The 56106-nt window shown below is 72.3% G+C and carries 53 protein-coding genes and 2 tRNA genes (1 of these 55 only partly in view); 29 read left to right on the top strand and 26 right to left on the bottom strand.

The features are described from left to right. Window positions 1-621 precede the first annotated feature (621 nt). On the bottom strand, window positions 622-807 hold the full coding sequence (locus tag ACWCYO_RS23085) for a DUF397 domain-containing protein (protein ID WP_449785258.1): 186 nt from the start codon (window positions 805-807) through the stop codon (window positions 622-624). Window positions 808-810: 3 nt separating this feature from the next. After that, window positions 811-1623 (bottom strand): DUF5753 domain-containing protein, encoded by an 813-nt coding sequence (locus tag ACWCYO_RS23090; protein ID WP_449785259.1) that lies wholly within the window; start codon window positions 1621-1623, stop codon window positions 811-813. A 196-nt stretch (window positions 1624-1819) separates the two neighbouring features. Here ACWCYO_RS23090 and ACWCYO_RS23095 point away from each other — a divergent pair, with 196 nt between their 5' ends. Both ACWCYO_RS23095 and ACWCYO_RS23100 read left to right on the top strand, forming a co-directional pair. After that, entirely contained in the window at window positions 1820-2182 is a 363-nt protein-coding gene (locus ACWCYO_RS23095; RefSeq protein WP_270146746.1) for an ATP-binding protein, read from the top strand. Next, window positions 2179-2451 carry a hypothetical protein gene (locus tag ACWCYO_RS23100; RefSeq protein WP_449785260.1) on the top strand — a complete coding sequence of 91 codons (273 nt, stop codon included), beginning with the start codon at window positions 2179-2181 and terminating at the stop codon, window positions 2449-2451. Before ACWCYO_RS23095 ends, ACWCYO_RS23100 begins: the two co-directional genes overlap by 4 nt. A gap of 187 nt (window positions 2452-2638) precedes the next feature. Here the strand turns inward: ACWCYO_RS23100 and ACWCYO_RS23105 are convergent, their stop codons facing one another. Beyond that, window positions 2639-3142: an AAA family ATPase gene (locus ACWCYO_RS23105; RefSeq protein ID WP_270146748.1), complete on the bottom strand. Its 504-nt coding sequence runs from the start codon at window positions 3140-3142 to the stop codon at window positions 2639-2641. A gap of 78 nt (window positions 3143-3220) precedes the next feature. Between ACWCYO_RS23105 and ACWCYO_RS23110 the strand changes: the two genes are divergently transcribed. The 4 genes from ACWCYO_RS23110 (at window position 3221) to ACWCYO_RS23125 (ending at window position 5982) form a co-directional block, all read left to right on the top strand. Then, window positions 3221-3796: a TetR/AcrR family transcriptional regulator gene (locus ACWCYO_RS23110; RefSeq protein ID WP_449785261.1), complete on the top strand. Its 576-nt coding sequence runs from the start codon at window positions 3221-3223 to the stop codon at window positions 3794-3796. A gap of 81 nt (window positions 3797-3877) precedes the next feature. After that, window positions 3878-4666, top strand: a complete 789-nt coding sequence (locus tag ACWCYO_RS23115) for an oxidoreductase (protein WP_270146750.1) — start codon at window positions 3878-3880, stop codon at window positions 4664-4666. 90 nt (window positions 4667-4756) lie between these two features. Further along, a complete protein-coding gene (locus ACWCYO_RS23120; protein WP_270146751.1) occupies window positions 4757-5311 on the top strand; it encodes a GNAT family N-acetyltransferase in 555 nt (184 codons plus the stop codon). Window positions 5312-5388: 77 nt separating this feature from the next. After that, window positions 5389-5982: an alpha/beta hydrolase gene (locus ACWCYO_RS23125; RefSeq protein ID WP_449785262.1), complete on the top strand. Its 594-nt coding sequence runs from the start codon at window positions 5389-5391 to the stop codon at window positions 5980-5982. Here ACWCYO_RS23125 and ACWCYO_RS23130 read toward each other — a convergent pair. Beyond that, window positions 5979-6656 (bottom strand): TetR/AcrR family transcriptional regulator, encoded by a 678-nt coding sequence (locus ACWCYO_RS23130; RefSeq protein WP_270146753.1) that lies wholly within the window; start codon window positions 6654-6656, stop codon window positions 5979-5981. The two genes, ACWCYO_RS23125 and ACWCYO_RS23130, sit on opposite strands and share 4 nt — an antisense overlap. A 79-nt stretch (window positions 6657-6735) precedes the next feature. Here ACWCYO_RS23130 and ACWCYO_RS23135 point away from each other — a divergent pair, with 79 nt between their 5' ends. Further along, a complete protein-coding gene (locus tag ACWCYO_RS23135) occupies window positions 6736-7668 on the top strand; it encodes a zinc-binding dehydrogenase (protein WP_449785263.1) in 933 nt (310 codons plus the stop codon). 57 nt (window positions 7669-7725) lie between these two features. Here the strand turns inward: ACWCYO_RS23135 and ACWCYO_RS23140 are convergent, their stop codons facing one another. Further along, on the bottom strand, window positions 7726-8562 hold the full coding sequence (locus tag ACWCYO_RS23140) for an NmrA family NAD(P)-binding protein (RefSeq protein ID WP_449785264.1): 837 nt from the start codon (window positions 8560-8562) through the stop codon (window positions 7726-7728). A gap of 66 nt (window positions 8563-8628) precedes the next feature. On the opposite strand from ACWCYO_RS23140, the gene ACWCYO_RS23145 reads away from it, so the two are divergent. Further along, window positions 8629-9390: an MBL fold metallo-hydrolase gene (locus tag ACWCYO_RS23145; RefSeq protein WP_449785265.1), complete on the top strand. Its 762-nt coding sequence runs from the start codon at window positions 8629-8631 to the stop codon at window positions 9388-9390. 17 nt (window positions 9391-9407) lie between these two features. On the opposite strand, the gene ACWCYO_RS23150 is transcribed toward ACWCYO_RS23145, so the two are convergent. Continuing rightward, on the bottom strand, window positions 9408-10397 hold the full coding sequence (locus ACWCYO_RS23150; protein ID WP_449785266.1) for a quinone oxidoreductase family protein: 990 nt from the start codon (window positions 10395-10397) through the stop codon (window positions 9408-9410). A 110-nt stretch (window positions 10398-10507) separates the two neighbouring features. On the opposite strand from ACWCYO_RS23150, the gene ACWCYO_RS23155 reads away from it, so the two are divergent. Beyond that, window positions 10508-10921, top strand: a complete 414-nt coding sequence (locus tag ACWCYO_RS23155) for an ArsR/SmtB family transcription factor (RefSeq protein WP_270146758.1) — start codon at window positions 10508-10510, stop codon at window positions 10919-10921. Between the two features lie 37 nt (window positions 10922-10958). Here the strand turns inward: ACWCYO_RS23155 and ACWCYO_RS23160 are convergent, their stop codons facing one another. After that, window positions 10959-11726 carry a CDP-alcohol phosphatidyltransferase family protein gene (locus tag ACWCYO_RS23160; RefSeq protein WP_449785267.1) on the bottom strand — a complete coding sequence of 256 codons (768 nt, stop codon included), beginning with the start codon at window positions 11724-11726 and terminating at the stop codon, window positions 10959-10961. A 267-nt stretch (window positions 11727-11993) separates the two neighbouring features. On the opposite strand from ACWCYO_RS23160, the gene ACWCYO_RS23165 reads away from it, so the two are divergent. Both ACWCYO_RS23165 and ACWCYO_RS23170 read left to right on the top strand, forming a co-directional pair. After that, on the top strand, window positions 11994-12560 hold the full coding sequence (locus ACWCYO_RS23165; RefSeq protein ID WP_270146760.1) for an NUDIX hydrolase: 567 nt from the start codon (window positions 11994-11996) through the stop codon (window positions 12558-12560). A 25-nt stretch (window positions 12561-12585) separates the two neighbouring features. Further along, complete coding sequence (locus tag ACWCYO_RS23170) at window positions 12586-13275, top strand: HAD family hydrolase (RefSeq protein WP_270146761.1); 690 nt, start codon at window positions 12586-12588, stop codon at window positions 13273-13275. Between the two features lie 63 nt (window positions 13276-13338). Here ACWCYO_RS23170 and ACWCYO_RS23175 read toward each other — a convergent pair whose 3' ends face one another. Both ACWCYO_RS23175 and ACWCYO_RS23180 read right to left on the bottom strand, forming a co-directional pair. After that, a complete protein-coding gene (locus ACWCYO_RS23175) occupies window positions 13339-14031 on the bottom strand; it encodes a YidC/Oxa1 family membrane protein insertase (protein ID WP_449785268.1) in 693 nt (230 codons plus the stop codon). A gap of 80 nt (window positions 14032-14111) precedes the next feature. Further along, window positions 14112-14405: a DUF6412 domain-containing protein gene (locus tag ACWCYO_RS23180; protein WP_270146764.1), complete on the bottom strand. Its 294-nt coding sequence runs from the start codon at window positions 14403-14405 to the stop codon at window positions 14112-14114. Window positions 14406-14575: 170 nt separating this feature from the next. On the opposite strand from ACWCYO_RS23180, the gene ACWCYO_RS23185 reads away from it, so the two are divergent. Both ACWCYO_RS23185 and ACWCYO_RS23190 read left to right on the top strand, forming a co-directional pair. Continuing rightward, window positions 14576-14860: a type II toxin-antitoxin system Phd/YefM family antitoxin gene (locus tag ACWCYO_RS23185; protein WP_270146765.1), complete on the top strand. Its 285-nt coding sequence runs from the start codon at window positions 14576-14578 to the stop codon at window positions 14858-14860. After that, window positions 14853-15275, top strand: coding sequence for a type II toxin-antitoxin system VapC family toxin (locus ACWCYO_RS23190; RefSeq protein ID WP_033355086.1), 423 nt, complete (start codon window positions 14853-14855; stop codon window positions 15273-15275). The genes ACWCYO_RS23185 and ACWCYO_RS23190 overlap by 8 nt, the downstream gene beginning before the upstream one ends. Before the next feature lie 19 nt (window positions 15276-15294). Here ACWCYO_RS23190 and ACWCYO_RS23195 read toward each other — a convergent pair whose 3' ends face one another. Further along, window positions 15295-16383 (bottom strand): Gfo/Idh/MocA family oxidoreductase, encoded by a 1089-nt coding sequence (locus ACWCYO_RS23195; protein ID WP_449785269.1) that lies wholly within the window; start codon window positions 16381-16383, stop codon window positions 15295-15297. A 296-nt stretch (window positions 16384-16679) separates the two neighbouring features. Between ACWCYO_RS23195 and ACWCYO_RS23200 the strand changes: the two genes are divergently transcribed. The 4 genes from ACWCYO_RS23200 (at window position 16680) to ACWCYO_RS23215 (ending at window position 20870) form a co-directional block, all read left to right on the top strand. After that, window positions 16680-17459, top strand: coding sequence for an HAD-IIA family hydrolase (locus ACWCYO_RS23200; protein WP_270146767.1), 780 nt, complete (start codon window positions 16680-16682; stop codon window positions 17457-17459). A 93-nt stretch (window positions 17460-17552) separates the two neighbouring features. Then, on the top strand, window positions 17553-18758 hold the full coding sequence (locus ACWCYO_RS23205; RefSeq protein WP_270146768.1) for a low temperature requirement protein A: 1206 nt from the start codon (window positions 17553-17555) through the stop codon (window positions 18756-18758). A gap of 78 nt (window positions 18759-18836) precedes the next feature. Continuing rightward, window positions 18837-19565: a uracil-DNA glycosylase gene (locus tag ACWCYO_RS23210; protein ID WP_270146769.1), complete on the top strand. Its 729-nt coding sequence runs from the start codon at window positions 18837-18839 to the stop codon at window positions 19563-19565. A 411-nt stretch (window positions 19566-19976) separates the two neighbouring features. Continuing rightward, on the top strand, window positions 19977-20870 hold the full coding sequence (locus tag ACWCYO_RS23215) for a glycoside hydrolase family 6 protein (protein WP_449785270.1): 894 nt from the start codon (window positions 19977-19979) through the stop codon (window positions 20868-20870). A gap of 39 nt (window positions 20871-20909) precedes the next feature. Here the strand turns inward: ACWCYO_RS23215 and ACWCYO_RS23220 are convergent, their stop codons facing one another. The 4 genes from ACWCYO_RS23220 to ACWCYO_RS23235 form a co-directional block, all read right to left on the bottom strand. Continuing rightward, on the bottom strand, window positions 20910-22841 hold the full coding sequence (locus tag ACWCYO_RS23220; RefSeq protein ID WP_449785271.1) for a galactose oxidase-like domain-containing protein: 1932 nt from the start codon (window positions 22839-22841) through the stop codon (window positions 20910-20912). Between the two features lie 55 nt (window positions 22842-22896). Then, the gene (locus ACWCYO_RS23225) at window positions 22897-25116 is read right to left on the bottom strand and encodes a glycosyltransferase family 2 protein (protein ID WP_449785272.1); all 2220 of its coding nucleotides are present in this window, start codon (window positions 25114-25116) and stop codon (window positions 22897-22899) included. Window positions 25117-25709: 593 nt separating this feature from the next. Continuing rightward, a complete protein-coding gene (locus ACWCYO_RS23230) occupies window positions 25710-26342 on the bottom strand; it encodes a 3-oxoacid CoA-transferase subunit B (protein WP_270151239.1) in 633 nt (210 codons plus the stop codon). Between the two features lie 63 nt (window positions 26343-26405). Then, a complete protein-coding gene (locus tag ACWCYO_RS23235) occupies window positions 26406-27167 on the bottom strand; it encodes a CoA transferase subunit A (protein WP_270146772.1) in 762 nt (253 codons plus the stop codon). Between the two features lie 486 nt (window positions 27168-27653). Here ACWCYO_RS23235 and ACWCYO_RS23240 point away from each other — a divergent pair, with 486 nt between their 5' ends. The 6 genes from ACWCYO_RS23240 to ACWCYO_RS23265 all read left to right on the top strand — a co-directional run bounded on the left by ACWCYO_RS23240 (window position 27654) and on the right by ACWCYO_RS23265 (window position 33753). Next, window positions 27654-28925, top strand: a complete 1272-nt coding sequence (locus ACWCYO_RS23240) for a substrate-binding domain-containing protein (protein ID WP_449785273.1) — start codon at window positions 27654-27656, stop codon at window positions 28923-28925. Window positions 28926-28930: 5 nt separating this feature from the next. Continuing rightward, window positions 28931-29728, top strand: a complete 798-nt coding sequence (locus ACWCYO_RS23245) for an ABC transporter ATP-binding protein (protein ID WP_270146775.1) — start codon at window positions 28931-28933, stop codon at window positions 29726-29728. Window positions 29729-29883: 155 nt separating this feature from the next. Continuing rightward, a complete protein-coding gene (locus ACWCYO_RS23250) occupies window positions 29884-30648 on the top strand; it encodes an ABC transporter ATP-binding protein (RefSeq protein WP_270151241.1) in 765 nt (254 codons plus the stop codon). Beyond that, window positions 30648-31514, top strand: a complete 867-nt coding sequence (locus ACWCYO_RS23255) for a branched-chain amino acid ABC transporter permease (RefSeq protein ID WP_449785274.1) — start codon at window positions 30648-30650, stop codon at window positions 31512-31514. The genes ACWCYO_RS23250 and ACWCYO_RS23255 overlap by 1 nt, the downstream gene beginning before the upstream one ends. A gap of 251 nt (window positions 31515-31765) precedes the next feature. Next, a complete protein-coding gene (locus tag ACWCYO_RS23260; protein ID WP_270146777.1) occupies window positions 31766-32851 on the top strand; it encodes a branched-chain amino acid ABC transporter permease in 1086 nt (361 codons plus the stop codon). Further along, entirely contained in the window at window positions 32848-33753 is a 906-nt protein-coding gene (locus ACWCYO_RS23265; RefSeq protein ID WP_449785275.1) for an alpha/beta fold hydrolase, read from the top strand. The genes ACWCYO_RS23260 and ACWCYO_RS23265 overlap by 4 nt, the downstream gene beginning before the upstream one ends. A 161-nt stretch (window positions 33754-33914) precedes the next feature. Here ACWCYO_RS23265 and ACWCYO_RS23270 read toward each other — a convergent pair whose 3' ends face one another. Both ACWCYO_RS23270 and ACWCYO_RS23275 read right to left on the bottom strand, forming a co-directional pair. Further along, a complete protein-coding gene (locus ACWCYO_RS23270) occupies window positions 33915-35195 on the bottom strand; it encodes a hypothetical protein (protein WP_449785287.1) in 1281 nt (426 codons plus the stop codon). Between the two features lie 353 nt (window positions 35196-35548). Further along, a complete protein-coding gene (locus ACWCYO_RS23275) occupies window positions 35549-36136 on the bottom strand; it encodes a DedA family protein (protein ID WP_270151244.1) in 588 nt (195 codons plus the stop codon). An 829-nt stretch (window positions 36137-36965) separates the two neighbouring features. Here ACWCYO_RS23275 and ACWCYO_RS23280 point away from each other — a divergent pair. Continuing rightward, a complete protein-coding gene (locus tag ACWCYO_RS23280; RefSeq protein ID WP_270146779.1) occupies window positions 36966-38057 on the top strand; it encodes an LLM class flavin-dependent oxidoreductase in 1092 nt (363 codons plus the stop codon). Between the two features lie 108 nt (window positions 38058-38165). Here ACWCYO_RS23280 and ACWCYO_RS23285 read toward each other — a convergent pair whose 3' ends face one another. Beyond that, on the bottom strand, window positions 38166-40286 hold the full coding sequence (locus tag ACWCYO_RS23285; protein ID WP_449785276.1) for a putative bifunctional diguanylate cyclase/phosphodiesterase: 2121 nt from the start codon (window positions 40284-40286) through the stop codon (window positions 38166-38168). Window positions 40287-40736: 450 nt separating this feature from the next. Then, complete coding sequence (locus tag ACWCYO_RS23290; RefSeq protein WP_449785277.1) at window positions 40737-41162, bottom strand: OsmC family protein; 426 nt, start codon at window positions 41160-41162, stop codon at window positions 40737-40739. 236 nt (window positions 41163-41398) lie between these two features. Here ACWCYO_RS23290 and ACWCYO_RS23295 point away from each other — a divergent pair, with 236 nt between their 5' ends. Then, window positions 41399-41734: a chorismate mutase gene (locus ACWCYO_RS23295; RefSeq protein ID WP_270146782.1), complete on the top strand. Its 336-nt coding sequence runs from the start codon at window positions 41399-41401 to the stop codon at window positions 41732-41734. Window positions 41735-41899: 165 nt separating this feature from the next. Then, entirely contained in the window at window positions 41900-42811 is a 912-nt protein-coding gene (gene lepB, locus ACWCYO_RS23300; protein ID WP_449785278.1) for a signal peptidase I, read from the top strand. Here lepB and ACWCYO_RS23305 read toward each other — a convergent pair. From ACWCYO_RS23305 to ACWCYO_RS23315, 3 genes are all read right to left on the bottom strand, one after another. Continuing rightward, window positions 42774-43850, bottom strand: coding sequence for an EamA family transporter (locus ACWCYO_RS23305; protein ID WP_270146785.1), 1077 nt, complete (start codon window positions 43848-43850; stop codon window positions 42774-42776). The two genes, lepB and ACWCYO_RS23305, sit on opposite strands and share 38 nt — an antisense overlap. A 257-nt stretch (window positions 43851-44107) precedes the next feature. Continuing rightward, complete coding sequence (locus ACWCYO_RS23310; protein ID WP_449785279.1) at window positions 44108-46534, bottom strand: transglycosylase domain-containing protein; 2427 nt, start codon at window positions 46532-46534, stop codon at window positions 44108-44110. Between the two features lie 223 nt (window positions 46535-46757). Further along, window positions 46758-46831: transfer RNA gene (locus ACWCYO_RS23315), tRNA-Lys, on the bottom strand. A gap of 134 nt (window positions 46832-46965) precedes the next feature. Between ACWCYO_RS23315 and ACWCYO_RS23320 the strand changes: the two genes are divergently transcribed. Then, window positions 46966-47850: an alpha/beta fold hydrolase gene (locus tag ACWCYO_RS23320; protein ID WP_270146787.1), complete on the top strand. Its 885-nt coding sequence runs from the start codon at window positions 46966-46968 to the stop codon at window positions 47848-47850. 70 nt (window positions 47851-47920) lie between these two features. Here ACWCYO_RS23320 and ACWCYO_RS23325 read toward each other — a convergent pair whose 3' ends face one another. The 5 genes from ACWCYO_RS23325 to ACWCYO_RS23345 all read right to left on the bottom strand — a co-directional run bounded on the left by ACWCYO_RS23325 (window position 47921) and on the right by ACWCYO_RS23345 (window position 52852). Next, window positions 47921-48580: a GOLPH3/VPS74 family protein gene (locus ACWCYO_RS23325; protein WP_270146789.1), complete on the bottom strand. Its 660-nt coding sequence runs from the start codon at window positions 48578-48580 to the stop codon at window positions 47921-47923. Window positions 48581-48653: 73 nt separating this feature from the next. Next, window positions 48654-48727 (bottom strand) — tRNA-Lys (locus ACWCYO_RS23330). A gap of 73 nt (window positions 48728-48800) precedes the next feature. Beyond that, complete coding sequence (locus tag ACWCYO_RS23335; RefSeq protein WP_449785280.1) at window positions 48801-50909, bottom strand: ABC transporter ATP-binding protein; 2109 nt, start codon at window positions 50907-50909, stop codon at window positions 48801-48803. Next, window positions 50906-51856, bottom strand: a complete 951-nt coding sequence (locus ACWCYO_RS23340) for an ABC transporter permease (RefSeq protein ID WP_270146792.1) — start codon at window positions 51854-51856, stop codon at window positions 50906-50908. Before ACWCYO_RS23340 ends, ACWCYO_RS23335 begins: the two co-directional genes overlap by 4 nt. Before the next feature lie 15 nt (window positions 51857-51871). After that, window positions 51872-52852 carry an ABC transporter permease gene (locus ACWCYO_RS23345; protein ID WP_270146793.1) on the bottom strand — a complete coding sequence of 327 codons (981 nt, stop codon included), beginning with the start codon at window positions 52850-52852 and terminating at the stop codon, window positions 51872-51874. Window positions 52853-53195: 343 nt separating this feature from the next. On the opposite strand from ACWCYO_RS23345, the gene ACWCYO_RS23350 reads away from it, so the two are divergent. Continuing rightward, window positions 53196-54902 (top strand): ABC transporter family substrate-binding protein, encoded by a 1707-nt coding sequence (locus tag ACWCYO_RS23350; RefSeq protein ID WP_270146794.1) that lies wholly within the window; start codon window positions 53196-53198, stop codon window positions 54900-54902. 563 nt (window positions 54903-55465) lie between these two features. Continuing rightward, on the top strand, window positions 55466-56106 hold the 5' portion of the coding sequence (locus ACWCYO_RS23355) for a low temperature requirement protein A (RefSeq protein ID WP_449785281.1). Its footprint extends 580 nt past the window's final position; the window shows 641 of its 1221 coding nt (coding positions 1-641); the start codon lies at window positions 55466-55468; its stop codon lies off the right edge, out of view.

A 56106-nucleotide genomic window follows, 5' to 3' on the forward strand; every position in this document is an offset into this window, starting at 1 on the left:
AACCGACGGCCCTCACATGACTTGCCGGGCCCGTCCGACTGTGGAGCGCCAGGCCCGGGTTGCACGGACTCTTCCTACTGAAAGTAGGACGTGCTCTGGTAGCACCGCTGACGCCTGACGAGGAATCATCTCCCTCGCGACAGGAAGAATACTAGCAGCTCGGCGGCCGTGCTCCGAACCGCGGAGGGGAGGCCGGGGGAGCTCGGTTCGTCGGTGCGGGCGGCGGCCGTTGGGCGGTTCGAGGCAATCCGGTTCGGGTGCGGACTCCGCCCGGATGACTTGCCCTTGTGAGGCCCTGGGGTGGGTGGATGCCTCGTCGTCGGGACCGAACGCGCGGTCATCAGCTGTGGACCATGGCGCGAAGCTGAGCGGTGTGGTGGCAAATGCGGAAGGGTCCGGCACCTGTGGAGGTGCCGGACCCTTCCGACTGTGGAGCGCCAGGCCCGGGTTGCACGGACTCTTCCTACTGAAAGTAGGACGTGCTCTGGTAGCACCGCTGACGCCTGACGAGGAATCTTCTCCCTCGCGACGAGAAGAAGACTAGCAGGTCAACGCCCGTGATCCGAATCGAGGGGCAACATGGAAGCACCGGCCGGTGGGAGCCGGCCGGTGCGGTTGGGGCTAGAGGTCGAACTCCCCGTCGCGGATGGCGGAGACGAGGTCGCGCCATTCGGTGGGGGTGAGTTGGGCGACGGAGTCGGGCAGGAGGCTGCTGCGGACGTAGACGGCATCGGAAGTGACGGCCACCTCCGGGCAGTTGCCCGCATTGGAGCATGCACTGGGCCGAATCCAGGAGCGGTTCTCCATCGGCTATATCTCCTTCTTGATCTTCGCGATCAGATCGCGGGAGTCCTCGACCGAGAGAGACCGCTCAGTCATCTGCTCGATGACTGAGCGGTACTCCTCCAGGTGCTCGGCCAGGTGGAGGAAGATCGGCCCCTCCATGGAGTCGTAACTGACCGTGTCGAGTCGGGGCACCGGCCCGTTGGCGTAGTAGATGGCCTGGCCGGGCCCCTTGAAGCCTCCCGCTGCAAAGCTGATCACTCGAAGCGTGACGTGTGGCAGCTGAGACAACTCCAGCATCCAGTCCAACTGTTCCCGTGCCACATCACGGCCGCCGAACTGCATGCGGAGGGCCGCCTCGTGGACGATTGCGGTATAGGGATGGGTGCCTTTTGCCATCAGCATCTCTGAGCGCCGCATTCGTTGCTCGACACGTGTTTCCACCACGCGCGGAGTCAGCTGGACCTGACTGTCCTGGAAGATTGCGCGGCTGTACCGCTCCGATTGCATGGGTCCGGGAGGATGGCAGATCTGGTAGGAGTACATGCCCTTCGCATGGTGCTCGAACTCGCAGATGTCGAGAAAGCCCTGCGGTACGAAGCCCCGGTACTCGTCCCACCAACCCTTGCGCCGGTCCTCGGCCATGGCTGCAAGGGCTTCGATGAACGCGGTATCAGTCTCGCCGAAGGATTCAGCGAGCGCCCGAACTCGCTCGGCCGTGATGGGGTAGTGCCCCTTCTCAACCTGAGTGATCTTCGTACGATCCAGGCCGAAGACGGCGGCGGCTTGAGCGGTTGTCTGGCCGGCGCTGTCTCGCATCTTCCGCAGCTCGATGCCCAACCGTTCCTGCCGGGCTGTTGGGGTGGTCCGTGGTGGCATGGCCCAAGCATCTACGTCGGCCCGTCAACAGTCCAGCGACTACGGGTGGTCCATGTTTCCGGATCCAGTGGCACATGTGAGTGTCGTGCTCTACAGTCAGTGATGCACCGATCACCGAACGGATCGTCAGCATCCTTTTGCCCTATGGGAGATCCCTGTGCGCAACCTCAACACCCCCTCCCTCACCCTCTCCCGCGACACCCTCGAGGACACCCTCACCCTCGTGAGCTGGTCCCCGTCCCGCATCGCCGACGCCCAGCTGTGTCTGGTCGAACTCATCACCAACGCCTGGCGCCACGGCGACACCCCCGCCCCGGGCGTCGTCATCCTCTTCCGCGACAACACCCTCCGCGTCGGGGTCTCCGACCGCTCCTCCACCCTCCCCGAGCAGCGCGAGCTCGACCCCCTCGCCGAGTCCGGCCGGGGCCTCCACCTGGTTGCCGCCCTCACCCACCGCTGGGGCGTCAGCCCCCAGAAGCTCGGCAAGATCGTTTGGTTCGAGCTGGACGGTGACGCGTGAGCGCCCACCACCCCATCCACCCGGCCGACCCCGCCCTGCTCCACCTCAGCGGCCGCCAGCTCACCGGACTGATCATCGAACTCCGCGCAGAGGGCCGCGAGTTCGGCCTCCTCTGGCCCTCGGCCCAGCCGGGCGAGGCCAACCTCCACGGCCGCCGGCTCGTCAACCTCGGCAACATCCCGGCGAGCACCCTGATCAACCTCCTCGCGCTCCTGCGCGAGTACAAGCGCAACCGCGACGGCGGCCACTGCCGATGCTCGGACTCCTGATCCTCAACCTCCTCGCCGCCCTCTTCGGTGCTCTCTGCGAAACCCGGTCCTCCGGCCTCCGGCGGAACCCGGACGCGGCCCGCCCCTCCTCCGGGGACACCCACTTTCCGTAGTGGCCCAACTCCCAACCCCCGTCGGCACGCAGGAAGTCGACCCGCCCGACTTCCTGCGCACACCCCCGCTGTCTTCAGGTCGAGGACTGCATGAAGACCTGCTCGCCCTCTCCCTCCGGCTCCTCGAAGTCGGCCAGATAGCGCTCGAGCAGCGTCTCGTCCACGGTGACGGAGTTGGCGCCTTCCTCGCCGTTCCGGACCTCGAGGCGGCGTTCCAGCGTCGTCCGGTCGGCCTTGAGGTGGATCAGTTCCCAGTGGCAACCGTGGTTCTCGATCAGCGCCTTGTAGTCGTCGCGGGCGGCGCGGCTCCAGAAGCTGTAGTCCACCACCACATCGCGTCCGGCCAGCATCAGCTCGACCAACTCCTGCCGCTGCTCGCGGCGGACCTCCTCCTTGAGCCGGTCGTACGCCTCGGTCTCCAGCACCAGGCCGGCATCGCGCTGCCCGAGGCGCTGCCAGACCACCTCATCGATCGAGAGCCGTACGTAGCCGCGTCGCACCAGCCCCATCGCGTAGGTGGTCTTGCCCGCTCCCGGGAGGCCGCACATCAGCACCACCGTGCTCAATTGCTGTGTCACGGAGCCAGGTTAGGCCAACGGTGCTCTCCTCCGGAGCAGTAGTTGACCTTGAGGTCAAATAATCACTACGGTAGCCGCGTGGGCAGGCCGAAGAGCTTCGAGCCGGACGTCGTCATCGCGCAGGCGATGGAGACCTTCTGGACCAAGGGCTACACCGAGACCTCCCCGGCCGACCTCGCCGAGGCGACCGGGGTGGCCAAGGGCAGCCTCTACCACTCCTTCGGTTCCAAGCGTCAGTTGTTCGCGAAGGCGCTGGACCTCTACACCCGCATGGGCGCGGAGATCACCGAGGAGTTCCTCTCCCGGCCGGGCAGCGCCAAGGAGCGCCTCCGCGCGTACTTCCTGCTGCTCGTGGACATGGACCTGGACGGGCCGGTCCGCCGCGGCTGCCTCGCTCAGAACACCGTCACCGAACTCGGCGGGCGCGACGAGGAGGCGACCCGTGCGGTGCACCGCATGGAGGAGCGGATGGTCGGGATGTTCGCCGCCCGCATCGAACGGGGTCAGCGCGATGGCGACATCGACGGGGGCGTCGACGCCAAGGCGCAGGCCCTGTACCTCCAGACCGTCCTCGCGGGCCTGCGGGTCATGACCAAGACCTACGACCGGCCGGTGCTCGTCCGGATCATCGACACGGCCCTGGCCGGCCTCTGAAACCCGCCGCCCCCGGCGGTTGCCATTTTGCGCCCCAGTTTTAGACCTGCAGTTCAAGAACTCCTCAGGAGGGGGAACACCATGGACCTCGGCATCAGCGGAAGGACCGCACTGGTCACCGGCGCGAGCCGCGGCATCGGCCTCGCCATCGCCAGGACCCTGGCCGCGGAGGGCGTCCGGGTGGTCGGCGCCGCCCGTACCGTGACGTCCGATCTCAAGGAGGTCGCGGCCGCCGCCGTCTCCGTCGACCTGAGCACCCGCGACGGGGCGCGGTCGGTCGTCGACCACGCGCTGGCGGCGGTCGGCGGCATCGACTTCCTCGTCAACAACGTCGGCGCCGGTGACCCGGACGGGCTGTCCCTCGGCGGCTTCCTGGACACCGACGACGAGCAGTGGCAGCGGCTCTTCGACCTCAACCTGTTCAGCGCGGTGCGGACCACCAGGGCGGCGCTGCCGAGCATCCTGGAGCGCCGGGGCGCGATCGTGAACATCTCCTCGGTCAACGCCCGGATGCCCACCGGTTCGCCGGTCGGCTACGCGGAGGCCAAGGCGGCGCTGTCCCTGTTCGGCAAGCGGCTCAGCGAGGAACTGGCGCCGCGCGGCGTCCGCGTGAACACCGTCTCCCCGGGTGTGGTCGCCAGTCCGCTGTGGACCGACCCCGAGGGCTTCGGCGGCAAGGTGGCCGCCGCGTCCGGGGTGGGGCACGGCGACCTGCTCGCGGGGCTACCCGGCCGGATCGGCATCGCCTCGGGCCGTCTCACCGAGCCCGCGGAGGTGGCGGACCTGGTCGCCTTCCTGCTGTCCGACCGCGCCGGCAACATCCACGGCGCCGACCACGTCATCGACGGCGGCACCCTCAAGACCGCCTAATGGCGCTCCGCACAGACCTGGGGGAACGCCCAGCTCAGCGGTCCGGAAAGGGGGTTGTCAGCGCGGCCCGACACTCGTGATGATCGTGCGATGAGCACCATCATCAGACGAGTACGGGCCGAGGAGTGGGAGCGGGTCAAGGAGATCCGCCTCGCCGCGCTGCGGGACCCGATCGCGAACCTCGCCTTCCTGGACACGTACGAGAACGCCTCCGCCAGGCCCGACGAGTTCTGGCAGGAGCGCACCACCGGCGCCGCCGAGGGCGAATCCGTGTGGCAGGCCGTCGCCGAGGCCCCCGACGGGCGCTGGCTCGGCACCATGACCGTGCTGGTCGAGCAGCCAGGCGGGGCGGGCGCCCTCGGCGGCGACGTCATCACCGTCCCGCAGGGCCACGTCGTCGGCGTCTACGTCCGCCCCGAGGCGCGCGGCACCGGCCTCGCGCACCAGCTGATCCGGGCCGCCCGGGACTGGGCCTGGTCGCTCACCGAACCCCGGCTCCAGCGGGTCCGGCTGTTCGTCCACGAGAACAACGCCCGCGCCGAGGCGATGTACGTACGGGCCGGCTTCAAGCACTCCGGCGTGTCCGTGCCGGTGCCGGGCGACGAGACGCACCGGGAGATCGAGCTGGCCGTCGAGCGGGACTGACCGCGCCGCCGGCGGTCACGAGGTGGTCCGCAGCAGCAGGCTGCCGAGCGCCACCGCTGCCCGGTCGCCGGCGCCCGGTGCTGGTGCACAGCCCCGGCGGCGGCGACCCGCGCGGCCTGGGCACCTGCCTGGCCGAGGAGTTGGCCGCGCACGGCGCGGTCGTGGTCTCGGTCGACCACGCCGGCGATCTGCCCCTGCCGCCCGGCCTCGCCGCCGTCCTCGACCCTCTCCGCCTCGGTGTGTACGGGCACTCGGCGGGCGGCGGCGCGGTGGCCGAGCTGCTGCACGAGGACCGGCAGGTCCGCGCCGGGATCAACCTGGAGGGCTACCTGGACTCCCCGTCCGGCGCGCTCTTCCCGGTCGCCGAGGCCGGGGTCGACCGCCCGCTCCTCCTGCTCGGCAGCGAACACTTCGCCCGCCGACCGGAGTTGGACCGCTCCTGGTCGGCCCTCGCCGCCCACTCGGGCCGTACCGTCCGCCGCGCGCTTGTCGCCGACGCCGACCACTGGGCGTTCACCGACTTCGCGGCGATGCTGCCCCAGCTCCAGGCGGCCGGACTGATCACGGCCGAGCGCCGGAACGCCCTGATCGGCGGCGTCGCGCCCACCGTCTCGGTCCCCGAGGTCCGCCGCGCGGTCCGGCGCTTCTTCGGCCGCCACCTGGCCGGCTAGCTCGCGGCCGCTTCGTCGCGTGGCTGCGCCGTTGCCGCGAGGGCGCCCGGCAGTTCGGCGCAGGCGGCCCGGAGGCGTCGGGTGAGGTCTTCGCGGGTGTGTCCGGAGGGCTGGGCCACCCAGGTGGCGAGGGCCTGGTGGAAGGCGGAGACCAGCATGTCCAGCGCGAGCCGGATGCGCAGGCCGGCGACGTCCTCCCCGTCAGCGTCCAGCGCGAACCGCCGTTCCGTGACGGCCACCGCCTCCCGGCTGACGCGGTCGCAGAAGGCCAGCCCGTGGGCGTCCATCGAGGGTGTCACGGCGGCCAATCTCCGGCTGGCCAGGGCGCGTTCGGCCCAGCCCTCGCTCGGCATCCGGCCGATCGCCTCGACCAGCACCTCTTCGTACAGGGTGACCAGGCGGCGGCCCTGCGGCGGGCGGTTCTCCAGCACCTCCAGGAACGCCGTCCAGAGGTCCTGGGTGGGCGCCGCCGCGACGTCCTCCTTGCTGGTGAACGCGCGGAAGAACGTCCGCTTGGAGACCTCGACCGCCTCGCACAGCTGGTCCAGCGTCACCCGGTCGAAGCCGCGCTCGCCGAACAGGTCCAGGGCGGTGTCGATCAGCGCCTGCCGGGTGCGCAGCTTCTTGCGCTCGCGCAGCGGGAGTGCGGGCTGGGCGGGGTTCTCGGGAGTCATCGGCGCCAGTGTATCCGGGCAGCGATTGCCACCTGTAGGCTTATGCCACTCAGTGGCAGAATCTAGGGGAGGATCCTCCATGCGTGCACTCCTGGTCGACCGCTCGGCCCCCGGCCGCCTGCGCCTCGGCACCGCTCCCGACCCCGAACCGGCGCCGCACCAGGCGCTGGTCCGGGTCACCGCGACCTCGCTCAACTACGGCGAGGTCGCCTTCGGACTCGACTCGGCCCCCGACGGCACCGTCCTCGGCTGGGACGCCGCCGGAGTCGTGGAACGGGCCGCCGCCGACGGCTCCGGCCCGGCGGCCGGGACCCCGGTGGTCACCCTGATGCCCGCCGGTGCCTGGGCCGAGCTGCGGGCCGTCGACAGCGAGATGATCGGCGTCGCACCCGCCGGGGCCGACCCCGGGGCGCTCGCCACCATCCCGGTCGCCGGCCTCACCGCCCTGCGCGCCCTGCACCGCACCGGGCCGCTGCTCGGCCGCACCGTCCTGGTCACCGGGGCCACCGGCGGCGTCGGCCGGTACACCGTCCAACTCGCCCGCGCCGCAGGGGCGCACGTGATCGCGTCCACCGGAGCACCCGAGGAGAACCGCGCCCTGCTGCAGCGGCTGGGCGCCCACGAGGTGGTCGGCACGCCAGGGCAGGCCTCGCGCCCGGTCGACGGGGTGGTCGACCTCGTCGGCGGGCCCCAACTGGTCGAGGCCTACGACGCCTTGAGCGAGGGCGGCACCCTGGTCGCCGCCGGGCACAGCGCGGGCAAGGGGGAGGAGTTCCCGTTCGGCGCGCTGTTCGGCGATCAGCAGCGCCACGACCGCAGCCTGGTGACCTTCTTTTTGCTCGGCTGCACCGGCCTCGGCCGGGACCTCGGCTGGCTCGCCCACCGCGTCGCCGCGGGGGAGCTGGACCCGGGCATCACCTGGCGCGGCAGCTGGGACGGCGCGGCGGAGGCCGTCGACGCCCTGCTCGCCGGGCGGCTCCACGGCAAGGCGGTGCTGACCTTCGACGCCTGAGGCTTGCGCTCCGGGTCGGGGCCCGCGCAGTGCGGCGGGGGCCCCGACCGAAGGCTCTCACCGGAAGTCCTCCGCGTGCTCCCGCACCCACGAGCGGAAGCCGCGGGCCGGGCGGCCGAGCACCTGCTCCACGGTGTCCGTCACCCGCTCCGGCTCACGGCTGAACGACTCCCAGGCCGCCAGCCGGGACTCCACGAACGCCGCGTTGCCCCAGGCCGCCGTCAGCTGCTCGCGGGCCGTCTCGGGCGCCAGCTCCTCCCAGCGCACCTCGGTGCCGAGCTCCTCGCCGATGATCCGTGCCAGGTCGGCGTGGGCGATCGACTCGGGCCCGGTGACCAGGTACTTGGCGCCGTCGTGCCCGTCCTCGGTGAGCGCCCGCACGGCCACGTCCGCGATGTCGCGCTCGTGGACCAGCGAGCGGCGGGCCCGCCCGTACGGCCAGCGGACGACGCCCGCGCGGACTTGGTCGGCCCAGCCGAGCGTGTTGCCCGCGAAGTCGATCGCCCGCACGAAGGTCCAGCCCAGGCCGGACTTGCGGATCAGCCGCTCGATCTCCTGGTGGAAGATCACCGGCGGCTCGTCGTCGGCGAGATCCGGCACGTCCGTCGAGAGGTAGACGACCCTCCTGGCGTGCTCGGCGATCAGTTCCACCACGCGCGGCTGCACCGGGATCCCGGGCCACATCAGGTAGACGGCCTCCACCCCGCCGCCCAGCGCGGCCGCCAGGCTCTCCGGCACCGCCAGATCACCCCGGACGGTCTCCACCCCCGCGGGCGGCGCGGCCTTGGCGGTGTCCCGCACCAACGCCCGCACCTCGTGCTCGCCTTCGACCAGCGAGGCCACAACGTGCCTGCCCACACTGCCGTTCGCGCCGATCACCAGAACCTTGGTCATGCCGGGACCAACGCCGCTCCAGCCCGGCCTATGCCCGCTACCAGCCCCTCTCGCTAGGCTCGGCGGATGCCAGACACCGACACCGACGCACCGCTGCGGCTCACCGTCCTGGGCAGCGCCACCCCCTACCCGAGCGCGGACAACCCCTGCTCCGGCTACCTGGTGACGGCCGCCGACACCCGGGTGTGGGTGGACGCCGGAACCGGCACCCTCGGGCCGCTGCAGCGGTACGCCCGGCTGGACGAGCTGGACGCGATCTGGATCTCGCACCTGCACGCCGACCACTGCGCCGACCTGCTCACCGCCTACTACGGCGCCCTGTACGCGGACATCCGGCTCGCCGCGCCGATCCCGCTCTACGGCCCGCCCGGCACCGCCGACCGGCTGGCGGACTTCCTGACCAACTCGGCGCGCCGCAGCCCGGTCGAATCCGCCTTCGCCGTCACCGAGTTGTCCGACGGGCAGCGGGCCGTGGTCGGCTCGCTCACGCTGGCCAGCCGGGCGGTGGAGCACGGCATGCCGGCCTTCGCGCTCCGGGTGGAGGCCGGCGGTCGCTCGCTGGTCTACTCCGGCGACACCGCGCCCTGCGCCGCGCTCGCCGAACTGGCCGCGGGCTGCGACCTGTTGCTGTGCGAGGCGGAGGGCGACGACCCCGCCCACCACAGCGCCGAGCAGGCCGGTGCGACCGCCACCGCGGCCGGTGCGGGCCGCCTGGTCGTCACCCACGTCGGCCGGGCCCTGACCCCCGCGGCGGCGGTGGCCCGCGCCGCGACCCGCTTCGCCGGGCCGGTCGAGCGCGCCGACCCGGGGGCGGTCTTCACCGTCTGACCGTCCGGTGCCCCAGGTCAACCGCCCACGCGCACCACGTACTTGCCGGTGGCCCGCCCCTCCTGCATCGCGTCGTGCGCGGCCGGTACGGCCGCCAGGCCCGGCAGTTCGGTGAGCGGGATGGTGAGGCCGCGGTTCGCCTGCAGGTCGAGGGTGGTGCGGATGGCCCGGGCGAGGCGCTCGGGGGCGGTGGCGGCGAAGCCGCGGTGGCTGAAGCCGGTGACGGAGAGGTTGCCGGCCATCAGCCGGCCGAGCGGGGGCAGGTCGCCGACCTCGCCGCCGCCCGCGTTGCCGAACAGGACGATCCGGCCGCCGGGCGCCGCGACCGTCAGGTCGAGCTCCAGCGCGGCGGTGCCCAGCGGGTCGAGCACCAGGTCGACGCCCCGGCCGTCGGTGGCGGTGCGGACGGCGTCGGCGAGCTTCTCGTCGCGGGCGAAGGCGTGGTGGTAGCCGAGGCCGACGGCGGCCGCGGCCTTCTCCGGGCGGCCGACCGTGCCGATCAGGGTGCCCCCGCCGCCGAGCAGCGGGACGAGCTGGGCGATCGCGCTGCCGATGCCGCCGCCGGCCGAGTGGACCAGGACGTTGTCCCCGGCGGTCAGCCGGCCCGAGTCGGTCAGCAGCAGGACGGCGCTGGCGATGCCGAGCGGGGCGGCCGCGGCGGCGCTGAGCTCCAGCCCGTCCGGGACGGGCAGGGTCAGTACGGCGTCGGCGACCACGACCTCGGCCAGCCCGCCGCCGACCGGTGCGGCGACCACCCGGTCGCCCACGGCCAGCCCGGTGACGCCCTCGCCGAGCTCCCGGACCGTACCGGCGACCTCCTTGCCCGGCAGGTACGGCCACTCGGCGTCGTACCCGCCGTCGCCCCGACGGGCCATCACGTCCACGAAGTTCAGTCCGGCCCAGGCGACGTCGATCGCCACCTGGCCGGGGCCCGGGCGTGGTGCCTCGATCTGCCGGATCTCGGAGTTCTCGGCTCCACCGGGTGCGGTCATCACCAGTGCGCGCATGTCGGTCCCCCTCGACTACGATGTTCGACGAACGGCGAAATTGCCGTGGCACAGTGGTACCAGCCCGTTTCGGCGTTTGTCGAACATCCCAGATCAGAGGAGGTCTGAACGTGCCCCGCAGCACCCGCCGCCGACCGGCGCTCGTACACCCCGCGACCGAGGAGATCGACCTGTACGACGTCCTGCACGCGCTCTCCGACCCCACCCGGATGACCATCGTTCGCGTTCTGCGGGCCGAGCCCGAACGCGCCTGCGGCACCTTCCCGGTGGACGTCGCGCCCTCCACCCTGAGCCACCACTTCAAGGTGCTGCGCGAGTCCGGCGTGATCAGCCAGCGCGAGGACGCCAACCGCCGGTTCTCCGCCCTGCGGACGGTCGACCTCGAACGGCGCTTCCCCGGGCTGCTCGACACCGTCCTCGCCGCGCTCGCCCGCAACGAGCCCGGGGTCGGGCCCGGCTCCGATCTCGAAATCGAAAGCGAGCCCGACGGCGAGCCTCGCAGCGAGCCGGCCCGGCACGGGTAGCGGCCGGCGTCAGGCGCCGACCGATCCCGGCCGGGCCTCAGCGCAGCCGCGAGGAGGACAGGATCGACGCCAGGTGCGCCACCACCATCCCCCAGGTGATCACCGTGATCCCGGCGAGCGTCCACCGGGTCGCGTCCAGGTTGTGCAGCCCGGCGTCCATCGCGGCCGCCGCCAGCAGCACCAGCGAGGCCTCGATGCCGTTCGTCACCCGGTGGATCTTGAAGATCGAGGCGAACCGGCGGGCCGTCGCGATGCCCTGGGAGCGCGGCTGGGTCGACTCCTCGTCCGCCGGCGGCTGCCCGCTGCGGGCGCGGGCCACGTCCACCAGGTCCGTCGAGGCCTTGAGCAGCACCACGCCCAGGGCGGCCGCCAGGCCCGCCGACACCCACAGCTCCGAGCCGCCGCGCGCCGCCCGTACCCCCGCGCCGATCATCAGCGCGGCGTCCGCCAGGTAGGCGCCGAGCCGGTCCACGTACACCCCGGCCATGCTGAACTGGCGCTTCCAGCGCGCCACTTCGCCGTCCACGCAGTCGAACAGCAGGAACAGCTGGAACAGCACCGCCGCGAGCGCCGCGCCGGTCGGGCCGGGGATCAGCAGGGCCGCGCCGCCGCCGACCCCGCACACCACCATCACCCAGGTCAGGGTGTTCGGCGAGACGGAGGTGCGCACCAGCTGCCGGGTGGTCCGCAGCGAGATCGCCCGCATGTACATCCGACCCGCCCAGTGCTCACCGTTGCGGCTCTGCAGCTTGGCCTGCGGCTGGCACACCTCGCGCAGCTCGGCGAGCGCCGGAGCAGCCACCATGACGACATCCCTCCACCTGTCCCGAAACGGTCACCAAAGGCTACGGCCTCCGGGCGGGCGCCCTGACCAGCAGGTACGCCCCCGGGCCGGGAAAACCGGTGGGCCGCCCGGGCACCGCCGGGCTAGGGTTGCCGGGTTCACCGGAACCGGAGCCCCCGGGCCTTATCGCCCGCTCCCCGCAAGCCCGTTGGCGCTCCTCGACGTGACGCGGCCCGAGGCGGGGCGGCGTGACGCGGCCCCAGGGCGGAACGAGGAGAGCACAGCATCATGGTGACCACGGGCACCGCCCCGCAGAGCCCCGACCTGGCCCGACTCCTGGCCGACCACCGGCCGCAGGGCCCGGTCGAGACCGCCGACCACGCCCGGGCCCGCGCCCTGGTCGACGCCCCCGACGCCTGGGACCGCGGCACCCCGCTGCACTTCACCGCCTCCGCGCTGATCGTCCACCCGCCCACCCGCCGGGTGCTGCTGCGCTGGCACGTCCGCCAGCAGGCCTGGCTGCAGGTCGGCGGTCACGGCGACCCGGGGGAGACCCTGCCGCTGGACATCGCCGTGCGCGAGGGCCTGGAGGAGACCGGTCTGACCGACCTCACCCCCTGGCCCGACGCCGCCCTGGTCCACCTCGCGGTGGTGCCCGTCCCGGCCTCGCCCGTCGAACCCGCCCACGAGCACGCCGACCTGCGCTTCCTACTGGCCACCGGCACCCCGGACGACGCCCGGCCGGAGAACCCCGCCTCCCCACTGGAGTGGCTCACCGTCGAGGAGGCCAGGCAGCGGACCACCGAGGAGAACCTCCGCGAGACCCTCGACCGCGCCGCCCGCCTGCTCGCCTGAACCGCCCGCCAGGTAAGGACCCTTGATGCACACCGACCAGATCCTCATCTTCGACGCCGACGACACCCTCTGGGAGAACAACGTCCTCTTCGAGCGGGTCATCGACGGCTTCCTGGACTGGGTCGCCACCCCGGCCGAGCGGGACGCCACCCGCACCCTGCTCGACCGGATCGAGGCCGCCAACGCCGCCGCCCTCGGCTACGGCGCCGCGGTCTTCCGGCAGAGCCTCGCGGACTGCCTGCGGCAGCTGAACCACGACCGCACCCCCACCGCGGCCGAGCTGGCCCGGATCGACGAGCTGCTCGCCCCGCTCACCCGGCGCGGCGAGGTCGAGCTGATCCCCGGCGTCGCCGACACCCTCACCGTCCTCGCCGACCGCCACCAGCTCCTCCTGCTCACCAAGGGCGACCAGGAGGAGCAGCGGGCCAAGGTGACGGCCTCCACCATCGACCACCACTTCCGCGGCATCCACATCGTGGCCGAGAAGTCCGTCGACACCTACCGGCAGCTCACCGCCGAGCTCGAGCTCGACCCGGACCGCACCTGGATGATCGGCAACTCGCCCAAGTCCGACATCGCCCCCGCCCGCCGGGCCGGCCTGCGCACCGTGTTCATCCCGCACGAGCACACCTGGGTACTGGAGCACACGGACCTCGGCCCGGACGAGGCGACACTGCAGCTCACGGCCTTCCCGGAGCTGCTGCGCCACTTCTGAGGCCTGCTTCCGCGACCTTCTTCCGACGCCTTCCTCCGAGGCCTCCTTCCGGGACCTCCGCGGTCAGAGCGCCAGCGCGGTCGCCGGGGCCTGGTTGGTACCCCGGTACAGCCAGGCCCGCTCGGCCGCGGACCACACGCTGGTCGTCACCAGGTAGAGCGAGGCGGCCACCGGCACCAGCAGCGCGAACAGCACCGAGGCGAACGACAGGTACGGCAGCAGCGCCGCCCCCGGCTGCGGGGTGGTCTGCGCCGCCGCCGCCCGCCGGGCCCGGCGGTAGTTGACGTACCCGACGGCCGCCAGCCCGGCCTCCAGCACCGCGAACACCGCGAACTGCCCGGCGCCGTGCGCGTTTCCGACGTGCAGGCCGAGCGGGACCCCGAACAGGGTGTTGTCCAGCAGGTCGTTCGGGGTGGTGAACAGCCGGTACATCACCGAGAAGAACGGGATCTGCACCAGCATCGGCAGGCACCCCGCGAACGGCGAGACCTGCTCCTTCCGGTACAGCTCCGCCAGCGCCTCACGCTGCTTCTCCGGGCGGTTCCGGTACTTCTTGTTCAGCTCGGCGATCTTCGGCGCGAGCGTCGAGCGGGCCTTCTCCCCGCGCGCGGCCGCCCGCGCCAGCGGGTGCAGCGCCAGCCGGACGACGAGGACGAACAGGACGATCGCCAGCGCGGTCGGCAGGACGTGGGCGATGGCGGCGACCGCGGCGTGGGCGACGGTGACGGCCGGGTCGAGAACAGACAGAACGGACATGGTGGAGCGAGCCCTCCGGGGTCTCAGGACATGAGTGATCGGCGGAGGACGGCCGCGAAGAACCTACGGCGAAAAGGGGGTTACGCGGCCGCCGGGGCCGCTCCCGGCGCCCTGGGGCGTCGCCTGCCCCGGGCGTCCGGATCACGCTGCGGAAGGAACGCCGTACCGAACGCCAGGCGTCGCAGCACCCCGCTGCGCACCGCCGCCGGCGCCCGCGCCCCCAACAGCCGCGCCCCGGCCAGCGCCCCGGCGACCGCACCGGCCACCAGGACCACGGCCGCCACGGCGGCGACGGACGCCAGCGCGCCGCCGTCGGTCACCAGCTCCCCGGTCAACACCCGGAGCAGGCCCAGCAGCATCGCGACGACACCCACGGCACGCCCCCTCTCGATGCTTCCCGGTACCGGACGTTCACGCGTGCAGACGTTCACGCGTTCAAACGTGCAGACGTCAGCAGGACGATCGTACGGCCCGCCGAGTTCCCGCGTTCCCGTGCTCTTGCACGGCCGTAGCCACCGGGGCTACGCGGGGCTACCGTGGATCCATGAAGACGATTACCCAGCGGGAGTTCCGGAACAACTCCGCCGCGGTGATGGACGCGGTGGAGGCCGGGGAGACCTTCCACATCACCAGGAACGGGGTCGAGGTCGCGGAGCTGCGGCCGGTGTCCGGGCGCCGGCGGCTCACGGCGGAGGAACTGGTGGCGCGGCACGTGAAGCTGCCGCGGGTGGACTACCAGGAGATGCGCAAGGAGGCCGAGGAGTACTTCGGCCCCGAGGAGCTGGTGGGGGACGACGGCGACGACCCGTTCGAGCGGCGGCGTGGCTGAGCGCCGCAGAGCACCCCGGCGGCGGCCCGCCGGAGTGCTGGACACCTGCGTCTACATCGACCTGGCCCTGCTGAACCCCGCCGACCTGCCCGCCGTCCCGGAGCTGACCGCGATCACCTTCGCCGAACTCCAGCAGGGCGTCTCGATGGCCCGCGACCCGGTCAGCCGGGCCGCCCGCCTCGAGGTGCTGGGCGCGGCGATGGCCGACTTCGACCCGCTGCCCTTCGACGCGGCCGCCGCCGCCCGCTACGGGACCCTCGTCACCCTGACCATCGCCGCCGGACGCCAGCCCCGCCCCCGCCGGATCGACCTGATGATCGCCGCCGTCGCCTCCGCCCACGGCCTGCCGCTGTACACCCGCAACGTGGCGGACTTCCGTGGCCTGGGCTCGGCGGTGGAGGTCATCGGACTGTGAGCCCTCGTAGCCCCGGCCGTCAGTCCAGCCGGACCGTCGTTCCGGTGGCCGCCGAGGTGCGGGCCGCCTCCAGGACGGTGAGGGTGGCCACCGCGTCGCGCGGGTCGACCGGGGGCGGGGTGCCGGGAGTGGCCAGGGCGGCGGCGATGCCGGCGTAGTAGGCGGGGTAGTCGCCCGGGTCGGTGGGCAGGGAGATCACGGACTCGTCGGTGCCCAGGGTGCCGTAGCGCTCGGGCAGGTCGGCGCCCCACGGCTGGCTGTCGTCCGGGCGGCGGCCCGACCGCAGCTCGGCCTCCTGAGGATCCATGCCGTGCTTGACGTAGCCGGCGGTGTCGCCGAGCACCCGCAGCCGAGGGCCGATCAGCGGGGTGATGGCGCTGGTCCACAGGTGCGAGCGGGTGCCCGAGGCGTGGGTCAGGGCGAGGAAGGCGTCGTCGTCCACCACCGCGCCGTCGCGCCGCACGTCGACCTCCGCGTACACCGTCTCGACCGGCCCGAACAGGGTGAGCGCCTGGTCGACCAGGTGACTGCCCAGGTCGTACAGGGTGCCGCCGACCTCGGCCGGATCGGCCAGCTCGCGCCAGCCCGGCTTGGGCTTGGGGCGGAAGCGCTCGAAGCGGGACTCGAAGCGGTGCACTCGGCCGAGCGCCCCGCCGCGCACCAGCCGGCTCGCGGTGAGGAAGTCGCCGTCCCAGCGCCGGTTCTGGAACACCGAGAGCAGGATGCCCTTCTCCTCGGCGAGCCGGCACAGCTCCAGCGCCTCGGCGGCGGTGCCGGCCAGCGGCTTGTCCACGACGGTGGCCAGCCCCGCCCGCAGGGCGGCGCGGGCGAGCGGGGCGTGGGTGCGGTTGGGCGAGGCGATGACGACCAGGTCCAGCGCGTCCGGGGCGGCGAGCAGCTGCTCGGGGGTGTCGACCGCGCGGGCGCCGGGGTGCTCCAGTCGCAGCTGCTCGCGGCGCTCCGGGTTGGCGGTGACCACGGCGTCCAGCCGCAGCCCGGGGGTGGTGGCGATGAGCGGGGCGTGGAAGGCGGATCCGGCCAGGCCGTAGCCGATCAGGCCGACGCGCAGCGGGCGGTCGTGCGGGGCGCGGGGGGTCTGCGGGTTCATGCCGCCTACTCAATCACGAGGCGCCCGATTGCTCCCGATTCCCACCGGAGGGTGGTCGGAGGGCCGGCGGAGGGCCGCTGCGTGGCCGCCCGATGGTCGCCCGATGGCCGCCGCGCGCCCGCCCGATGGTCGCCCGATGGCCACGCCGCGCGTCCGCCGCGCGTCCGCCGGGCGCCGGCCGCGCGCCGGCGGCGTTCCGCCCAGCGGGACGTCCTGTCCTCGGTCACCTGCGCGGATTAGGCTGTGCCGGGTCAGGGCCCCACGCAAGACGTTGCAACACTTCGGGAGACACGCACGTGGCAGACCGCAAGCCCATCGAGTCCTGGCTGACCGACATGGACGGTGTCCTCATCCACGAGGGCACGCCGATCCCCGGCGCGGAGGAGTTCCTGCGCAGGCTGCGGGAGTCCGGCAAGCCCTTCCTGGTCCTCACCAACAACTCCATCTACACCCCGCGCGACCTCAGCGCCCGACTGGCCGGGATGGGCCTGGAGGTGCCGGAGGAGTGCATCTGGACCTCCGCCCTGGCCACCGCCAAGTTCCTCAAGAGCCAGCGTCCGAACGGCACCGCGTACGTCATCGGCGAGGCCGGTCTCACCACCGCGCTCTACCAGGCCGGGTACGTGCTGACCGACAACAACCCCGACTACGTGGTCCTCGGCGAGACCCGCACCTACTCCTTCGAGGCGCTCACCAAGGCGATCCGCCTGATCAACGCGGGCGCCCGGTTCATCTGCACCAACCCGGACGAGACGGGCCCCTCCACCGAGGGCGTGCTGCCGGCCACCGGCTCGGTCGCGGCCCTGATCACCAAGGCCACCGGTGTCGACCCGTACTTCGTCGGCAAGCCCAACCCGCTGATGATGCGCGAGGCGCTGAACACCGCCGGCGCCCACTCCGAGACCGCCGTGATGATCGGCGACCGGATGGACACCGACATCGTCGCGGGCATGGAGGCCGGCATGGAGACCGTCCTGGTGCTCACCGGCCTGACCTCCGCCTCCGACGTGGAGCGCTTCCCGTACCGGCCGACCCGGGTGGTCAAGTCGATCGCGGACCTGGTCGAGCTGGTCTAGCCTCTGCGGTGCAGTCGTGAGCCCCGTTCCGGCCGAGCGCCGGGGCGGGGCTCGTCTCGTAGATGTGTCGCAGGGCGGGGAGGCAGGGCACGGATGAGTGCGGCGGGGGAAGCGGCGGGGGAGGCCGCGGTGGTAGCGACGGGGGAAGCGGCGGGGCTCGGGGAGAAGCGGGTCACCTGGGCGGAGCTCTACTTCGACCTGGTCTTCGTCTTCGCGATCACCCAGGTCTCCGGGCTGCTGCACCACCAGCACGACCTCACCGGACTGGTCCGGGCGCTGGTGGTGTTCGTGCCGGTGTACTGGTGCTGGGTCGGCACCACCGTGCAGGCCAACATCCGGGACGTGGACAACCTGCGCGACCGCCTCGGCATCCTGCTGGTCGGGCTGACCGGCCTGTTCATGGCGCTCGCCGTCCCCGGCGCGTACGGCCGCCGGGGCGTGCTGCTCGGCGCCGCGTACTGGTTGGCCCGGGTGGTGCTGCTGCTCCTGCTGGTGCGCATCCCGGGTGTCTGGAGCGGCCCGTACGGGGCGGGCGTGCTGGTCAGCGGGCCGCTGCTGCTGCTCGGCGGACTGCTGCCGGACGGGCCGCGGCTGGCGCTGTGGGCGGCGGCCGCGCTCTGCGACCTGGCCGCGCCGCTGGTGTTCCGGCGGCGGCTCGCGAACGTGGCGTACCACCCGGCGCACATGCCCGAGCGGTTCGCGCTGTTCCTGCTGGTGGCGATCGGCGAGTCGATCGTCGGGATCGGCGGGTCGGCCGCGGTGGCCCGGCTGGACGTGCCCGAACTGGTCGCCGTGGCGGCCGCGTTCACCATCTCGGCCGGGCTGTGGTGGCAGTACTTCGTGTTCGCGGCGGACGCGATGCGGCACGCCGTGGAGGTCGCGGACTCTCGGCGGGACGTGGTCCGGCGGATCTTCCAGTACGGGCACCTGGCGCTGGCCGCCGGGGTGATCGGGGTGGCGGTCGGCTTCGAGGAGACGGTCGCGGACCCGTGGCGGGCGCTCGGCGCCGGGTCGGTGGCGCTGCTGTACGGCGGGTGCGGGCTGTACCTGCTGACCTTCGGGTACACCCGCTGGATGATGTTCCGCCGGGTGTCGACGACCCGGATCGCCGCGGCGGTGGTGGTGCTGGGGCTGCTGCCCGCGATGGTGCGGCTGCCGGCGCTGGTGGTGCTCGTGGTGCTGGCGGTGCTGCTGGTGGTGCTCAACGGGGTGGAGTACGTGCGGGTGGTGCGGGCGGCGCGGGTGGTGCGGACGGCGGGTGCCTCCGCCCCGTTCGTCGTCGAGGCTCCCGTGGAGTGAGTTGTCGGTGGGGCTGTGTAGCGTTCGGGGTGTAAGAGGGCGGGCGGCGCAGCAGCCGCGGTGTGGGAGGTAGATGTCGTGACGGACACGGTCGAGGCGGGCGTGGTCGAGGCCGGCGAGGGCGGCGGGCTCGAGCTGCCCGAGTCCTGGCGCGAGGTGCTGGGCGCCGAGACGGAGAAGCCGTACTTCGCGGAGCTGGCGGCCTTCGTGGCGGCCGAGCGCGCGGAGCACGAGGTGTTCCCGCCGAGCGGCCAGGAGTTCGCGGCGCTGGAGGCCACCCCGTACGAGAAGGTCCGGGTGCTCGTCCTCGGTCAGGACCCGTACCACGACAACGGCCAGGCCCACGGCATGAGCTTCTCGGTGCTGCCCGGGACGAAGACGCCGCCCTCGCTGCGCAACATCTTCAAGGAGCTGGACGCCGACCTCGGCATCCCCGCCCCCGACAACGGCTACCTGATGCACTGGGCCGAGCAGGGCGTGCTGCTGCTCAACGCCGTGCTCACGGTCCGCGCCCACGAGGCCAACTCGCACAAGGCGAAGGGCTGGGAGAAGTTCACCGACGCGGTGATCAAGGCGGTGAGCGCGCGCGAGGAGCCGGTGGTCTTCGTGCTGTGGGGCAACTACGCCAAGAAGAAGCTGCCGCTGATCGACACCGAGAAGCACGTGGTGGTGCAGGGCGCGCACCCGTCGCCGCTGTCCGCCAAGCTGTTCTTCGGCAGCCGCCCGTTCTCGCAGATCAACACGGCGCTGGACGACTTCGGCGGCGAGCCGATCGACTGGCGGGTGCCGGACCTGAAGCAGGGCTGACGGCGGGGCTGACGTCTCGGCGGACGTCTCGGCGGACGTCTCGGCTGACGGCAGGGTGGCCGTGGGCGGACGGGGTCGGATTCCCGTTCGTCCACGGCCACTTGGCGTTCACGGATGGCAGCCGTAGGCCGGGGCCGGTTGTGCTTAGCTGGTGCCGACCGGTCGCCGGACCGGTCCTGGGGCGGGGGCCGGCTTCGGGCGTCGGAGGGGCGGTACGTGCGCGGGGTGGGGCGGGCAGGAACGTTTCGGAACGCGAGGGCTTCCCGGGGGGCGGCGCTGGTCGTCGCAGGGTTGGTGCTGGCGGTGTCCGGCTGCAGCGGTTCGGACGGCGGTGGTTCGAATGGCGGCGGCCCGGGCGGCAGTGGCCCGGGTGGCAGTGGGACTCCCGCGAGCCGTCCGACGGTCGGACCGGTGGTCCTCAACCAGCTTCCCGGGCAGGCCTTCTACGTCTCCGACCAGACCAACGCCGCCCAGCAGGTCGGCGTGCTGCGCAGCCAGGGCCGGTCGGCTGAGGCCGACGCCCTGCTGCGGATCGCCGCTCAGCCGTCCTCCCAGTGGCTCGGCCAGCAGGGCGCCCGGGAGATCGCCGACCAGGTGAGCCGCCGGGCCACCGAGGCGGACCGGACGGCCCTCTTCGTCGCGTACGACATCCCGCACCGGGACTGCGGCCAGTACTCGGCCGGCGGCGCCCCCGACGCGGCCTCCTACCGCTCCTGGATCACCGGCGTCGCCCAGGCCCTCGCCGACCGCAAGGCCTGGGTGGTGGTGGAGCCGGACGCCGTCGCCCACACCCTGGACAGCTGCGGGGTCAAGGGCGACCTGGCCGCCGAGCGGTACGGTCTGCTGTCCTTCGCCGTCCAGGAGTTGAAGAAGCGTCCGAACGTCCGGGTCTACCTGGACGCGGGCAACCCGGGCTGGGCCCAGGACCCGGACGACCTGGCCGCCGCGCTGCGCAAGTCGGGCATCGCCGCGGCCGACGGCTTCGCGGTGAATGTGGCCAACTTCTACCCGACCGACCGGAACGTGGCGTACGGCAACCGGCTCTCCGCCGCCCTGGGCGGGAAGCACTTCGTCATCGACACCAGCCGCAGCGGCAACGGCTCGGCGGGCGCCGACTCCTGGTGCAACCCGCCCGGCCGGGCACTCGGCGAGGCGCCGACCACCGAGACCGGGCGGCCCGGGGTCGACGCCTACCTGTGGATCAAGAACCCGGGGGAGTCGGACGGCGAGTGCGGCCGCGGCGAACCCCCGGCGGGCCAGTTCTGGCTGCCGTACGCGCTCGGGCTGGTGCGGGCGGCGCACTGAGCGGTTGTGTGCTCAGCCGGTGACCTGGACCCGGCGGGCTCAGCCGGTGACCTGGACCCAGCGGGCGACCGACGGGGTGCCGGCGGCGTCCGTCAGGAACAGCATGTACCAGCCGGGCGGCAGCAGGTTCGGGTTGCCCGGCAGGGTGAGCGAGACGCCGTCGGCGGTGCGCCCGGTGATGTCCAGGGCGACCGAGCGCTGCTCGACGTCGGTCACGTGGGTCACCGAACTCGGCCGGATCAGCTTGGCGGTGGTCACCGCGGCGGGCCGGGCGGTGCCGACCCGCAGGGTGCCGCCGAGCTTCGCCGACTCCGGCGCGGCGGTCACCTCCGGGCGGTCGCCGTGGTACAGGTACGGCGGGGTGTAGATCTCGATGCGCTGTTCGAAGCCGCCCGGCTGGGTCTCGGCCTTGTCGGCGAACAGCGGGTTGGAGCCGAGCACGGCGACCCGGCCGTCCGGCAGCAGCAGCGCCTCGGAGTGGTAGTCGCGGCCGACGGTGGGCTCGGCGGCGGTGCTGAAGGTGTTGGAATCCGGGTGGTACACCTGCGCCTTGAGCAGGTCGCTGTCGCCCCGGCCGCGGTAGCCGCTGGAGCCGCCGGTGGTGAACACGGTGTCGTCCGGGAGGATCACGCTGTTGAGGTAGCGGGTGCCGCCGGCCGGCAGGTCCGGGCCCGGGGTGAAGGCGGGCTTGGGTGCGGACAGGTCGACGAGGTCCGTGCGGGCCGTGGACAGCGGCGACTCGCCCACCCCGCCGCCGCCGAGCACCATGACCTTCTGCGCCTGCGCGGGCGGCAGCAGCACCGAGGAGGAGGTCTCGGTCAGGCCCGGGTCGCGCAGCCCGGTGACGGGCTGGAAGGTGTTGTTCGACAGGTCCCAGACGCCGGGCTCGCGGCCCTTGTCGGCGGGGCCGTAGCCCGCGTTGGAACCGGAGTAGAAGAGCTTGCCGCTGGCGGTCAGGAAGATCGACGGGTAGGTCGGGAAGTAGCGGTCGGGGGCCTTGGCCCAGGTCCTGGACTTCGGGTCGTAGACCTCGTTGTCGTTGCCGTTGAGGATCTGCCCGGTGTCGTCCAGGCCGGAGACGGTGATCACCCGGCCGTCGCCCAGCCCGGTCAGCGTCGGGTACCAGCGGGCGTGCGCCATGTCGGTGACCTGCTCGTAGAGCTCGGTGTCCGGGTTGAACTCGAAGGCCGAGCGGATGCCCTGGTAGTCCTGCTTGTCCAGGGTCAGCTTCTCGCTCTGCCCGTACAGGTTGTGGGCGTCGGTGCCGGTCAGGCCCTTGATCCGGTACTGGGCCGGGGAGTTGGTCACGTAGTCCGGGCCCTCGCCGACCGCCTCGACGAACACGTGCTGCTCGCCCGCGGTGACGACGGTCTGCTTGCCGGCGCCGGTCTTGGTCGCGGCGGGCACGGTCACCGGGACGGTGCTGGCGTACTCGCGGCCGTTGGGGGCGACGAAGACGGTGCCCTTGGGGAAGGTGCGGTCGCGGTCCGGGCTCTCGTTGCGCACCCGCATCACGCCGGCCGCCTTCTTCACCGCCCCGTCCAGCTTCTCGTACCGCTGGGTCCCGCCGGCCACCAACACCCGCCCGTCCGGGAGGGAGGTGTGACCTCCGCAGAACATGTCGGCGGGGGTGGGTATCAGTTTGTAGGAGTTCTTCGCCGGGTCCCAGAGCAGGCTCTTGAAAGTGCCCGCGTTGAACTGCTTCTCGTCGTTGCCGGAACCGGCCACGACGAGCACCTTGCCGGTGCGCAGCAGGGTGGCGTGGACGGCGTTGACCCGGAACTCGGCGGGCAGCGTCAGGGTCTGCCAGTGGCCGTACTGCGCCTTGTACTCGGGGCGGTTGATCACGTACTGGTGGTACTGGGCGCCGGCGAAGCCGAGGACGGCCGGGGCGTTCATCCCGGCGACGGTCAGCGCGACGGTGCTGCCGAGGGCGAGGCGCCTGGTGCGGCCGGTCTTGTGGATCTTCACGGTGGTGGTGCTCCCCTCGGGAGGTGGGCGGGACTGGCTCAGCGGCGGGACTGGCTCAGTGGATGGGCGTGGCGCTCTCGGCGTGGTCGGGCGGTGCGGCCGTCAGGCGGAGCTGCAGCGTCGGGCTGTCGAGCGTGGTTGTGTTGGCGCCTGTGGCGCCTGTGGTGGCCGCGGTGGCGGTGGCGGTGGCGGTGGTGCTGGCGCGGGCGTGGCGCGGGTGGCGCTTCGACAGGACGACCCTCGGGGGAGCCGACGGACCGTCGGTCACGGTGAGGGTGGCGGTGGGCCGGGTACGGCGGCGGCGGACGGCGTCGCCGGCCGAGATCAGCAGCGGCAGCACGGTCAGGGCCAGGGCGATGCAGGCCCAGGTGCGCATCGCGACGTGGTCGTACCCGGTGTGGAAGGAGGCTGCGACCGCGCCGCCGAACACCAGTGCCCAGAACAGGTGGTAGCGGAAGGTGCCGAGCCGGTCGGCACTGGCCGAGCGGCCCTTGGGCGTCACCACGAAGCGGCTGCGCGCCCGCAACATTGCCTGGAGCAGCGAGGCCGCGTAGACCGGGCCGCAGAGCGCCGACATCACCATGCCCGCGACTCCGGAGGAGCCGGCCGGCTCGTGCGGGCTCACGTTGTGCTTGCGGTTCCAGGTGTAGAGCAGGAGTTGGAGCGCGGCGGCGTCGCTGTAGAGCATCATCCAGATCTCCGAGGAGACGTGGACGCCCGAGGCGCCGAAGCCCAGGTAGAGCACGCTGGACACACCGCCGAGCAGCCAGGTGAGCGCCGCCATCGGGTAGAAGCCCACCATCAGCGAGTAGTTGAGCAGCCGGCCGGGTGACAGCCGCCACATGACCCGCCAGTACTGGGTGAGCAGGGTCTCGTAGGTGCCCCGGCTCCAGCGCAGTTGCTGGGAGAAGAAGTCGGTCCAGGAGGACGGGCCTTCGCCCACCGCGAGCACGTCCGGGGTGTACACGGACTTCCAGCGCTCTCCGGTCTCCGGGTTCCGGCTCCGGTGGAACTCCAGGCCGGTCGCCATGTCCTCGGTGATGGAGTCGTACAGCCCACCGATCGCCTGGAGCGCACGGATTCTGACGGCGTTGTTGGTCCCGACGAACATCGGTGCGCCGTAACGGTTTCCGGCGCGCTGGATGAGGGCGTGGAAGAGGTACTGCTGGCTCTCGGAGAATTTGGTGACGGCCGAGCCCGAGCTGCGGTAGTTCCCGTACACCTGGGGGCCGACCACGAATGCCACGTCAGGGTCGCGGAAGTAGCCGAGCATGCGCTCGCAGAAGTCGGGAAGCGGGGCGTGGTCGGTGTCGACGGACACCCAGAAGTCGTAGTCGTCGCCGTGGGCCTGGAGCCAGGCGTTGTAGTTGCCGTGCTTGGTCCCGGCGCGGAACCGCCCCTTCGGCTGGTTCCAGTGCGGGCGGCCGGAGCGGCTGAAGTGGCGGACGCCCAGCTCGGTGCACAGGGCCCGCATTGCAGGATCGTTTCCCTCGTCCAGCAGCCAGACGTCGTACGGACCGTCGTGCCGGACTGCGCGGGCTGCCACCAGCGTGGCCCGGACCATCTCCGGCGGCTCCTTGCCCGGCACGCAGGTGGTGAGGAACGCGACCCGGGTACCGGACTCCGGCGTCACCGGTATCGGATCGCGGGCCACCAGGGTGGCGTGGGTGTTGGAGACGACGTTGACCAGCCGGAACACCTCGACCACGGCGATGATCCCGATCATCACCTTGTCGCCGAGCAGCACCAGGAGGTTGGTCTCGTCGGGACGCTCCGGCCAGTGCTCCGGCAACAGCAGCCAGACCAGCAGGATCGCCTCCACCAGTGGGGCGGCCACCAGCAGCAGGGCGGCCCGGATCCGGTGCGGCTCGTGGCGCAGCAGGCTGCGGTACTGGACGCGGTAGGGGGCGGCCGGCTCCGCCTCCGCCTCCGGCCCCGGCTCCGCTCCTTCGGCGGACTCCCGGACTTTGCCCGGTTCCCGCCGGTAGACCCCGCCGCCGAGCTCCCGGTCCTCGTCCGGATCGACCGCCGGGCCGGCCAGGCGGCTGAAGTGGACGTAGTCGTACGGGGCTTCGGGTACTGGAACGGCGCGCAGCGCGACCTCGTCGAGCTGCCCGGTGCCGCCTCGGCGGCCGTCTCGGGCGTGGTGGTCGTGCTCGCGATTGCTGTGATGGTCGCGGTGATGGTCTCGATCGCGGCCGCGGTGGTCGTGGTCGCGGTCGTGGCCCTGGTGGGCCGGTCCGGCGTCCTTTCGTCGCGAGGACGGCGTGGTCATGTCGTGCTCCCCCCGGAGTGTTGCGACGTGCTGTGCTCGGCGTTGCTCGCCTCGCCTCAAAGCCGCCGGGATGGAACACGGCCCGGTGAACTGCGGTCCGTCCCCGTCCCACAGTTTCCGGGCTGTCCAACACGCTCTCCGGCACCGGGAATCCGATGAGGGATCCCGGAGGCACAGAGTGTGTGCGACCGGTTCAGTTGAGGGCCTGTGCGGTGGCTTCGATTGCAGGATCCCGGCGCACTGTCCAGCTTCCCCTCCGGGTGCGACGGGATCCTTGGCTTGCTCAACTCTCCCGGAGCGTCACGCTGATCGCAACAGCTCCGCGCAACGATCACCGCTCAAGCGTGAAGATAGTACGGTTCCTGGCCACTCTGGATGGTGATGGTGCTAATGCACCGGAATTCGGCAGGGTGGTGGATGGCCCTTGCCGGGGGCGGCATGTGAACGGTCTGACCACTGACGGGAGTTGTGCTCGGAAGCGATCCGGCCGGTTGAGCCGGGGCGGTACGAGTCGGAGCGGACTCGGAAACGGACCGGTGCGGGGTCAGCGGTTTGCGGTTTGCGGTGGGCGATGGGCGGTGGGCGGCGGGTGGTCAGCGTGGTGGCAGCAGGGTCGCGCCGGTGGCGGCCCGAACTTCGGCGAGGCTCACGCCCGGAGCCGTCTCCACCAGGCGCAGTCCCTCCGGGGTCACGTCGACGACCGCCAGATCGGTGACGATCCGGTCCACGACCCGCCTGCCGGTGGCGGGAAGCGAGAGCTCCCGGACGATCTTCGGCGAGCCGTCCCGGGCGGTGTGCTCCATCACCACGATCAGCCGACGGGCGCCGTGCACCAGGTCCATCGCGCCGCCCATGCCCTTGACCATCCTGCCGGGGATCATCCAGTTCGCCAGGTCCCCGGCGGACGACACCTGCATCGCGCCCAGCACCGAGACGTCGATCCGACCGGCCCGCACCATGCCGAAGGAGAAGGCGGAGTCGAAGTACGAGGCCCCGGGCACCACCGTCACCGTCTCCTTGCCCGCATTGATGAGATCGGCGTGCTCGGCACCCTCCACCGGGTACGGACCCACGCCGAGGACTCCGTTCTCCGAGTGCAGCACCACCCGGACGCCCGGCGGGAGGTGGTTGGGAATCAGGGTGGGCAGACCGATGCCCAGGTTCACGTACTGCCCGTCGCGCAACTCCCGGGCTGCGCGGGCGGCCAGGGCGTTGCGCGCGACCAGGGCGTTGCGCGGGTCGAGCGGGGTGGTGGTGGTCGCGTTCGTGGTGGTCGTGGTCGGCACGGTTCAGGCCTCCTGGAGGGCGGGGCGGACGGTCCGGCGTTCGATGCGGCGGTCCTCGGGATCGGCGGCCACGACCCGGTCGACGTACACCCCCGGCAGGTGCACCGCGTCCGGAGCCAGCTTGCCGGGCTCGACGATCCGGTCCGCCTCGACCAGGGTGATCCGCCCCGCCGTCGCGCAGAGCGGGTTGAAGTTGCGGGCGGCCGCGTGGAACACGCAGTTGCCGTGCCGGTCCGCCACCTCCGCCCGGACCAGCGCGAAGTCCGCGGTGATCGCCTCCTCCAGCAGGTACCGGCGGCCGGCGAACTCCCGCACCTCCTTGGGTGGTGAGGCCAGCGCGACCGAGCCGTCCGCCGCGTAGCGCCAGGGCAGCCCGCCCTCCTCGACCTGGGTGCCGACCCCGGCCGGGGTGAAGAACGCCGGGATGCCGGCGCCGCCGGCCCGCAGCCGCTCGGCCAGCGTGCCCTGCGGGGTCAGTTCCACCTCCAGCTCCCCGGCGAGGTACTGCCGGGCGAACTCCTTGTTCTCGCCGACGTACGAGGAGGTCATCCGGGCGATCCGGCCTGCTCGCAGCAACAGGCCCAGCCCCCAGCCGTCCACCCCGCAGTTGTTCGACACCACGCGCAGACCAGTGGTGCCGGCGGTCACCAGCGCGCCGATCAGGGTGCTCGGGATGCCGCAGAGGCCGAAGCCGCCGACGGCCAGCACCGCGCCGTCGGGAATGTCCCCGACGGCGGCGTCGGGGGAGTCCAGGACCTTGTCCAAGGGATCACCTCATGGGGTGTGGGAGGGGAAGGGATCGCGGCGCCCGGGGGCTGCGCATACGGTTGCGGGTGGCGGTTGCGGGTGGCGGTTGCGGGCGGGTAGGGCGTGGCGCGGCGGGTGACCGTAGCGCTGCCGGGGGCGGGGCGCCGGGTCCGATGCCGGGCTGGGAGCCGGGAGCTGGGAGCTGGGAGCCGGGAGCCGGGAGCCCGAAGCCGGGAGCCCGGGGCCGTGCCCACCGGGTGCTGCGCCCCTCCCACGGTCTCCGGGCGCGGGGCGCCGCAGCCATGGCGACCACCGCCATGGACGGGCGCCGCCCCGTGTCGGCGGGCCACATCCGGACGCCCGGAGCGCGCTGTCGAGCCGACGGTGTGTCGAACGAAGCCACATCGCGGCGGGCCGCTACGGCGACCGGGCACATGTCGCCGGTCCCACCGCACACCTACGGTTCCGGCATCCACCCCTCCGCACCCCCAGGAGTCGGTCACCATGCGCAGCACCACAGTCCCCACCAGGACCGCCTCCGGCGCCCACCCGGGCGAGGCCCTGACCGGTGGCCCGGCCCAGAAGCTCGCAGCCGTCGCGGTGTGCGTCCTGCTCGCCGCAGGCTGCGCCAAGGCCGGTACCGCCGGGACTGCCGAGGGAGGCGGCGGTGCGAAGGCCCCGGTCAAGGTCGGCCTGGTGTACTCCAAGACCGGCCCGCTCGCCGCCTACGGCAAGCAGTACCTGGACGGCTTCAAGGCCGGCCTGAGCTATGCGACCAAGGGCACCGGCGAGGTCGACGGGCACAAAGTCGAGTTCGAGGAACAGGACGATGCGGGCGATCCGGCGAAGGCGGTGTCCGCCGCCAAGGACCTGATCGGCAAGGGCTACAAGGTCCTGGCCGGCTCCACCGCCTCCGGTGTCGCCCTTCAGGTCGGCCCGATCGCGGCCCAGAACAAGGTGGTCTTCATCAGCGGCCCGGCCGCCGCCGACAAGGTCACCGGCTTGAACAAGTACACCTTCCGTTCCGGCCGCCAGTCCTACCAGGACATCAGGACGGCTGCCTCGTTCATCGGTGACGCCAAGGGTAAGAAGGTCACCGTGCTCGCTCAGGACAACGCCTTCGGGCAGGCCAACGTGGCCGCCGTGAAGGCCGTGCTCGGCGCCCAGGGTGCGACGGTGGAGCAGGTGCTCGCCCCGCCGAGCGCCACCGACCTCACCCCCTTCGCCACCCAGGCCAAGACCGCCAAGCCCGACCTGCTGTTCGTCGCCTGGGCCGGCGACACCGCGTCGGCCCTGTGGACGGCGCTCAACCAGCAGGACGTGTTCACCGACACCAAGGTCGCCACCGGCCTGGACCTGGCCGCCTCCTACCCGCTGTTCGGCCCGGCCGGTGAGAAGATCTCCTTCCTGAACCACTACTTCGACGGCGCTGCCGGCACCCCGGTGGAGAAGGCCATGACGGAGGCCGTCACCGTCGGGGGCGGCAAGACCGACATCTTCACTCCGGACGGCTTCACCGCCGCCCAGATGATCGTGCACGCCATCGAGGCCAACCAAGGCTCGGCGGATGACACTTCGGCGCTGGTCAAGGCCCTGGAAGGCTGGAGCTTCGACGGGGTCAAGGGCCGGACCACGGTGCGCGCCGAGGACCACGCCCTCCTCCAGCCGATGTTCCAGGTCCGGCTGACCGGCACCGGGGCCGCCGCTAAGCCCTCGGTGGAGAAGACCCTGACCGCCGACCAGGTGGCGCCCCCGGTCACCCCGATGGCGGGTTAATCCCGATGCCCGCTCCGGCTTTCTCCACGCCTCCGGCCGCCGCTCTTCTTTCCTCCTCTCCGGTGCTGCGGCTGGACGGACTCTGCTGGTCCGTACGCGGTGTGCCGATCGTCGAGGACGTCTCCTTCTCGGTCGGCGAAGGCGAGTTCATCGCCTTCATCGGGCCCAACGGCGCCGGCAAGACCTCTCTCTTCAACCTGATCTCCGGCATCTACCCGGCGACCCACGGCAGCCTCCACCTCGACGGCGCGGACATCACCACCGAGGCCGCGCACGCCCGGGCGCGCCGCGGGCTCGGCCGGACCTTTCAGACCTCCTCCCTCTGGCCGGGGATGACCGTCGCCGATCATGTCCGGCTGGCGGCCCAGGCAGCAGCCGGACCTCGAGCCTCGTACCGCCTCTGGCGCCGCGCCGACCGCTACCCGGAGCAGGTGGCCGACACCCTCCACCGCACCGAACTCACCCACCGCGCCGACACCCTGGCCGGAGCGCTCTCGCACGGCGAGAAGCGCAAGCTGGAACTCGCCGTCCTGCTCGTCTCCGACCCGAGGCTGATCCTGCTCGACGAGCCGATGGCCGGTGTCAGCGCGGAGGAGGTGCCGGCCCTCACCGAACTGATCCGTTCCGTGCACCGTGAGCTCGGCCGGACCGTCCTGATGGTCGAGCACCACATGGACGTCCTGCTCGGCCTGGCCGACCGCCTGGCGGTGATGTACCACGGCACCCTGCTCGCCCTGGACACCCCCGAGGCCGTGGTGGTCGATCCGACCGTGCAACAGGCCTACCTGGGTGAGGCGTTGTGACCTCCTCTCCGCATTCCTCGACGCATCCGTCCTCCTCCGGCCAGTCGTTCGCTGTGCAGTCCTCCTTTGTGCCGTCCTCCTCCGTCCAGTCGTCCTCCGTCCAGTCGTCCTCCTCGTGTTCGTCCGCTGCCGAACCCCTCCTTTCCGTCCGCGACCTGCGGGTGGTCATCGACGGGCTGCACATCCTGCACGGCGTCGACTTCGACGTGGCCCCCGCCGGAGTCACCGCACTGCTGGGCCGCAACGGCGCCGGCAAGACCACCACCGTGAAGGCCGTCATGGGCCTGGTGCCGCGCACCGGGAGCATTCGGCTTTCCGGTGCTGAGATTTCCTCCCTCCCCACGCATCTGGTCGTCCGTCATGGAATCGGCTACGCGCCCGAGGATCGCGGGATCTTCGCCCGCCTGACGGTCGCCGAGAACCTTCGCCTCGCCGAGCGCGGAGCTCCGGGCGGAGCCGAGGGGAGCGAGCCGAACTACTCGCTCGTCCACGAGCTCTTCCCTGAACTCAAGGAGCGCTCCGGACAGTTGGCCGGGACTCTCTCCGGGGGCCAGCAGCAGATGGTGGCGATCGGCCGGACGCTGCTCAACCAGAACCGGCTGATCATCGCCGACGAGCCCACCAAGGGCCTGGCGCCGAAGATCGTCTCGGAGGTGGCCGAGGTGCTGGCGCGAGCGGCCGAGGCCGTGCCCGTTCTCCTGGTCGAGCAGAACCTCGCGCTGGTCCGCCGGTTGGCGGGCACCTGTGCCGTTCTGGCCGATGGCCGGACCGCCCACCAGGGCGACACCGCCGAGCTGTTGGCCGACGAGGAGGCGGCCCGCCGCCTGCTCGGCGTCGGCTCCCGTCACCCGCTCGCCGGCGGACTCCGGTCCGCCGCCACCCCGGCCACCCCTGTCGTCACCGCGGAGGTGAAGCCCTGATGGACACCGTCGTTCTCCTTTCCTGTACTGGTCTCGGACTCGGTGCGCTGTACTTCCTGGTCGCCTCCGGTCTCTCGTTGATCTTCGGTCTGATGGACGTGCTCAACTTCGCGCACGGCGCCCTGCTCTCCATCGGCTCCTATGCGACCTGGTGGGCCGGCACGGAGGCCGGCTTCTCCTTCTGGCTCGCGGTGCCGTTCGGCACCCTGGTGGGGACTGCCGCCGCCGTCCTGCTCGAGCTCTTCCTGATCCGGCCGCTCTACAGCCGCCCACGCGACCAGATCCTCGCCACCGTCGGGGTCGGTCTCGCCGTACCCGCCCTGCTCATGGGGATCTGGGGCGCGGACGCCCGCCCCTTCCCCCAGCCGGCCCTGCTGGCCGGCACCTGGCACGTGCTCGGTGCGACCGTCCCGGTCAACCGCTTCGTGCTGGTGGCCGCCGCCGGGCTGTTGCTGCTCACTCTTCGGTTGTTCCTCGCCCGCACCCGCTACGGGCTGATCGTCCGGGCCGGCGTCGAGGACCGTGCGATGGTCACGGCGCTCGGCATCGACGTCCGGAGGGCGTTCACCCTCGTCTTCGCCCTCGGCGGGGCGGCCGCCGCTCTGGGCGGCGCCCTCGGCGGCCTCTACTTCGGTTCGGTCAATCCCGGTCAGGGGACCAGCCTGCTCATCTTCGCCTTCGTCGTCGTGGTGATGGGTGGCATGGGCTCCGTGACCGGAGCCGCCGTCGCCTCGGTGGGCGTCGGCCTCGTCCAGCAGTTCGCCAACTACTACACCGGCGCCGGGCTCGGCGACCTCTCGGTCGTCGTCCTGCTCGCCGTGCTGCTTCTCGTCCGACCCCGTGGACTCACCGGGAGGCTCGCGTGAGCGCCGAAACTCCGACCACGAGCACCGGTGGCCCCGCGGTCGCCCGCAGCGCCGCCACCTCGGCAGGGGGGACTGACACCAGCCCTGCCGTGACCGCCATGCCAGCAGAGGGGACTGACACCAGCTCCGCCGACACCGCCACTATGGCAAGGGGGACTGACACCAGCCTTGCCGGAACCCATTGTGAACACACGGACGAGCCTGGCGCCATCCCTCGAACAGGTGATTCAGTCACTAATCGCTGGACACTGATGCACGCAGCGCTACGCTGGTGGCCGATCGCCCTGCTGATCACGCTCCTTGTCGCCCCATACAGTGCGCTTCCCGTCCCGGGACTGCTCGACGGCCCGCTCGGCAGCTCCGGAAGTCTTCAACTCATCGCCCTGTGCCTGCTCTACGGGGCCCTCGCCACCGGCTACGACCTCCTGCTCGGTCGTACCGGACTGCTCTCCTTCGGCCACGCGCTCTACTTCGCCACCGGCCTCTACGCCACCGATCTGGGCATGCTCGAGCTGCGACTCCCGTTCGCCGCCGCCGCGGCGTTCGGCGTCGCCTGCACCGTGCTGCTGGCCGTGCTGCTCGGCTCGGTGAGCCTGCGCGTCACCGGCATCGGCTTCTCCATGGTCACCCTCGCCTTCGCCCAGGCCGGCGCGATCCTGGTCCAGCGCAACCCCGGTGGTGTCACCGGCGGCGAGGAGGGCCGCTCCGCCCCGGCCGACCTGCTGCCGTCCGGCCTGCTCGGGATCGAGAACACCGCCAACCTCTACTGGGTCGCCGTCGGTTACCTGCTGCTGACGGTCGCCGCGGTCCACTGGGCCGTCAACTCCCCGGCCGGCCGGGTCTGGGAGGGCATCAAGGAGAACGAGCGCCGGGTGGCGGTGCTCGGACTGCGTCCCTACGGCTACAAGTTGGTCGCCTTCGTACTGTCCGGCGCGCTCGCCGGGCTGGGGGGAGTGGTCTACCTGCTGCTCACCGGCGGGGCCACCCCGCAGGCTGCCGGCTCGGACACCACGCTCGCACTGCTGGTCATGGTGGTCCTCGGAGGCTCCGGCACCCGTTGGGGGCCGCTGCTCGGCGGCGTGCTCTACACCTGGGCCGACCACCGGCTCGGCGACCTCGCCAACTCGAGCGCCGTCGCGGACCTGCCCGCAGTGCTGCGCGTGCCGCTCTCCCAACCCCTGTTCCTGCTGGGTGCCCTGTTCGTCGCCGTGGTCTACCTGCTCCCCGGCGGCCTGGCCGGACTTCCCGCCCGCATCCGCGCCTCCCGATCCGCCCGCTCGGTCCGAACACTTGTCGGCGTGCCCGCCGGCCGTCCCACCGGAGGTAATCCCGCGTGAGCCAGTCGCCCCTGCAGCACGAGGAGTTGACCGTCCCCGTACCCGGCGGGGACCTGGCCGTCCTGCGATGGCCCGCCGGCCGACCGGGGGCTCCGACGGTCGTGGCGGTGCACGGCATCACCGCCAACGGCCTCGCGTGGTACGAGGTTGCCCGCCGGCTCGCCGGACGGGTCACCCTGCTCGCGCCCGATCTGAGAGGTCGCAGCGCCAGCCGCTCGGTCGCCGGACCGTACGGGCTGGCCCGGCATGCCGACGACGTGGCCGCGCTGATCACCGCCCTCGGCATGGGGCCCGTCGTGGTCGCCGGTCACTCGATGGGGGCCTGGGTCACCGCCCTGACCGCCGTCCGGCATCCCGAACTCGTCCGCCGGGTGGTGCTGGTGGACGGGGCGCTGACTTTCCCGCTCCCGGAGGGCGTTCGCGAGGAGGACGCCCTGGCCGCGGTGCTCGGTCCCGCGCTGGCCCGACTGTCGATGACCTTCCCGGATCGCGCCGCCTACCGGGAGTTCTGGCAGCGACACCCGGCCTTCGACGGCCAATGGTCGGACGGGGTCGACGCCTACACCCAGCGCGACCTCGTCGGTGCCGAGCCCGAACTGCGCTCCTCCTGCGTGCTGGAGGCCGTCCGGATCGACGGTGCTCAGGTCATGCTGGACCGGGAGGCGGCCGAAGCCGTGCACCGGCTGCCCTGCCCGGCCGAACTGCTCTGGGCGGAGCGCGGCCTGCTCGACGAGCCGCAGGGCCTCTACGACCACCAACGGATCGGGTTGTCCGGGCTTGACCGGGAACGGGTGCCGGCCTCGCTCGTGCCGGGCACCAACCACTACTCCATCCTCTGGGGCCAGGCGGGAGCCGACCGCATCGTCAGCCGGCTGCTCGAGGACGTTCCCGCCGCCGGCTGACGGCCCCGGTCCGGAACGACAGGACACCGGAAGAACGGGACACCGGAGGAAACGGGGCGCCGGAACGCCGGAGCCACGGAACGACGACGGCCGGCGGGGTGTTCGCACCCCGCCGGCCGTACCGGCTCGGCTGCTTCCGGCTCAGCCGCCGCCAGAGCGGGTCAGCCCGCCGCGCCGAGGAAACCCTCCCAGCCGCCCGCCGGCGCCTGACCGACGTTGAGCGTGCGCAGCTTGCGCAGGGTCGACTGGTCCTGCACCTCCAGCCATTCGACCAGCTGCCGGAAGGAGACCAGCCGGACCTCGGGCTTGCCCGCGATGGCCTTGAGGGTCTCCTCGACGGCGTCCATGTAGATGCCGCCGTTCCACTGCTCGAAGTGGTTGCCGATGAAGAACGGCGCACGATTGCTGTTGTAGGCGCGCTCGAACCCGGCCAGGTAGGAGTTGGTGGCCTGGGTGCGCCAGTCGCCGTACTTGGACGGGTCGCCCTTGGTGCTGCCGTTGGACTGGTTGGCCAGGATGTTGTAGTCCATCGACAGGACCTGGAAGGTGTGCCCGGGGAAGGGGATGGACTGCAGCGGGAAGTCCCAGATCTTGCCGTCCTGGACCTTCTGCGGCCATATCTGGAGGCCGCCCGCGGAGCTGGCGTCGTACTTCCAGCCCAGCTTGGCGATGGTCGGCAGCAGCGCCTTCTGGCCCTCCAGGCACGGGGTGCGGCCCCCGATGAGCTCCTTCTTGTAGTCGAAGGGGAGCGGGTCGACGTCGGTGAACCCGGTGTTGGTCCGCCACTGGGTGACGAAGCCGATCGCCTGGTCGATCTCGCTCTGCCAGTCGTCCGGGGTCCACATGTTGACCCCGTTCTTGTCCGGGCGGCTGGAGCAGAAGTGTCCGTTGAAGTGGGTGCCGATCTCGTGCCCGGCGAGCCAGGCCTGGCTGACCAGCTTGAGGGTGCTCTTGACCGCGCCGTCCGAGAGGTAGGGGATGTCGGAGGCACCGACGGAGTGCTTCGGCGGGTGGTAGAGCTGGGACTTGCCCTTGGGCAGGGCGTAGATGCCGGAGAGGAAGAAGGTCATCGTGGCCTTGTACTGCTCCGCCAGCTTGAGGAAGCGGGGGAACTGGCCGTCGTCGGTGCCGCCCGCGCCGTCCCAGGAGAACACCACGAACTGCGGCGGGCGCTCGCCCGGCTTGAGCTTCTCGGGTTTGGGCTGGTTCGGCTGCGGGCCGGTGTCCGCGTTGGAGCCGTCGCCGATCGGGGTGCCCTTGGGCACCACGGCCTGGGTCGGGTCGGTGGTGCCGCTCTGGCCGGGGTTCGCGGTGCTGCCGGAGGAAGTCGAGGCGGAGTCGTTCCCCGAACCGGATCCGTTGCTGGAACAGGCAGCGACCGCACCGAGGGCTGCGGTCGCGGCGGTCGCACTGAGCACCGTCCTGCGCGAGATGCTGGTCATGGTCTCCCCTGGGTGCCGACCGCCGGTGGTGAGGGCGGCCCGGGCCGCACCGGTCAAATCGGGCAATTGATGTATTTTCCGCCGTTAGCATTTCATGTCGCCTTAGCGGCTTCCAAGGCCGCGGGGCTCCGACGACAGTCAACACGCCGGGGGCGCCCGCCTGGGCTGCAGGGATTCGTCGTCTGTTGCGGTCTTGTGACGCTTCGCAGTGCGCACCGTCAGGGGAGTACGGTACCGCCGCCCTGCCCGGGCCGGTCAGAGTTCGTCAGCGCTCAGTACTGGTCGTCGCGCGTAAGGGAATTGTGCTCCTGACAGTCTTCCGTGGCCGGAAGGCGCCGGCCCGTCGGGACCGGTCAGAGCGTGGCCAGCCGCCGGTTGCGGCGCACTATTCGGGCGATCGCGGTGCTGATGGCGGTGGCCGCCGCGCAGGAGACCGCCAGACTCAGCCAGGCGGTGTTGAACCAGTGGCTGTTCAGCCAGCCCAGCGTCACGATGTAGGCGGCCCAGACCAGCGCCGCCAGTGCCGACCAGTGCAGGAAGCGGTGCGGATGGGCGGGAGAGTGGCCGATGGCCAGGTCCAGGACGGTTCGCCCGGCCGGCACGAACCGCGCGATCACCACCATCGCGGCCGCCCCGCCGTGCGGGCGCTCGACCAGTGACTGCTGGACCCTGGCCACGCTGGCCGCCAGTTTCGGGCGCCGGGCGAGTCGGCGCTGCAGCGCCGGGGCACCGCGCCGGGCGAGGTGGAGTAGCAGGAGGTCGCCCAGGAAGGAGGCCGTCGCCACGCCCAGGCCGAGCAGCACCGGGGCGCCGTTGATCTGTGCGGTCTTGAGAACGGCCAGGATGACCAGGGTCCCGCTCGGGATGAAGGGGAGTAGGGCGTCGCCGAGTACGGCGAAGAGCGCAAGGGCGCAGATCCACGAGGATCCGATCGCCGCCACGAAATTCAAGGCCTTACTCCCTCCACGCCGCCCTGGGGGAGCAGGTGGCTGCTGGGGTCAACGCTAGCGCCCCGACTTTTCATGCCATGAAGCACCCCGGTGTGCAGGGGATCACGGAGGGCGGCAGCAGCTCACGGCCCCCGCGGCGGGGCACGGCCGGCTCCCGAGCGGAGGCGCGGATCTGGCCCGGCGGCGCGCCTCGGTGGTGCGCCCGGACGGCGTGCCCCGACGGCGTGCCCGGGCCAAGATCGTCGCCGGACGCCACCGGCAGAGGCGGGCCGGTCGCGGGGCTCGTCGGGCAGGGACCGGAGGGGCAGGGCCGGGTCCGCCGGAAACGGAACGAGCCCCCGGGGCGGGGTGCCGCGCCGAGGGCTCGCAGGGACGTTCGGCGCTGGTCCAGCCCGACGACCTTGCTGGTAGAACGCGGATCCGCTCGGTGGTCCGCTTCTGATCATCACCCTGCCCGAAGTCGACCACCGATCGCGAGCGCTCAGGCTGGCGACTTCCGACCCTGGCGTGAAGTCGCCATCTGCTCCGGCTTGCTGGCTCTCCGTCATCCGAACGGTCGGTCGGCCCGCTCGCACGAACCGGTCGGTCCGCAATCCGGGCCGCAACCTGGCCCCCGACCCGGACCGCAACCCGGACCGCAATCCCGCCCGCACCCGGATCGCACCCGGATCAAGCAGCCGGCCCGGGAACAGCGGGCCCGCGACCGTGGTTGACCCCCGTCGGCAGCAGCGACCGCCGGGCCGTCCGAGACCCGCGCGGCCGCCCACGACGGCCGGCTCGGAGGAGAGCCGGACCAAGGACAGCCAGGAGGGCGGACGGCATGACCACCGAGGACCAGCAGGAGCACCGGGCCGGACCGGGGACCGGTGAGGCGATCCGGGGCACCGCCCGCGGCACGGCACCCGCTCCGCTCTCGATCCTCGACCTGGCCACCGTCGGCGTCGGCTACACGCCCAGCCAGGCCCTGGCCGCCACCACCGAGCTGGCCCGCCGGGCCGAACAGTGGGGGTACCACCGCTTCTGGGTGGCGGAGCACCACGGCATGCCCGGCGTGGCCAGCTCGACCCCGGCCGTCCTGCTCGCCCACCTCGGGGCCAACACCACCACGCTGCGGCTCGGTTCGGGCGGCGTCATGCTCCCCAACCACGCCCCGCTGGCCATCGCAGAGCAGTTCGGCCTGCTGGAGGCCCTGCACCCCGGCCGGATCGACCTCGGGCTCGGCCGCGCCCCCGGCACCGACCCGGCCACCACCCGCGCGCTGCGCCGCGGCGTCACCGAGGGCGCGGACGACTTTCCGCTGCAGCTCTCCGAGCTGACCCACTTCCTCGACGGGGACTTCCCCTCCGGCCACCCGTACGAGCGGCTGACCGCCGTTCCCAAGGGCGAGGGCCGTCCGCCGGTCTGGCTGCTCGGCTCCTCCGGCTTCAGCGCCCAGCTGGCCGGCCGCCTCGGCCTGCCGTTCGCCTTCGCCCACCACTTCAGCAGTGCCAATACCATCCCGGCGCTGGACCTGTACCGGACGTCCTTCCGCCCCTCCGCCGTGCTCAGCGAGCCGTACGCGCTGATCGGCGTGAGCGCCGTCGCCGCCGACGACGAGACCGCCGCCCGCCGCCTCGCCCGCTCCGCGGCCCTCGGCATGCTCCGGCTCCGGCGCGGCAACCCCGGCCCGATCCCCACTCCGGAGGAGGCCGAGGAGTACCCGTACAGCCCGGTCGAGGCGGACTTCATCGACAGCTGGCTCGACAACGTGGTGCTGGGCGCCCCGGGCCAGGTCGCCGACGGCCTGGAGGCGCTGCGCAAGCGGACCGGCGTGGACGAGCTGATGGTCACCTCGCACATCCACGGCCACGAGGCCCGGTTCCGCTCCTACGGCCTGATCGCCGAGGCGTACGGCCTGACGGCGACCACCTGAACTCCCTCCCGGACAGCCCTGCCCGGGAGGGGCCGCACCGAACCCGGCGGGGCCGCACCGAATTCGGCCGGGCGGCCCGGTTCGCCTGTCCTTCCCCGCCCCGTCGGCCTAGCGGCCGCTCGGGGTGGGGCGGCGCTCCCGGAGTATCGCCGCGACGAGCTCGGCTTCGCCGGGGCGGGCGAAGTACCAGCCCTGGGCGGTGTCGCAGCCGGTCAGCCGGAGCCGCTCGGCCTGGGCGGCGCTCTCGATGCCCTCGGCGGTGACGGTCAGGCCGAGGGTGTGGGCCAGTTGCACCATCGCGCCGACGATCTGCTCGTCCGCGTCGCTGCGGCGGGAGCGGTGCTCCGGGTGGACCGGGCGCTCCGCCGGCACCGAAGAGACGGCCGAAGAGGCGGCCGAAGACGCCGCCGGGGCCGCGGTCGGTGCGGGGTCGCGGAAGCCCTCGATGAACGTTCCGTCGAGCTTCAGGACGTGCACCGGCAGCCGGGAGAGGTACGCCAGGTTGGAGTAGCCGGTGCCGAAGTCGTCGATCGCGATCCGCACGCCCATGTCGGCGAGCGCCTGCAGGGCCTGCAGCGGGCGGCCGCCGGGGCCGAGCAGGGCGCTCTCGGTGATCTCCAGCTGCAGCAGCCGGGCCGGCAGGCCGGTGCGTTCGAGGGCCCGGGCGACGTCGGCCACCACGTCGGAGTCCCAGATCTGGCGGGCTGCCAGGTTGACGCTCACGAAGGTCTCGGTGTCCGGGAACTCGGTGAGCCACTGCCGGGCTTGGCGGCAGGACTCCTCCAGCACCCACTTGCCGAGCGGCACGATGGCGCCGGACTCCTCGGCGAGCGGGATGAAGCGGTCGGGGGAGAGCGTCCCGTAGCGGGGGTGGCGCCAGCGGACCAAGGCCTCCGCGCCGTGCACCGTGCCGTCGGCCAGACCGACCAGCGGCTGGTACTCGATGGTGAACTCACCGCGCTCCAGGGCCGGCCGCAGCGCGGTGGCGAGCAGCTGGCGGGTGAGCTGGTGGGCACCGCGGTCCGGGTCGTAGAGGGTCCACCGGGCACGGCCGTCGGCCTTGGACCAGTAGAGCGTCGCGTCGGCGTCCTTGACCAGGTCGGTCGGGGTGGTCTCGTGCACCGACCGCTCGACCACGCCGACGCTGGCGGTGACCACCAGCCGGTGCCCGGCGACGTCGAAGGGACGTTCCAGCACCTCCAGGATCCGTCCGGCCAGCGCGGTGAGCTGCTCGCTGCCCTGGCTGTCGGTGACCAGGACGGCGAACTCGTCGCCGCCCATCCGGGCCACCAGGTGGGCGTCCCGTTCGGACAGCCCGTGCCGCAGCCGGGCGGCGACGGCGATCAGCAGCTGGTCGCCGATGTGGTGGCCGAGGGTCTCGTTGATCGCCGCGAAGCCGTCGAGGTCCAGGTAGCAGACACCCACCCGTCGTCCCTCCGCCGCCACCGGTCGGCCGGAGCCCCCGGAGCTCCCAGACCCCCCGGAGCCCTCGCGGTCGTCGCTGCCCGGAAGGCAGGCGGCGTCGAGCCGTTCGAAGAAGGAGGTGCGGTTGGGCAGCCGGGTCAGCGGATCGTGCAGCGCCTGGTACTCCAGGCGGTCGCCGAGCCGGCGCTGCTCGGTGATGTCCTCGACCAGCGCGAGGGTGTAGAGCGGCTGCCCGGCGGGGTCCCGGATCAGCGAGACGGTCACCTTGCTCCAGACCGTGTGGCCCTCGCGGTGCTTGAGCTGCTTCTCCACGCGGAACCGTTCCCGCTTGCCGTGGACGAGCTCGCTGAAGAGCCGGTGCGGCATGCCCTCCGGGTCGATGATCTCGTGCAGGTGGGTGCGGACCAGTTCACCGACGCCGCAGCCGATCAGGGCGGCGAAGGCGGGGTTGACCTCGATGATCCGGTCCTCGGGATCGATCAGGGCCATGCCGATGACGGCATCGCAGAAGGCGGCGCGCAGCCGGGACTCGCTGGCCCGGAGCGCCGCCAGCAGCCGGTCGCCGGCGTTGGCGTCGCCGTCCACACCGGCGGCCTCGCCGGCGCCCGGGTGGGTACCGGCGGTCAACGGGGCCGAGCAGGTCGGGCAGAGCAGCACCGCCGGACCCTCCAGGGTGCCGCAGGCCGTGGCCGGGGAGGCCGCCTGGGAGGAGGAAGGGGAGGCGGTGGCCGATGCGGTAAGGCCCGCCGGATCGAGGACCGGCGCGGCGAGGTGGCGGTGGTGTGACGATTCCTTGTGCCGCACGCCTGGGTGGTGTGCGTCGGCCCCCTCGTTCTGGCCCGGCACGGCATGCTCCCGTCCGCTGCTGACACTTGACGATGGTCCGCCTGGCCGGTCGGGATTCCGGCGGCCGGCTCCGCACCCTGTCGGGGTCCTAGGGTCGGTCCGCTGCGGGACGTCCGCCGTGGGGCGCTGTCGCGCGGGGACCCGGGTGGAGAACAGGGCGCTTCGGCCGATCATAGGCCGCGATGACAACGCGCGGTGACCGCCGCGAGGGTGATTCGCACCGTTTGTGATCATGCATGGCGGAACGTTCAGACGCCTTCGGTGCACATCACATGAGGTGCGCCGGGAGCGTGTGCGCCGAGACCGCGCCCCCGGGCGCTGGTTGCGCGCCCGGGGGCGGGACTGGGGCCCGGGGGCGCGCCCCGGATACCCGGACACCCAAGAGGCCCCGGACGGCCGGGGAGGCGATCAGGCGAGCTTGGCCGTGAGGGTGATGGTGGTGCCGGTCAGGGCCCGGCTGACCGGGCAGTTGGCCTTGGCGTCCTCGGCGGCCTTCACGAAGCCGGCCTCGTCCAGACCGGGGACCTCACCGGTGACGGTCAGGTGGACGCCGGTGATGCCGGTGCCGGGCTGGAAGGTGACGTCGGCCCGGGTGTCCAGCTTGGTGGGCGGGTTGCCGGCCTTGGTCAGGCCGTTCGTGAGGGCCATCGAGAAGCAGGCGGAGTGGGCGGCCCCGATGAGCTCCTCGGGGCTGGTCTTGCCATTGGGCTCTTCGGCGCGGGCCGCCCAGGAGACGGGGTACTCGCCGATCCCGGAGGAGGCGAAGGTCACCTGCCCCTTGCCGTGGAGGAGGTCGCCCTCCCAGGCGGTGCGGGCGGTGCGGATGGTTGCCACGATCGGTTCCTCCAGTGCTGAGGGACTGTTGAGTCGTCACTTCCGGTCATGCACGCACCAGCCTACGGGCAGCCCGGTCGCGGAGCCGGGCGCCGGACGGTCCGTGGGCTGTCCGGATGTTGGACGGTTCCCCCGAACGGAGTCGGTCCGGCGTGGGTCCCCTGTTAGATTTGCCCGGGCCCGAGCCCGGCCGGCCCACGGTCGGGCGCCCACCCCAGACACCGGGAGCCGACCCGATGACGGACCAGCCCACGACCCCCGACGCCGGCGTGACCGAGGGGATCGAAGACTCGGTACGGGCGGAGCTGACCAGCCTGCGCGAGAGCATCGACAACATCGATGCGGCGGTGGTCCACATGCTGGCCGAGCGCTTCAAGGCGACCCAACGGGTCGGTCGGCTCAAGGCCGAGCACAAGCTGCCGCCGGCGGACCCGGCGCGGGAGCGGGACCAGATCAAGCGGCTGCGGGAGCTGGCTGCCGGGGCCAAGCTCGACCCGGTCTTCGCGGAGAAGTTCCTGAACTTCATCATCGCCGAAGTGATCAGGCACCACGAGGCCATCGCCCGGTCCTGAGGGCGCTGAGGGTGCTGAGGCACTGAGGGCGGCGCCCGGCATCGGAACCCGCGATCCGGCTGCGCGCGGCGGCGATGTCGGGCGCGGCTAAAAGCCGGATTTCGTGAGGCTCCCCGGTTGGCGTAGCGTGCAACTTTCCCCAGCCGGAGAGGTGGAGCAGCGACGATGGCGGTGAACCTGCCCGGAACGTCCGGCGGAGCTCCCAGCGAACCCGCCGAATCCGGCGTACCAACCGCCCGGGACGCCCAGAACACCCCGCAGGCCCCGCGCGGCCCGAGCAGCCCGCACGAGAACGGTCCGCACAGCGGGAACGGTCCGTACAACCGGCGCGGTCCGCACGAGCATGCCGCCCGGGGGGACGCACCCGGAGGCCGGGCCGGGGCGCGCCGCCGGGCCGACGGTTCGCGCGGTCGCAAGGCCCGTCGGGCCGGGCGCCGTCCCCGGCCGTGGTGGGTCGAGCTGCCGGTGATGGCGGCGGTCGGGCTGGTGGTCGCGCTGCTGATCAAGACCTGCCTGTTCCAGGTCTTCACCATCCCGTCCGGGTCGATGGAGAACACCCTGCGGATCGGCGACCGGGTCGGGGTGAACAAGCTCGCGCCGCTGACCGGCTGGAAGCCGGAGCAGGGGCAGCCGGTGGTGTTCAAGGACCCGGGGAACTGGCTGCCGCCGCAGCCGGTCGACCCGAACCCGTTCACCAACGCCGTGAGCTCGGTGCTGAGTTTCGTCGGGCTGGTGCCGCCGAAGGACGACAACTACCTGGTCAAGCGGGTCATCGCGACCGGCGGCCAGACCGTGCAGTGCGCGGGCACCACGCTGACCGTCGACGGCAGGAAGGTCGACGAGCCGTACCTGCACCCCGGTGACGACTCCTGCGCGGGCATGGACTTCGGCCCGGTGAAGGTGCCCTCGGGCTACATCTGGGTCGAGGGCGACCACCGCAGCGATTCGGCGGACTCCCGCTGGCACCGGCAGGGCCCGGGCGGCGGCGCCGTGCCGGTGGGCAACGTGGTCGGCCCGGTGTCGGCCGTGGTGTGGCCGGTCAGTCACCTCGACTGGTTCGGCTGGACCGGCCGCTGACCCCGGGGTCGCCGGCGCCCACCCGCTCCCGGGCCGCCATGGCACTGGAAGCAGTGGCCCCGGAGACAACAGCCCCTGCCCCTGTCCCAGGCTCAGCCCCCGCCTCCACCGCCGACGGCTTGCTCGTCTGCGCGGCGAAGGCGCCCGCCAGCACCAGCAGGCCGCCCGCGACCTGCGGCAGCCCGAGGTGCTCGCCGAGCAGGACCCAGGCGAGCACCGTGGCGACCACCGCCTCCAGGTTGGCCACCACCCCGGCGACCGGCGGCGAGAGGTACCCGACGGAGACCACGCCGGTCAGATAGGCGAGCACGGTCGCGATCAGCACCATCCAGGCGGCCGGGACCAGGGCGGGCAGGCTCTGCCCGTTCATCACCACGGACCCGCCGAGCAGGCTCCAGTCGGCCTGCCAGGGCCGGGTGAGGACGGTGAGCAGGACGGCGCCGATCAGCAGCCCGTACGCGCTGACGGCCAGCGGGTCGACCGGGCGCTCGCCCCGGCGGCCGGCGTCGGCGAGCAGGAAGTAGCCGACCTGGCAGCAGGCCGCGCCGAGGGCGAACAGCACGCCCAGCGCGTCGAAGCCGAGGCCGTTCCAGACCTCCACCACGCAGGCCAGCCCGGCCACCGCGACGCCGGCGCCGACGGCCGCGCCCCGGCTGATGGGCTTGCGCTGCACGAACCTGACGTAGCCGATCAGCAGCGGCGGCCCGAGGTACTCGATGAGCAGGGCGACGCCGACCGGGATGCGGGAGATCGCGGCGAAGTAGCAGGCCTGGACGCCGGCCACGGCGAGCAGGCCGAAGCCGAGCAGCAGGCCGGGGCGGCGCAGGACGGCGTCCCGGTGCCGGTAGGCGACCGGCAGCAGGGCCACGGCCGCACCGGTGACCCGGAGCCAGACCACGTGCAGGGGGGAGAGTCCGGCCTCGATCAGCGGCTTGGCCGCGGTACCGGAGCCACCGAACGCGAAGGCGGAGACCAGCGCGAGGCCGAGGCCGAGGGTTCTGCCCGAAGGGTGGGTGGGCGAGGCCGTTGATCTGTGCACTGGCGCATTGTGACAGTCATACCGATGCTTCGGTAAGGCGCCATTTCGTCATTTGGTCCTGGTCTCAACTGTCCGCAACGGCGCGCTCACCCGAGCGGGCCGGACCACCGACCCCGTCGGTGATCCGGCCCGTGCCAGTGATCCGCGTCGACGACTTCGCCCGGAAGGCCGATCCGGCGCGGGCCTGTCCGGCGCGGGCCTGTCCGGCGCGGGCCCGATCCAGCCGGAGCCTGATCCGGCCCCGGCCCCGGCCCCGATCAGCCCCCGGCCGCCGCCCCGGCCCCCGTAAGCGCGTCCGTCCCGCCGGTGGGCTGGGTGGTCGGCTGCCCGGTCGGGCCCGTGGTCGGCTGGGTGGTCGGCGTCGGCCGGGAGGTCGGCCGGCCGGTGGGCCGCGAGGTGGGCTGGGTGGTCGGCTGCCCGGTCGGGCCCGTGGCCGACCCGGTGCCGTTCCCGCCGGAACCGGAACCGGAACCGGCACCTGGGCCGGCACCGGAGCCGGAACCCGTGCCGCCCGAGGAGTTCGCGCCCGAGGCGTCGCCCTGGTTGCCCGCGCCGGTGCTCGGCGTGGCGCTGGTCGACGGGGTGCCGCTCGGCGTGCTCGGGGTGGTCGGCAGGTCGGTGGCGCCCGAGGAGTCGCCGTCGTCCGCCGGGGTCGGGAAGTCGCTCACCGGCTGGCCCTTGAGCGCGGCCTTCATGTAGCTGGTCCAGATCTGCGCCGGGTACTGGCCGCCCGCCGCGCCGTCGATCCCGCCGACGCCGCTCAGGCTGACCTGGGCGCCGGTGGCCGGGTCCTGGCCGAACAGCGCGACCGAGGTGACCAGCTCGGGGGTGTAGCCGACGAACCAGACGGACTTCTGGTCGTCGGTGGTACCGGTCTTGCCCGCCACCGGACGACCCAGTGCCTTGGCTCGCCAGCCGGTGCCGCCCGGGTCGCTCACCACGCCCTGGAGCATCGAGGTGACCTGGTTGGCGGTGTCCGCGCTGATCGCCTGGGTGGTCTTGTGCGCGGGCAGCGCCACGGCCTCGCCGCCCCGGTCCACCGACTGCACCAGCCACGGGGTGATCTGCTTGCCGCCGTTGTCCAGCGTGGCGTAGACGCCGGCCATGTCGAGCACGCTCGGGGTGGCCGCACCGAGCGGGATGGACGGCACCGGGTCCAGCCCCGGGGTGTTGCCGGGCAGGCCCAGGGCGATGCCGGTGTCCTTGACCTTCTGCAGCCCGGTGTCCTGCGCGAGCTGGGCGAAGGCCGAGTTGACCGACCAGTCGGTGGCCTGCTGGAGGCTGATCTGGCCGTAGCTCCTGTCGCCCTCGTTCGGCGGCGCGTACGGGGTGCCCTTGCCGCCGCGGACCTTGCGGCCGCTGGTGCCGTCGTAGATCGTGTGCGGGGTGACGGTCCGGCCGTCCTGGGTCTTGGCGTCGTTCTCGAAGGCGGCGGCCAGCGCGATCGCCTTGAAGGTCGAACCGGCCTGGTAGTCGCGCCGGGTGGCGTTGTCGACGTAGTGCTTCACGTAGTCGACGCCGCCGTACAGGGCGACGACCGCGCCGGTCTTCGGGTCCACCGAGACGGCGCCGGCCTGGGCGGCCGCGTCCTTCTTCCGCTTGTCCGGGTTCAGGGTGTCGTGCAGCTGCGCCTGGACGGAGTCCTGCAGGGCCTGCTGGCGGGTCGGGTCGATGCTCAGCTTGATCGTGTAGCCGCCCTTGGCCAGCTCGGTCTCGCTGATGACGTTGTTCGAGGTGAGGTACTGGGTGGCCGCGTCCACCAGGTAGCCGGACTGGCCGGACAGGCCCGGGTTGGGCTGCGGGTCCTTGACGTCCGGGAAGGTGGTCCTGGCCCGCTCGTCGGCGGAGATCCAGCCCTCCTTGACCATTCCGTCCATGACGTAGTTCCAGCGGTTGACGGCGTTCTGCTTGCCCGCCGGGGTCGCGGTGGCCACGTCGTAGGCGCTCGGGGCGTTCAGCAGGGTGGCCAGGTAGGCGCCCTGGGCCGGGTTGAGCGCGGAGGCGTCGATGCCGAAGTACGCCTGGGCGGCGGCCTGGATGCCGTACGCGCCGCGGCCGTAGTAGGAGGTGTTGAGGTAGCCGGAGAGGATGTCGTCCTTGCTCTCGGTGGCGTCCACCTTCATCGAGATGAAGAGTTCCTTCACCTTGCGGGTGATCGACTGCTTCTGGTTCAGGTACGTGTTCTTCACGTACTGCTGGGTGATGGTGGAGCCGCCCTGGGTGCCCTCGCCCTTGGCGGTGTTGAGGGCTGCCCGGACCAGGCCCTGGACGTTGACGGCGCCCTCGTTGTAGAAGTTGCGGTCCTCGGCGGCCAGCGCGGCGTGCTGGGCGGCGGGGGAGACCTTGTCCAGGCCGACGTTCTGCCGGTTGGTCTGGCCGGTGCGGGTGATCACCGAGCCGTCGGCGTACAGCCAGGTGTTGCTCTGCGCCGTCGCGGCGGCGTGCGCGTCCGGGACCTTCACCAGCGCGACGCCGAGCGCGAACAGGCCGACCCCGAGCAGCAGCGCCGTGGCGAAGCCGAGCAGGGTCATCCGCCAGGTGGGTATCAGCCGGCGCCAGCCGGTGCGCTTGGGACGGCGCGGCTTCCTGCCGCCGGGTGCCGTGGTGGTGGAGCGCTTGAGCCGCTTGACCGGCCGGAGGCCGATCGACGGCGTGCGGCGGCCGCTCTGGGCGTTTCGGAACAAGGCGCGGCCTTTCCTGCGGGCGGACCGGGCCAGCCTGCACAGACGGGGACATCGGCGGTTGGGGACCTCTGTCCCGATTCCGGTTTACTGCCCAGGACGAGCCGGGCGGGCCCAATGGCTCCGCCGGAACGGCAATCGAGACCGACATCACACGCAAAACGGACGTCGAGGGCCAAAAAATCGGGGAGCCCCTCGCTGCTGCGAGAGGCTCCCCAACCGTCTGTGCGCCGCCAGGGACTCGAACCCCGGACCCGCTGATTAAGAGTCAGCTGCTCTAACCAACTGAGCTAGCGGCGCCTGCTGACCTGGAAAACAATACACGCTTCCGAGGGGTGCCTCGAACCACGCCCGCTCCACCCGGCGCCCCGGGCGCCCCGGCGCCCGTTTCCTCCCGTTTGGGGAGGAGTTTCGCCGCCGACTAGGGTGGAACCGTGCCCACCGGCCCGACCAGCCCCGCCGTCCGGGCGTGCTTCCTGCGCATCGACGGCGTCCCGCTGCACGTCCGCACCGAGGGCAGCGGCCCGGTCTGCCTGCTCACCGGCGGTCTCGGCAGCAGCTGGTTCGACTGGGACCTCGTCGTCCCCTTCCTCACCCCCTACCGCACCGTCGTCCGCTTCGACCGGCCCGGTTACGGGCTGAGCGCCGCCGAGCCGGCCACCGGGCGGCCCGCCCCGACGGCGGCCGGGGAGGCCGAGCGGATCCGCGCGGTGCTGGACGGCCTCGGCCTCGGCGGGCCCTGCACCCTGGTCGGCCACTCGCTCGCCGGCTTCCACGTGGAGGCCCTCGCCCGGCTGCACCCCGAGCGGGCCGCCGGGCTGGTCCTGGTCGACGCCAGCGTCGAACCGCAGGCCCGCCCCCACCCGGCGCCCGCCGCACGGGACCTGGCGGCCCGGGCGCTGGCGGGCGCCGCGACCGCCCTCGCCGTGCCGTACCTGCTCGGCCCGACCGCCCGCCGGATGACCGCCCGGCTGTCCACCGTCCGCCGCGAGGACCTCGCCCCGGCGCCGCTGGTCCGGCACTGCTACCGCACCGGCCGGGCCCTGCGCGCGATGCTCCGGGAGAACTGGCGCTACCTCGACATGGCCGCCGAGCTGGAGGAACTGCGGCGCACCCGGCCGCTGCGCGAGGACCTGCCGGTCACCGTGCTGGCCGCCGACGACGGCTGCCGGACCGGCCGCACCGAGTCCTGGCTGGCCCGGCAGCGGGAGCTCGCGACGCTGCTCGGGGCCGACTACCGGACCACGGCCCCGGCCGGGCACCTGGTGATGTTCGACCGCCCGGACGCGGTGGCCTCCGCCGTACTGGACACGGGCTGAGGCCCCGGAGCGGTCAGGAGCGGTCAGGGGTGACCAGGGACGGTCCGGGGCGGTCGGGGGGCCTCGGCCGTCAACTGCTCATCGCCCTTCTCCGCCGGGCCGCGGCCCGGTTCACGGCCTGGGGGACCGGCAGGCTGTGGGCGAGCTGCCGCACCGCGCGCCGGGTCGGCTCGCCCGCCGTTCCCGGGTAGAGCCGGCGCTCCAGGTGGGTCGTCCCGATCAGCCCGGCCAGCTGGTGGTCCCGCTGCTCCGAGCCGGTGGTCGGGCCGGAGTCGGCGGTCCGGGCGAGCGTCGCCGCCACGCGTTCGGCGATCAGCGCCCCGGCGTCCGGCCGGACGGCGGTCCAGCGGCGGCGTGGCAGTCCGAGGAAACCGGGGGTGCGGACGGTGAGCACGCCCTGCTCGGTCAGCCGGTCCAGGTACCGCCGGGGGCCGCTGCGGTAGCGGAGCGTGGCCAGCGCGTGGTCGAGGGTGGTCCGGCGGCGGCTTTTGCCCGCCCGTTCCAGCTCGGTCAGCACCCTGGCGGCGAGTTCGTCGTGGTCGCCGGACGGCCGGAAGGCGGTGATCCGGCGGTCCTCGACGGTGATGGTGCCCGTCAGCTGCAGCTCGGCGAGGACGGCGCCCGCGATCGCGGTCGGGAAGGCGGTCGGGGAGCGCAGGTGCCCGGACGCCGGATCGGCGCAGAGCAGCAACAGTTCCTCGGCCAGCGGGCGGGGGTCGGAGGAGGTCATGGTGGGAAGGTCTACCCGCCCCGGAAACGCCTCAGGCCGCCCACCGGAGTGGACGGCCTGAGACCTTGCCATGTGCGCCGCCAGGGACTCGAACCCCGGACCCGCTGATTAAGAGTCAGCTGCTCTAACCAACTGAGCTAGCGGCGCTTGCTGACGTGGAAGACAGTACACGGCGCCGGCCCGATCCGCCGAATCGTATTCGGACGGTCACCCACCGCGATCACTGCGGGTGGTGGCAGGCCGCTTGCTGATCCACCCCGTCGAAGCCGTCGAGCGTCGGCCGCTCCCGCTCGCACCGCGCCCGGGCCGTCGCGTCCCGGAGCCGGGCGTAGAGCGGGCAGCGGGTGCGGAAGGCGCAGCCCGTGCGGCGCTCGGTGGGGGAGGGCGGGTCCCCGGCCAGCAGGATGCGGTCGCGGGCGCGCTCGGCGGCCGGGTCGGGCAGCGGGACGGCGGAGAGCAGGGCCCGGGTGTAGGGGTGGCGGGGTCGGTCGAAGACGGCGGAGACCTCGCCCTGCTCGACCGTGCGTCCGAGGTACATCACGCTGACCCGGTCGGCGAGGTGCCGGATCACCGAGAGGTCGTGCGACACGAACAGGTAGGACAGCCCGAGCTCGGCCTTGAGCCGTTGCAGCAGGTTGAGCACGCCGGCCTGGATCGAGACGTCCAGGGCGGAGACCGGTTCGTCCAGCACCAGCAGCTTCGGCCGGACGGCGAGCGCCCGGGCGATGGAGATCCGCTGGCGCTGCCCGCCGGAGAACTGGTGCGGGTAGCGGACGGCGTGCTCCGGGTCGAGGCCGACCTGGCGCAGCAGTTCGGGTACCCGGCGGGCGATCTCCTCGCGCGGGGTGCGCTGGGCACGCAGGGGTTCGGCGACGACGTCGCCGACCGGCATCCGGGGGTCGAGGCTGGCCATCGGGTCCTGGAACACGATCTGCAGTTCGGCCCGGAGCCGCTGGACCTCGGTCCGGGTGAGTTCGGCGGTGTCGCGGCCGAGCAGTTCGATCCGGCCGGTCTCCGGGGCGCCCAGCTTCAGCAGTTCGAACAGCGTGGTGGACTTGCCAGAGCCGGACTCCCCGACCAGGCCGAGGGTCTCGCCCTCCCGCAGGTCCAGTTCCACGCCGTCCACCGCGTAGACCTCGCCGACCTTGCGCTTGAACACCGTTCCCTTGAGCAGCGGGAACGTTTTTCCCAACCCGCTCACCGACAGCACCGGGGTCCGTCCGGAGCGGTCCCCGCCGGAGGGGCCGGCCGGCAGCTCGGGCACGGGGTACACCTCGCTCGGCGCGGGCCGCCGTTCGGCCAGCTCCGCCGACCGCACGCAGGCGGCCTGATGCCCCTCGTCCCCGCTCAACGGAGGCTCCGCGCTCAACGGAGGCTCCCCGCTCAACCGAGGCTCCGCGTTCAACGGAGGCTCCGCCGTCGAGCAGCGCTCCTCCGCCAGCGGGCAGCGCGCGGCGAACGGGCAGCCGGGCGGCAGTTCGGCCATCGGCGCCGGGACGCCGGGGATGGGTACGAGCGGACCGCCGCGCCCGTCCAGCCGGGGCAGCGCGCCGATCAGGCCGAGCGTGTAGGGGTGGCGCGGGGCCGCGAACAGCTCGTCCACGCCGGCGGTCTCGACCACCCGGCCCGCGTACATCACGGCGACCCGGTCGGCCGCACCGGCGATCACCCCGAGGTCGTGGCTGACCAGGACGAGGGCCGCGCCGGTCTCCTCCCGGGCGGTGCGCAGCACGTCCAGCACCTGGGCCTGGATGGTGACGTCCAGGGCGGTGGTGGGTTCGTCGGCGAGCAGGATGTCGGGCTCGTTGGCGATGGCCATGGCGATCATCGCGCGCTGGCGCATGCCGCCGGAGAACTCGTGCGGGAAGCTGTCCAGGGCCCGGTCGGGGGCCGGAATGCCGACCAGGTCGAGGAGTTCGGCGGCCCGGCGGCGAGCGGTGGCCTTGTCGACCGGCTGGTGCACCCGGACCGCCTCGGCGATCTGGTCGCCGATCCGGTAGACCGGGGTGAAGGCGGACAGCGGGTCCTGGAAGACCATGGCGACCCGGCGGCCGCGGATCGCGGCGAGCTCCTTCCCGGGCAGGCCGACCAGTTCCCGGCCGTCGAGGCGGACCGAGCCGCCGACCCGGGCGGTGCCCGGCAGCAGCCCGAGCACCGACAGCGCGGTGACGGACTTCCCGGAGCCGGACTCGCCGACGATGCCGAGGGTCTCGCCGCGGCGCAGCGTGAGGTCCACCCCGCGGACGGCGGGCACCGGGCCGTGCGGGCCGGCGAAGTCCACCCGCAGGTCCCGGACGGCGAGCAGCGGGGTCTCGACGGCGGTGGTCACTTGGGCTTCCTCCACGAACGACGGGACCGACGGGCGCGACGGGGAGCGCCCCCGGCGGTGGGGTCGAGGGCGTCGCGCAGCCCGTCCCCGACCAGGTTGACGGCGAGCACGAACAGCACCAGCAGCCCGGCCGCGAAGTAGAACATCCAGGGGAACACCGGGGCTTCGGTGGTCCCGGCGGCGAGCAGGGTGCCGAGCGAGACGTCCGGCGGCCGGACGCCGAAGCCGAAGTAGGAGAGCGCGGTCTCGCTCATCACCGCGCCGCCGACCGCGATGGTGGCGTCGACGATCAGGAAGGAGGCGACGTTCGGCAGGACGTGCCGGCTGATGATCCGCAGTGGCCGGACGCCCATGAACCGTGCGGCGCGGACGAATTCGCGCTCGCGCAGGGAGACGGTCATCGAGCGGACCACCCGGGCGGTGATCATCCAGTTGAACAGGGCGAGCAGCAGCACGAAGGCGATCCAGCCGCTGCCGCGCAGCCGGGGCGAGAGCACGGTGATGATCAGGAAGCTGGGGAAGACCAGCATCAGGTCGACCAGGAACATCAGCGCCCGGTCGGTCCAGCCGCCGAAGTAGCCGGCGCAGGCGCCGACCAGCGAGGCCAGCACGGTGGAGAACAGGGCCACCAGCAGGCCGATGATCAGCGACTTCTGCAGCCCGCGGACGGTCTGGGCGAACACGTCCTGGCCGACCCCGTTGGTGCCGAACCAGTGCGCGGCGGAGGGGGGTTGGTGCAGCGCGGTGAAGTCGGGGGTGGCGTAGTCCCAGGGCGTCAGGTACGGGCCGCCGAAGGCGAGCGCGAACAGCAGCAGGATCAGGACGGTGCCGGCGACGGCGCCGCGGGCGGCGAGCAGCCGGGCCAGTACGAGCCGGCCCCGCCCGGTGGCCCGCGGCCGTCCGGCGGGAGTGGAGGAAGATGCGGGTTCGGCAGCGACGACGGTCATCTCAGCTCACTCCGGTCAGGACCGCACGCGCGGGTCGAGGGCGGCGTGCAGGGTGTCGGCCAGGAAGCCGGAGGCGAGCACGACGACGGCGGTGAACAGGTTGATCGCCACCACCGAGTTGACGTCCTGTTCGTTGATCGACTGGATCAGCCACTCGCCCATGCCGTGCCAGCCGAAGATCGTCTCGGTGAAGATCGCGCCGGTGAAGATGCCCAGGAAGCTGTAGGCGAACATGGTCGACATCGGGATCACGGCGGTGCGCAGCCCGTGCTTGAGCAGGGCCCTGCGGCGGGTGAGGCCCTTCGCCTCGGCGGTGCGCAGGTAGTCGGAGCCGAGCACGTCGAGCATGGTGCCGCGCTGGTAGCGGCTGTAGGTGGCGAGGCCGCCGAGGGCGAGCGAGACGGTGGGCAGCAGCAGGTGCAGCGCCCAGTCGGCGAGGTGGGCGCCGAGGCCGCCGGCCAGTCCGGGGGTCTCGTAGCCGGTGAACGGGACGACCTCGTGGCCGGCCGCGTCCTTGGCGGCGATCGCGCCGTTCTTGAGGAACAGCGCGACCAGGAAGACCGGGGTGGAGAGCAGCACGAAGGACAGCACGGTGAGCACCCGGTCGGAGATCCGGTACTGGCGCACGGCGCTCCACGCCCCGGCGGCGACGCCGAGGACCGCGCCGAGCAGGCTGCCGATCAGCAGCAGCCGCAGCGAGACCCAGACCCGGCGGCCGAAGTCGTCGTTGACCGGGGTGTCGTGGATGGTCCGGCCGAGGTCGCCGTGGAGCAGGCCGCCGGCCCAGTGGCCGAAGCGTTCGACGACCGGGGTCCGGTCGTTCAGGTTGAGCGCGGTGAGCTGGCGCTCGACCGATTCGGCCGACGGGCGGGGGACCTTGGCGTCGAAGTAGGTGCGCGGCTGCAGGGCGCTCGCGGAGATCGCGTACGCCAGGAACACGGCGGCGATCAGCAGCGCCGCGTAGTAGCTCAAGCGCTTCGCCAGGTAGCGGAGCATCAGCGCCCGTCCGGGGTGGGGGCGGGGTCGACGCGTCTGGTGGGCATCGGCTGGTGGCCTTCGGTCGGGGCCCGGTCGGGGCGTCAGGTGGCGGGGAGAGCGGTGCAGTTGGCGCCAGGCAGGGCTGTCGGTGAACCCGCAGGTCAGAGTGAAGCACCGTGGTGTTGCGGCCGGATTGCCGCACGTGACTTTTGGATCAGGTGTGCGTTCCTCCCCCTGGTGGCGGATCTGATCCGCTGTTACGTTCCTCTGGCTCGGTGCCGGATTGAGTGCCCATGCTCAAGCCAAGTCATGCCTGTCGCGCCCCAACTCCCGCTTCGCAGACCTCATCAGGGGGACCCTCATGGACGCTTCCACCTCGGCCCGCCGCCTCGGCCGGGCGGCCGCCCTCGCCGTCGCCGTCGCGCTGGCGGTCACCGCGTGCACCTCCGGCGGGGGCGGCTCGGGCGGCGACGTGGCCAAGAGCGAGCCGCCGAGACAGGACTCCCAGGACATCAACGCCAAGCCGCTGGACCAGATCAAGGACGGCGGCGAGGTGCGCTTCGCACTGGACCAGTGGATCACCCAGTGGAACCCGCTCCAGGTGGACGGCGGCAGCTACACCGACACGGTGAACCTGATCCGCACCGTGGAGCCCTCGCTGTTCGGCACCGACGCCTCCGGCACCTTCCAGCCGAACCCGGACTACCTGGTGGAGGCCAAGGTCACCTCGACCTCGCCGCAGGTGATCACGTACAAGCTGAACCCCAAGGCCAAGTGGTCGGACGGCAAGCCGCTCAGCTACCTGGACTTCAAGGCCGACTGGCAGAGCAGCAACGGCAAGGACCCGGCGTACAACATCGCCGACCCGTCCGGCTACGAGCTGATCTCCGCGGTCGAACAGGGCGCCGACCCGACCGAGGTGAAGGTCACCTTCGCCCAGCCGTACGCGGACTGGCAGAACCTGTTCCGCCCGCTGATCCCGGCGGCCGGCATCGCCACCCCGGACGACTTCAACAAGGGCTGGGTGGAGAAGATCCCGATCACCGCCGGCCCGTTCAGGATCGGGACGGCGGACAAGACCGCGCAGACCCTCAGCCTGGTCCCGGACCCGGCCTGGTGGGGGACCAAGCCCAAGCTCGACAAGATCACCTTCCGGGTGATGGACAAGTCGGCGAGCATCCAGGCGTACCTCAACAACGAGATCGACCTCGCCTCGGCCGGCACCGCGGCCGCGTACGGGCAGCTCAAGAACGCCAAGGACACCGCGATCCGGGCCGCCAGCCCGTGGGACGAGGTGCACATCTCGTTCGGTGGCAACGGCGCGCTGGCGGACCAGAAGGTCCGCCAGGCGCTCGGCAGGGCGCTCGATCGCTCGGCCCTGATCAAGATCGCCAACAACGGGGTGCCGGTGGAGTTCAAGCCGCTCGGCAACCACATCATCATGCCCAACCAGACCGGCTACCAGGACAATTCCGGCGACTGGGCCAAGTTCGACCTCGCGGCCGCCAAGAAGCTGCTGGACGACGCCGGCTGGAAGGAGGCCGGCAGCGGTCAGCCGCGGACCAAGGACGGGCAGCCGCTGGAGCTGCACTGGGTGCTCAGCGACGGCACCCAGCAGGCCCAGCTCGACCTCGCCACCGCGGCGGCGGCGATGTGGCAGGCGGCCGGGGTCAAGGTCGACCTGGACAAGGTGGCCGCCAACGACTTCTTCGCCAAGTACGTCACCCCGGGCAAGTTCGACGTCGCCAGCTGGCGCAACACCGACTCGTTCCCGAACTCCAAGAGCCTCGCCAACTTCCGCCTGCCGGTGGGCGACAACTCCTTCCAGAACCCGTCCCGCCTGGGCAGCCAGGAGATCGACGACCTGCTGAAGAAGGCGGCCGGAACGGTCGACCCGGCGGATGCCGCGAAGCTCTACAACCAGGCGGACGCGAAGATCTGGGAGCTCGGCCACACCGTCGAGCTCTACCAGCGGCCGGTCGTGGTGGCGGTCCGCAAGGGGCTCGCCAACTACGGCGCCTTCGGCCTGGGCAGCGAGGACTACAGCAAGGTCGGCTGGGAGAAGTAGCCCGGGCCGCGGAAGAGGCGAGGGCGACCGCACGGCAGGCGCTGGCGAGCAGCGCGGTGATCACGAGGCCGGTGGTGCGGACACGGGTGGGCCGGCTTCGCCGCCCCCAGTGTCCTGCCACCCGCCTTGACCTTCCGCGTTGCCCGCAGGCCGCCCGTGTCGTGGGGCCCCGCAGGGGCCCGCGCTCGCTTCCAACCGGGGGAGAATCTAGCGGGGCGTCGCGGCCGGTCGCGGCGCAGCGCGCGGGGCACGCCCGGAAACCCGCCGCGCTGTCACCCACTTCGCGCACCCAAGCGTCAACTGTCGCTGACAGCAAGGAAAAAAGGGACATACGGAGGCATCGTGCCCGGGGCGCCCATGAACGTGGTTGCCGCACCTGACGCACGCGCTGGAGCACGCGCTGACGCACGGGCTGGCGCACCGGCTGACGAACGGGCCGGCGCGTGGGCCGACACCACACGGGAGCACGCACGCACCGGCGCCGTGCCGGTGCGTGCACCGGGACCGGACCGCTGCCAGGATGCGGGACGGCGAGTCCCTCCCCGAACCCCGGAGCAGCACCGATGGCCAGTGACCCCGCCGAAGCGGCGCCGCGCGCGCAGCACGTCGACCCGCCCCCGGTGCGCCGGATGGTCCCGCGCGACCGCGACGAGCCGCACCGGGTCGCCACCCCGCTGGAACTCTTCTTCGACCTCTGCTTCGTGGTCGCGGTCGGCCAGGCCGGGCGCGAACTCGCCCACTCCCTCGCGGCCGGGCACTACGGCGAGGGCCTGCGCGGCTACGCGCTCGCCTTCTTCGCGATCTGGTGGGCGTGGATGAACTTCACCTGGTTCGCCTCCGCGTACGACTGCGACGACGTGCCGTACCGGATCACCACGCTGGTGCAGATCGCCGGTGTGCTGATCCTCGCCGCCGGGGTGCCGCGGCTGTTCGCCACCCAGGACCTGGCGCTGGCGATCACCGGCTACGTGGTGATGCGCCTGGCGATGGTCACCCAGTGGCTGCGCGCGGCGGCCGCCGAGCAGGGCGAGGCGCGCCGGGTCGCGCTGCGCTACGCGGTGGGGATCACGGTCTGCCAGGTCGGCTGGGTGGTGGTGCTGCTGCTGCCGGACGCCGCCCGGCCGGTGGTCATCCCGATCGGCGTGCTGTGCGAGCTGGCCGTGCCGGTGGTCGCCGAACTGCGGATGCAGACCTCCTGGCACCC

Source organism: Kitasatospora sp. NPDC001683, assembly GCF_053596495.1.

Coding starts and splice junctions, on each gene's coding strand:
- ACWCYO_RS23130 (WP_270146753.1), bottom strand. CDS start 6,656: ATGACTCCCGAGAACCCCGCCCAGCCCGCACTCCCGCTGCGCGAGCGC.
- ACWCYO_RS23085 (WP_449785258.1), bottom strand. CDS start 807: ATGGAGAACCGCTCCTGGATTCGGCCCAGTGCATGCTCCAATGCGGGC.
- ACWCYO_RS23260 (WP_270146777.1), top strand. CDS start 31,766: ATGCACGCAGCGCTACGCTGGTGGCCGATCGCCCTGCTGATCACGCTC.
- ACWCYO_RS23225 (WP_449785272.1), bottom strand. CDS start 25,116: ATGACCACGCCGTCCTCGCGACGAAAGGACGCCGGACCGGCCCACCAG.
- ACWCYO_RS23245 (WP_270146775.1), top strand. CDS start 28,931: ATGCCCGCTCCGGCTTTCTCCACGCCTCCGGCCGCCGCTCTTCTTTCC.
- ACWCYO_RS23115 (WP_270146750.1), top strand. CDS start 3,878: ATGGACCTCGGCATCAGCGGAAGGACCGCACTGGTCACCGGCGCGAGC.
- ACWCYO_RS23195 (WP_449785269.1), bottom strand. CDS start 16,383: ATGAACCCGCAGACCCCCCGCGCCCCGCACGACCGCCCGCTGCGCGTC.
- ACWCYO_RS23255 (WP_449785274.1), top strand. CDS start 30,648: ATGGACACCGTCGTTCTCCTTTCCTGTACTGGTCTCGGACTCGGTGCG.
- ACWCYO_RS23120 (WP_270146751.1), top strand. CDS start 4,757: ATGAGCACCATCATCAGACGAGTACGGGCCGAGGAGTGGGAGCGGGTC.
- ACWCYO_RS23325 (WP_270146789.1), bottom strand. CDS start 48,580: ATGACCTCCTCCGACCCCCGCCCGCTGGCCGAGGAACTGTTGCTGCTC.
- ACWCYO_RS23160 (WP_449785267.1), bottom strand. CDS start 11,726: ATGGTGGCTGCTCCGGCGCTCGCCGAGCTGCGCGAGGTGTGCCAGCCG.
- ACWCYO_RS23205 (WP_270146768.1), top strand. CDS start 17,553: ATGAGTGCGGCGGGGGAAGCGGCGGGGGAGGCCGCGGTGGTAGCGACG.
- ACWCYO_RS23280 (WP_270146779.1), top strand. CDS start 36,966: ATGACCACCGAGGACCAGCAGGAGCACCGGGCCGGACCGGGGACCGGT.
- ACWCYO_RS23185 (WP_270146765.1), top strand. CDS start 14,576: ATGAAGACGATTACCCAGCGGGAGTTCCGGAACAACTCCGCCGCGGTG.
- ACWCYO_RS23295 (WP_270146782.1), top strand. CDS start 41,399: ATGACGGACCAGCCCACGACCCCCGACGCCGGCGTGACCGAGGGGATC.
- ACWCYO_RS23350 (WP_270146794.1), top strand. CDS start 53,196: ATGGACGCTTCCACCTCGGCCCGCCGCCTCGGCCGGGCGGCCGCCCTC.
- ACWCYO_RS23340 (WP_270146792.1), bottom strand. CDS start 51,856: ATGACCGTCGTCGCTGCCGAACCCGCATCTTCCTCCACTCCCGCCGGA.
- ACWCYO_RS23150 (WP_449785266.1), bottom strand. CDS start 10,397: ATGCGCGCACTGGTGATGACCGCACCCGGTGGAGCCGAGAACTCCGAG.
- ACWCYO_RS23170 (WP_270146761.1), top strand. CDS start 12,586: ATGCACACCGACCAGATCCTCATCTTCGACGCCGACGACACCCTCTGG.
- ACWCYO_RS23240 (WP_449785273.1), top strand. CDS start 27,654: ATGCGCAGCACCACAGTCCCCACCAGGACCGCCTCCGGCGCCCACCCG.
- ACWCYO_RS23175 (WP_449785268.1), bottom strand. CDS start 14,031: ATGTCCGTTCTGTCTGTTCTCGACCCGGCCGTCACCGTCGCCCACGCC.
- ACWCYO_RS23140 (WP_449785264.1), bottom strand. CDS start 8,562: ATGACCAAGGTTCTGGTGATCGGCGCGAACGGCAGTGTGGGCAGGCAC.
- ACWCYO_RS23270 (WP_449785287.1), bottom strand. CDS start 35,195: ATGACCAGCATCTCGCGCAGGACGGTGCTCAGTGCGACCGCCGCGACC.
- ACWCYO_RS23145 (WP_449785265.1), top strand. CDS start 8,629: ATGCCAGACACCGACACCGACGCACCGCTGCGGCTCACCGTCCTGGGC.
- ACWCYO_RS23165 (WP_270146760.1), top strand. CDS start 11,994: ATGGTGACCACGGGCACCGCCCCGCAGAGCCCCGACCTGGCCCGACTC.
- lepB (WP_449785278.1), top strand. CDS start 41,900: ATGGCGGTGAACCTGCCCGGAACGTCCGGCGGAGCTCCCAGCGAACCC.
- ACWCYO_RS23345 (WP_270146793.1), bottom strand. CDS start 52,852: ATGCTCCGCTACCTGGCGAAGCGCTTGAGCTACTACGCGGCGCTGCTG.
- ACWCYO_RS23135 (WP_449785263.1), top strand. CDS start 6,736: ATGCGTGCACTCCTGGTCGACCGCTCGGCCCCCGGCCGCCTGCGCCTC.